This window comes from Pectobacterium zantedeschiae, assembly GCF_004137795.1.
Lineage (GTDB): Bacteria > Pseudomonadota > Gammaproteobacteria > Enterobacterales > Enterobacteriaceae > Pectobacterium > Pectobacterium zantedeschiae.
The window spans coordinates 1,955,848-2,013,518 of record NZ_NWTM01000001.1 but is presented as its reverse complement, the minus strand read 5'-3'; the positions used below and the strand labels follow the sequence as shown (position 1 = coordinate 2,013,518).

General features: G+C 49.0%; 50 protein-coding genes and 1 pseudogene (2 of these 51 only partly in view). 32 read left to right on the top strand and 19 right to left on the bottom strand.

Going from position 1 to position 57,671, the window contains the following annotated elements; all coding sequences use genetic code 11:
- The 7 genes from CLR69_RS09180 to cpsG all read left to right on the top strand — a co-directional run.
- A protein-coding gene (locus CLR69_RS09180; protein ID WP_242451575.1) for a glycosyltransferase family 2 protein crosses the window boundary here: on the top strand, positions 1-334 show its 3' portion. It extends 623 nt beyond the left edge of the window; only the last 334 of its 957 coding nucleotides appear in the window; its start codon lies beyond the left edge, outside the window; it ends in the stop codon at positions 332-334.
- Positions 335-398: 64 nt separating this feature from the next.
- On the top strand, positions 399-1,586 hold the full coding sequence (locus tag CLR69_RS09175) for a glycosyltransferase (RefSeq protein WP_129713369.1): 1,188 nt from the start codon (positions 399-401) through the stop codon (positions 1,584-1,586).
- Positions 1,587-2,831: an oligosaccharide repeat unit polymerase gene (locus tag CLR69_RS09170; RefSeq protein ID WP_129713368.1), complete on the top strand. Its 1,245-nt coding sequence runs from the start codon at positions 1,587-1,589 to the stop codon at positions 2,829-2,831.
- Positions 2,825-3,670, top strand: coding sequence for a glycosyltransferase family 2 protein (locus CLR69_RS09165; RefSeq protein ID WP_165346014.1), 846 nt, complete (start codon positions 2,825-2,827; stop codon positions 3,668-3,670). The genes CLR69_RS09170 and CLR69_RS09165 overlap by 7 nt, the downstream gene beginning before the upstream one ends.
- A 101-nt stretch (positions 3,671-3,771) precedes the next feature.
- Entirely contained in the window at positions 3,772-4,689 is a 918-nt protein-coding gene (locus CLR69_RS09160; RefSeq protein ID WP_129713366.1) for a glycosyltransferase family 2 protein, read from the top strand.
- Positions 4,690-4,707: 18 nt separating this feature from the next.
- Entirely contained in the window at positions 4,708-6,117 is a 1,410-nt protein-coding gene (locus CLR69_RS09155) for a mannose-1-phosphate guanylyltransferase/mannose-6-phosphate isomerase (protein WP_129713365.1), read from the top strand.
- A gap of 12 nt (positions 6,118-6,129) precedes the next feature.
- On the top strand, positions 6,130-7,500 hold the full coding sequence (gene cpsG, locus CLR69_RS09150; RefSeq protein WP_129713364.1) for a phosphomannomutase CpsG: 1,371 nt from the start codon (positions 6,130-6,132) through the stop codon (positions 7,498-7,500).
- Between the two features lie 75 nt (positions 7,501-7,575).
- Here cpsG and rfbD read toward each other — a convergent pair whose 3' ends face one another.
- The 3 genes from rfbD to rfbA are packed head-to-tail and all read right to left on the bottom strand — an operon-like array spanning position 7,576 to position 9,831.
- Complete coding sequence (gene rfbD / locus CLR69_RS09145) at positions 7,576-8,427, bottom strand: dTDP-4-dehydrorhamnose reductase (RefSeq protein WP_129713363.1); 852 nt, start codon at positions 8,425-8,427, stop codon at positions 7,576-7,578.
- Complete coding sequence (gene rfbC, locus CLR69_RS09140; RefSeq protein ID WP_129713362.1) at positions 8,424-8,960, bottom strand: dTDP-4-dehydrorhamnose 3,5-epimerase; 537 nt, start codon at positions 8,958-8,960, stop codon at positions 8,424-8,426. Before rfbC ends, rfbD begins: the two co-directional genes overlap by 4 nt.
- A gap of 1 nt (position 8,961) precedes the next feature.
- On the bottom strand, positions 8,962-9,831 hold the full coding sequence (gene rfbA / locus CLR69_RS09135) for a glucose-1-phosphate thymidylyltransferase RfbA (RefSeq protein ID WP_129713361.1): 870 nt from the start codon (positions 9,829-9,831) through the stop codon (positions 8,962-8,964).
- Positions 9,832-10,071: 240 nt separating this feature from the next.
- Between rfbA and CLR69_RS09130 the strand changes: the two genes are divergently transcribed.
- The 12 genes from CLR69_RS09130 to CLR69_RS09075 all read left to right on the top strand — a co-directional run bounded on the left by CLR69_RS09130 (position 10,072) and on the right by CLR69_RS09075 (position 24,125).
- Positions 10,072-10,968: a sugar phosphate nucleotidyltransferase gene (locus CLR69_RS09130; RefSeq protein WP_129713360.1), complete on the top strand. Its 897-nt coding sequence runs from the start codon at positions 10,072-10,074 to the stop codon at positions 10,966-10,968.
- Between the two features lie 230 nt (positions 10,969-11,198).
- Entirely contained in the window at positions 11,199-12,605 is a 1,407-nt protein-coding gene (gndA, locus tag CLR69_RS09125; RefSeq protein WP_129703766.1) for an NADP-dependent phosphogluconate dehydrogenase, read from the top strand.
- 430 nt (positions 12,606-13,035) lie between these two features.
- The gene (locus CLR69_RS09120; RefSeq protein WP_129703768.1) at positions 13,036-13,329 is read left to right on the top strand and encodes a hypothetical protein; all 294 of its coding nucleotides are present in this window, start codon (positions 13,036-13,038) and stop codon (positions 13,327-13,329) included.
- Positions 13,330-13,404: 75 nt separating this feature from the next.
- The gene (locus tag CLR69_RS09115; protein ID WP_165346013.1) at positions 13,405-14,085 is read left to right on the top strand and encodes a YjbF family lipoprotein; all 681 of its coding nucleotides are present in this window, start codon (positions 13,405-13,407) and stop codon (positions 14,083-14,085) included.
- Positions 14,086-14,094: 9 nt separating this feature from the next.
- Positions 14,095-14,877, top strand: coding sequence for a capsule biosynthesis GfcC family protein (locus CLR69_RS09110; RefSeq protein WP_129703770.1), 783 nt, complete (start codon positions 14,095-14,097; stop codon positions 14,875-14,877).
- Positions 14,874-17,009 carry a YjbH domain-containing protein gene (locus tag CLR69_RS09105; protein ID WP_129713358.1) on the top strand — a complete coding sequence of 712 codons (2,136 nt, stop codon included), beginning with the start codon at positions 14,874-14,876 and terminating at the stop codon, positions 17,007-17,009. The genes CLR69_RS09110 and CLR69_RS09105 overlap by 4 nt, the downstream gene beginning before the upstream one ends.
- A 389-nt stretch (positions 17,010-17,398) precedes the next feature.
- On the top strand, positions 17,399-17,956 hold the full coding sequence (locus CLR69_RS09100) for a chorismate mutase (protein ID WP_129713357.1): 558 nt from the start codon (positions 17,399-17,401) through the stop codon (positions 17,954-17,956).
- A gap of 19 nt (positions 17,957-17,975) precedes the next feature.
- The gene (locus CLR69_RS09095; protein WP_129713356.1) at positions 17,976-19,595 is read left to right on the top strand and encodes a S53 family peptidase; all 1,620 of its coding nucleotides are present in this window, start codon (positions 17,976-17,978) and stop codon (positions 19,593-19,595) included.
- A gap of 294 nt (positions 19,596-19,889) precedes the next feature.
- Positions 19,890-21,314: a glycoside hydrolase family 1 protein gene (locus CLR69_RS09090; protein WP_129713355.1), complete on the top strand. Its 1,425-nt coding sequence runs from the start codon at positions 19,890-19,892 to the stop codon at positions 21,312-21,314.
- 94 nt (positions 21,315-21,408) lie between these two features.
- Positions 21,409-22,245 (top strand): BglG family transcription antiterminator LicT, encoded by an 837-nt coding sequence (gene licT / locus CLR69_RS09085; RefSeq protein WP_129703780.1) that lies wholly within the window; start codon positions 21,409-21,411, stop codon positions 22,243-22,245.
- A gap of 224 nt (positions 22,246-22,469) precedes the next feature.
- A complete protein-coding gene (locus CLR69_RS09080) occupies positions 22,470-23,531 on the top strand; it encodes a diguanylate cyclase (protein WP_129713354.1) in 1,062 nt (353 codons plus the stop codon).
- Between the two features lie 141 nt (positions 23,532-23,672).
- Positions 23,673-24,125, top strand: a complete 453-nt coding sequence (locus tag CLR69_RS09075; RefSeq protein WP_129703784.1) for a hypothetical protein — start codon at positions 23,673-23,675, stop codon at positions 24,123-24,125.
- 116 nt (positions 24,126-24,241) lie between these two features.
- On the opposite strand, the gene CLR69_RS09070 is transcribed toward CLR69_RS09075, so the two are convergent.
- The 3 genes from CLR69_RS09070 to CLR69_RS09060 form a co-directional block, all read right to left on the bottom strand.
- Positions 24,242-25,345 (bottom strand): ABC transporter substrate-binding protein, encoded by a 1,104-nt coding sequence (locus CLR69_RS09070; RefSeq protein ID WP_129703786.1) that lies wholly within the window; start codon positions 25,343-25,345, stop codon positions 24,242-24,244.
- Between the two features lie 332 nt (positions 25,346-25,677).
- Complete coding sequence (locus tag CLR69_RS09065) at positions 25,678-25,983, bottom strand: putative quinol monooxygenase (protein WP_129703788.1); 306 nt, start codon at positions 25,981-25,983, stop codon at positions 25,678-25,680.
- 47 nt (positions 25,984-26,030) lie between these two features.
- Complete coding sequence (locus CLR69_RS09060) at positions 26,031-26,888, bottom strand: MurR/RpiR family transcriptional regulator (protein WP_048259401.1); 858 nt, start codon at positions 26,886-26,888, stop codon at positions 26,031-26,033.
- A gap of 345 nt (positions 26,889-27,233) precedes the next feature.
- Between CLR69_RS09060 and CLR69_RS09055 the strand changes: the two genes are divergently transcribed.
- The 10 genes from CLR69_RS09055 (at position 27,234) to iolB (ending at position 41,172) form a co-directional block, all read left to right on the top strand.
- Complete coding sequence (locus CLR69_RS09055; RefSeq protein ID WP_129713353.1) at positions 27,234-28,745, top strand: CoA-acylating methylmalonate-semialdehyde dehydrogenase; 1,512 nt, start codon at positions 27,234-27,236, stop codon at positions 28,743-28,745.
- A 197-nt stretch (positions 28,746-28,942) separates the two neighbouring features.
- The gene (gene iolD, locus CLR69_RS09050; protein ID WP_129713352.1) at positions 28,943-30,874 is read left to right on the top strand and encodes a 3D-(3,5/4)-trihydroxycyclohexane-1,2-dione acylhydrolase (decyclizing); all 1,932 of its coding nucleotides are present in this window, start codon (positions 28,943-28,945) and stop codon (positions 30,872-30,874) included.
- Between the two features lie 712 nt (positions 30,875-31,586).
- Positions 31,587-32,573 carry an inositol 2-dehydrogenase gene (gene iolG, locus CLR69_RS09045; RefSeq protein WP_129713351.1) on the top strand — a complete coding sequence of 329 codons (987 nt, stop codon included), beginning with the start codon at positions 31,587-31,589 and terminating at the stop codon, positions 32,571-32,573.
- Between the two features lie 80 nt (positions 32,574-32,653).
- Positions 32,654-33,592 carry a substrate-binding domain-containing protein gene (locus CLR69_RS09040; RefSeq protein ID WP_129713350.1) on the top strand — a complete coding sequence of 313 codons (939 nt, stop codon included), beginning with the start codon at positions 32,654-32,656 and terminating at the stop codon, positions 33,590-33,592.
- A gap of 80 nt (positions 33,593-33,672) precedes the next feature.
- Positions 33,673-35,220 carry a sugar ABC transporter ATP-binding protein gene (locus tag CLR69_RS09035; protein WP_129703798.1) on the top strand — a complete coding sequence of 516 codons (1,548 nt, stop codon included), beginning with the start codon at positions 33,673-33,675 and terminating at the stop codon, positions 35,218-35,220.
- Between the two features lie 12 nt (positions 35,221-35,232).
- Positions 35,233-36,264: an ABC transporter permease gene (locus tag CLR69_RS09030; protein WP_129703800.1), complete on the top strand. Its 1,032-nt coding sequence runs from the start codon at positions 35,233-35,235 to the stop codon at positions 36,262-36,264.
- A gap of 39 nt (positions 36,265-36,303) precedes the next feature.
- On the top strand, positions 36,304-37,437 hold the full coding sequence (locus CLR69_RS09025; protein ID WP_129713349.1) for a Gfo/Idh/MocA family protein: 1,134 nt from the start codon (positions 36,304-36,306) through the stop codon (positions 37,435-37,437).
- Positions 37,438-37,479: 42 nt separating this feature from the next.
- Positions 37,480-39,384 carry a bifunctional 5-dehydro-2-deoxygluconokinase/5-dehydro-2-deoxyphosphogluconate aldolase gene (locus CLR69_RS09020; RefSeq protein WP_129713348.1) on the top strand — a complete coding sequence of 635 codons (1,905 nt, stop codon included), beginning with the start codon at positions 37,480-37,482 and terminating at the stop codon, positions 39,382-39,384.
- A 33-nt stretch (positions 39,385-39,417) separates the two neighbouring features.
- Positions 39,418-40,308 (top strand): myo-inosose-2 dehydratase, encoded by an 891-nt coding sequence (gene iolE, locus CLR69_RS09015; protein WP_129703807.1) that lies wholly within the window; start codon positions 39,418-39,420, stop codon positions 40,306-40,308.
- Positions 40,309-40,335: 27 nt separating this feature from the next.
- Positions 40,336-41,172, top strand: coding sequence for a 5-deoxy-glucuronate isomerase (gene iolB, locus CLR69_RS09010; protein WP_129713347.1), 837 nt, complete (start codon positions 40,336-40,338; stop codon positions 41,170-41,172).
- 200 nt (positions 41,173-41,372) lie between these two features.
- On the opposite strand, the gene CLR69_RS09005 is transcribed toward iolB, so the two are convergent.
- The 6 genes from CLR69_RS09005 to melA all read right to left on the bottom strand — a co-directional run bounded on the left by CLR69_RS09005 (position 41,373) and on the right by melA (position 47,593).
- Positions 41,373-41,858, bottom strand: coding sequence for a tetratricopeptide repeat protein (locus tag CLR69_RS09005; RefSeq protein ID WP_165346012.1), 486 nt, complete (start codon positions 41,856-41,858; stop codon positions 41,373-41,375).
- A gap of 64 nt (positions 41,859-41,922) precedes the next feature.
- Complete coding sequence (locus tag CLR69_RS09000) at positions 41,923-42,468, bottom strand: hypothetical protein (protein WP_129713345.1); 546 nt, start codon at positions 42,466-42,468, stop codon at positions 41,923-41,925.
- 181 nt (positions 42,469-42,649) lie between these two features.
- Complete coding sequence (locus tag CLR69_RS08995) at positions 42,650-43,339, bottom strand: ABC transporter ATP-binding protein (RefSeq protein WP_129713344.1); 690 nt, start codon at positions 43,337-43,339, stop codon at positions 42,650-42,652.
- Between the two features lie 21 nt (positions 43,340-43,360).
- Complete coding sequence (locus tag CLR69_RS08990) at positions 43,361-45,058, bottom strand: ABC transporter permease (RefSeq protein WP_129713343.1); 1,698 nt, start codon at positions 45,056-45,058, stop codon at positions 43,361-43,363.
- Positions 45,042-46,088, bottom strand: a complete 1,047-nt coding sequence (locus CLR69_RS08985) for a Fe(3+) ABC transporter substrate-binding protein (protein ID WP_129713342.1) — start codon at positions 46,086-46,088, stop codon at positions 45,042-45,044. Before CLR69_RS08985 ends, CLR69_RS08990 begins: the two co-directional genes overlap by 17 nt.
- A 197-nt stretch (positions 46,089-46,285) precedes the next feature.
- Positions 46,286-47,593 carry an alpha-glucosidase/alpha-galactosidase gene (gene melA / locus CLR69_RS08980; RefSeq protein WP_129713341.1) on the bottom strand — a complete coding sequence of 436 codons (1,308 nt, stop codon included), beginning with the start codon at positions 47,591-47,593 and terminating at the stop codon, positions 46,286-46,288.
- A gap of 211 nt (positions 47,594-47,804) precedes the next feature.
- On the opposite strand from melA, the gene CLR69_RS08975 reads away from it, so the two are divergent.
- Entirely contained in the window at positions 47,805-48,632 is an 828-nt protein-coding gene (locus CLR69_RS08975) for an AraC family transcriptional regulator (RefSeq protein WP_129713340.1), read from the top strand.
- A 24-nt stretch (positions 48,633-48,656) separates the two neighbouring features.
- Here CLR69_RS08975 and CLR69_RS08970 read toward each other — a convergent pair whose 3' ends face one another.
- From CLR69_RS08970 to CLR69_RS08950, 5 genes are all read right to left on the bottom strand, one after another.
- The gene (locus CLR69_RS08970; protein WP_129713339.1) at positions 48,657-49,496 is read right to left on the bottom strand and encodes a PRD domain-containing protein; all 840 of its coding nucleotides are present in this window, start codon (positions 49,494-49,496) and stop codon (positions 48,657-48,659) included.
- A 98-nt stretch (positions 49,497-49,594) separates the two neighbouring features.
- Positions 49,595-51,058, bottom strand: coding sequence for a glycoside hydrolase family 1 protein (locus tag CLR69_RS08965; RefSeq protein ID WP_129713338.1), 1,464 nt, complete (start codon positions 51,056-51,058; stop codon positions 49,595-49,597).
- Complete coding sequence (locus CLR69_RS08960) at positions 51,058-52,926, bottom strand: beta-glucoside-specific PTS transporter subunit IIABC (protein WP_129713337.1); 1,869 nt, start codon at positions 52,924-52,926, stop codon at positions 51,058-51,060. The genes CLR69_RS08965 and CLR69_RS08960 overlap by 1 nt, the downstream gene beginning before the upstream one ends.
- Before the next feature lie 411 nt (positions 52,927-53,337).
- On the bottom strand, positions 53,338-53,676 hold the full coding sequence (locus CLR69_RS08955) for a DUF1869 domain-containing protein (protein WP_129713336.1): 339 nt from the start codon (positions 53,674-53,676) through the stop codon (positions 53,338-53,340).
- Positions 53,677-53,686: 10 nt separating this feature from the next.
- Complete coding sequence (locus tag CLR69_RS08950; RefSeq protein ID WP_010304744.1) at positions 53,687-54,019, bottom strand: TehB family protein; 333 nt, start codon at positions 54,017-54,019, stop codon at positions 53,687-53,689.
- 240 nt (positions 54,020-54,259) lie between these two features.
- Between CLR69_RS08950 and CLR69_RS08945 the strand changes: the two genes are divergently transcribed.
- Positions 54,260-54,850 (top strand): flavin reductase family protein, encoded by a 591-nt coding sequence (locus CLR69_RS08945; protein WP_129703833.1) that lies wholly within the window; start codon positions 54,260-54,262, stop codon positions 54,848-54,850.
- A gap of 150 nt (positions 54,851-55,000) precedes the next feature.
- On the opposite strand, the pseudogene CLR69_RS08940 reads toward CLR69_RS08945, so the two are convergent.
- Positions 55,001-55,210, bottom strand: a pseudogene (locus CLR69_RS08940) (Arm DNA-binding domain-containing protein); the annotation flags it as partial.
- Between the two features lie 417 nt (positions 55,211-55,627).
- Here CLR69_RS08940 and CLR69_RS08935 point away from each other — a divergent pair.
- Positions 55,628-56,518, top strand: coding sequence for an oxidoreductase (locus tag CLR69_RS08935; RefSeq protein ID WP_129713386.1), 891 nt, complete (start codon positions 55,628-55,630; stop codon positions 56,516-56,518).
- 772 nt (positions 56,519-57,290) lie between these two features.
- Here the strand turns inward: CLR69_RS08935 and CLR69_RS23305 are convergent.
- Positions 57,291-57,671, bottom strand: the 3' portion of a protein-coding gene (locus CLR69_RS23305; RefSeq protein ID WP_129713335.1) for a hypothetical protein. 30 nt of this gene lie beyond the right edge of the window; 381 of the gene's 411 nt are visible here — the last part of the coding sequence; its start codon lies off the right edge, out of view; its stop codon occupies positions 57,291-57,293.

The following is a 57,671-nucleotide window of genomic DNA, read 5'->3' as shown; positions in this document are numbered from 1 at the left end:
GTTTTGGTGTCGATGGACGACCTCTATAAGCGGTATTCTCAAGTTAAATGATAAGGTTGCCGTATATAGAATTAATGAAAATGAAAGTATGAAAAAAGAAGTGCAGGATGCGTTCATTTACAAATCTAATTTACTAAGGAATTATTTAATAGATTCGAAAAAAGTACCAAAAATCATGAGGCATACGATATATACATTAATGCAAATGCAAAAACACTCTGTTAATTGTATTTGGGGGCTGGAAGAATCAACAAAATCTGTTGGCATCTTTAGTCGGTCTTTTATCAAGTTGATAAGCTTTTTTGCTCGATTGAAATTTTTTAATAATCGCTAGTATTTTTATTGAATTTTCATTTATCGTATTAATTTTCCTCCATTGATTAATTTTGGTATCTAGTATGAAAAGAGTTTTATATGTATGTCCTGAGTTTCCGGTTAACCCAGATAGCGGCGGGAAAAAGGTCTTTTTTAAAAATTTAGTATCGTTAGTTAATTCTGATTATATTAGTCACTTGGATTGTGTTTTTCTTGATGTTGACCTTAAGTCTACTATTGATGACTTTCCTCTCCATATAAAATGTAATGGACGTTTTTTTTTATTTGAAAGGAATGGGAAAAAGGCTGAGCAACTCACATTAGTGGAGAAGTTATTTTCTTTTGTTCGATATGTTTTTAACTCTAACCCTAGGTTTGTTCATGTCCGAGATAATCCTAACGCTAAAAATGAGATAAAGGCACTAATTGAAAGAAATAACTATGATGTGATTATATCTGATCATCTTGCATCATATGCTTTAATTAATGATTATGCTGACTCTGTCACTCACATTAGCCATAACATAGAAGGAGATATATTTATAGATAGATTTAAATATACAAAAGGCATTGAGCGATGTTTCTCCCTTATAGAGCTATTTAAAACTAAACGATTAGAAAGGAAAATATATGGTCGATTTAAAAACATATATTTCCTTTCCGATTTTGATAAGTCTAGAGCTGAGAATATATTTGGTTTAAATAACACTAAGCTTGGTTCTTTTGTTATTCCCTTTCACGATATAGGTGTTGATGTTTCTCAAAATAAGAAAAATATTGTTTTTATTGGTGGTGAGGGATACTTCCCTAATAAAGAAGCGATTGAATGGATTTGTAATGAATTAGCTCCACTTACACATGATATTAGCTATCAAGTTATAGGCGGAAATAATAAATTAAGTAATACATATAAGCATGTTAGTAATGTACATTTTCTTGGGTTTCTTAGTGAAGAGTTATTGACTGAAACGGTTAGGAATGCCCGACTTATGATATCACCTGTAATATTTGGATCTGGAATTAAGATTAAGGTTGTTGAAGCACTTTCATATGGGTTGCCGTGTTTTTGTACTATTGAGTCAATGAAAGGAATAGAAATCCGAGATGGATGTAAGCCATTCGATAGAAACAGGCCTATAGCTGAGATAGCTGATGAGCTCGAAGCACTGATAAATAATAGTACTGAACTAAAAAAAATGAGTTCTTCTATTGTTAATTTTTATGCTGAAAACAAAAGAAATTTAATAACTGATATAATAAAGGATTCGTAAGTGGGCAAGATATCTATAGATAGATTAGGCGGCTTTGTTATTTCATTTATTGCAGTTATATTCATGATTTATTTTCAGTTTTCATCGCTCCCTGTTTTTCTAGTGTCTCTTTTAGGGTTTTTCTTTATATTATATAACCGAGTTGATTATAGGCGTATTGAGTTTTCATTTATTGCCCCGTGGTGTGTTCTATTGCTTTTTTCAGAATTGAATTTGACCTATTATTATAGGAGTATATCGCCTGAGACTGCTTATTTGATATCCGTTCCGATATTATCTGGAGTTATTATTTCTTCTTTTAGCAGGGGAAAGGGAGCGTTATGTGAACCCTTGCCTGAAAAAGTGAAAACAAGTCGACTTAACTTTTTTCTTTTTTTGCTATATGCTTTGTTCTCTCTGAATTTCATATGGAGTGGTTTCATTCCTTTAGTTTCTCAGTTTGTTTCAGGGTATAGTAATTACAAGGATTTTGGCGTTTCTAGTTTAAATGGCTTTATAAATTCTTTTGCACTGTCATTGTGTGTCATTCTGTTCTATTTTCGAAAGCAAAATGAAAGATTTAAAATCCACATATACATCATTGTTTTTGTTTTTATTTTTACGTTCACTCGGCAGAACATAATTACTATCTTCCTTGAATTATTAGTGATTAAATCTCTAGGTACTCAATCTAAAAATCTAACTAAGATATCTGTAGTGCTATTTTTTGCCCTTGTCATATTTGCATTTCTAGGTGAGCTGCGCAGTGGTGATATTAAAGAACTGATTCATGTAAGGCCTGAATATAATTTTCTGCCATCAATGTTTTATTGGGTTTATTCATATAGCTATTTTAATGTGTTAAATCTTGATAATTTAATTACATCTGGATACGTCGGGTTAAACAATGGTTATGCATTCTCTACTCTTATACCTAGTGTTTTTAGAGGGGTTGGAGGGAATGAGGTTGAATTGGTTTTAGATTTAGATAATTTAAATGTGTCATCATATCTCATGCCTATTGTGCAAGATTGGGGTATTGGTTTTAGCATTTTGTTTACTTTTTTTGTTTTTGTTGTTGCTGTTTTAATACAAAATAGCATGCTAAAAAAACCATCATTCTTAACTGTTTCATGTTTTTCTGTTCTTTATTTTTGTTCTATATTCTCTTTCTTTGTCAATTTCTGGCTTTATCTTCCTGTTATTTTTCAATTGGTTTTTTTTGTGTTTTTTAGATTTTTTCTGGTGAGGAGAGAGACGTGTTAATTTCAGTGATTATAGTTAGTTATAATAGTTTTAACTATCTGGAGTGGAATATTCCTGTGTTGGATAGAATGAGTTTTATAAATGAAATTATTATTGTTGATAATGGGTCTTTAATTGATCTTGAAAAAATAAAAAATCTTTCTAATAGATATAAAAAAGTAAAGGTTAATTGCGGTGAAAATGTTGGTTTTAGTCAGGCGAATAACCTAGGTGTTGAGTTGTCATCTTCTCTTAGTGAATATATTTTATTTCTTAATCCAGATGCCATAATAGATGAGTTTAATCTAGGACTGCTTACTGAACGGTTAGATGGTAATCCAGAACTGGTTGCTATATCTGCGGTATTGAAGTCATTTGATTTTGAAAATAAAAAAGAATTAGTACACTATGATTCATTAGGGATATATAAGTCAGGATTTTCATGGAAAGATATTGTGCATCCTAATGATATTCGGATTTTTGATGAGTTATCATATCCTGATGCATTGTGTGGTGCTTTAATTCTGGTGAGGAAATCAATCGTAAATAACCTTATAATAAAAGATGGTTATTTTTTTAATCCAAGATTTTTTATGTATAAAGAAGATATTGAATTATCTATTAGGTTGCGTGAAATTGGACGCATAGCTGTAGATCACAGTACACAGGCTTTCCACTGTCGAGGATGGAGTAGTCGAAAAAAAATGTCCAGGATGTCAAGGTTACAATCGGCTAAAAATGAAGTTATTATAAATTTCAGATATGATATTACTTCTCTTCCATATTCTATTTTTAAATTATCTTATGTTTTCTTTATTGAGGATAATTTGTTTTTTTTATTGCGTTTATTTAGATCGTAGGTGCTGCTGTATTGATGGTGTTATATTTTAAATTTTATATGGAATGCTTTTCTGTGAAAGAATGTAGATGACATTAAAATTTACAGGGGCTTGGGGTTATTATGGGTTTTTCTCTTGTTATACCGGTTTATAATGCAGGAATAATGTGGCTAGAGGCGATTCGTTCAATTAGATCTCAAACCACACAGCCTGAAAACGTTATTATTATTGATTCAAGTTCTACAGATAATACTGTGGCGTATGCCCTTGAGGCTGGTTTTGAAGTCCATCAAATAGATAAATCGACCTTTGATCATGGCGGCACTCGCTCCATGGCATTAGAAAAAGTTAACACCGAGTTTGTGATTTATATGACCCAGGATGCGATATTGCAGAATGATGAGGCGTTTTTCCACCTTCTCAGCGCATTCAATAATGAAAATGTGGGGGCTGTCTATGGGCGTCAACTTCCTCATCATGATGCGAATCCACTCGCCACGCACGCTCGGTTACATAGCTATGGCGAAGTTGGATACGTGACATCGATGGAAGATGATTTTCCTCAGGGCTTCCGTAAAGCATTTATGTCTAATTCTTTTTCCGGATATCGGGTCAGTGCACTGCGTCAACTCGGGGGGTTCCCGGCAAAACTTATCCTAGGTGAAGACTCTTACGTGGCTGCGCGGATGTTATCGGCAGGAATAAAAGTGGCTTATATGCCGCAAGCTCTTGCTCGTCATTCCCACAATTACAGCGTCGGTGAAGAATTTAAGCGCTATTTTGACATTGGCGTCTTCCATAAAACGCAAGAGTGGATGTTGGCAAGCCTGGGTAAGGTAGAAGGCGAGGGGATAAAATTTGCCCGTGGCCAAATTGGTTATTTGTTAAAAAATAATCATTACCACTATATCCCTTTTTCTATTGCGAGTTCGGGGGCAAAATATTTGGGATATAAATTAGGTAAGAATTATCATCGCCTGAATCGCTCGCTGTGCAAAAAATTGTCTATGTACAAAAGCTATTGGAATTCTTCTGTTTGAGATATATAAGGATGTAACATGATTGTTCCCGTTATTATGGCAGGTGGCTCCGGTACTCGCCTCTGGCCACTATCCCGTGCCTTGTATCCCAAACAGTTATTGGCATTGCACAGCGATGTCACCATGTTGCAAGCTACGATTAGTCGATTAGCTGGATTTGAATCAGAAGCCCCGCTCGTTATTTGTAATGAGGCGCACCGTTTTATTGTTGCTGAGCAACTTCGCGAATTGCGTTGTGAAGGGAAAATTATTCTTGAGCCATGTGGCCGCAATACGGCACCGGCGATTGCTGTGGCTGCGTTGCAAGCCATGCGCTCATCCCCTGATGTTGATCCCATCTTGCTGGTGTTAGCCGCAGACCATGTCATTGAGAATGAGGCAGCCTTTACGCTAGCCGTAAATCAGGCACAGCAGCTTACTGCCTTGGGGAAATTAATTACCTTTGGCATTGTCCCGACTGAAGCACATACGGGATATGGCTATATTCGTCGAGGCATCAGTGTTAATGATGTGGCATTTACCGTCGATTGCTTTGTTGAAAAACCGGATGCGAGCACCGCAGAAGCTTATGTTTCATCAGGTGATTATTATTGGAACAGCGGTATGTTCATGTTCAAGGCGAGTGTCTACTTGAATGCGCTGAAAGAATATCGGCCTGACATCTTTGCTGCTTGTGAGCAGGCTTGTGCCAACTCGCGTGAAGATCTGGATTTTACTCGTCTTGATGAAGCCGCTTTCACAAATTGCCCAGACGATTCTGTCGACTATGCTGTCATGGAGAAAACCAGTGATGCGGTAGTTATTCCATTGGCTGCGGGATGGAGTGATGTTGGTTCATGGTCATCGCTATGGGACATTTTAGAAAAGGACGAATCGGGTAACGTTAATATTGGTGAGGTAATCGCGCTTGATAGCCATAATAACTACATCTCTTCTGACTCTGCATTGGTTGCAACAATCGGCATTGATGATGTTGTCATTGTTAATACCGGAGATGCGCTTTTGGTCGCCGCTAAAGATAGATCGCAAGATGTAAAAAAAGTGGTTGATCGGCTGAAAGAAAGTAATCTCCATCACTACCGTGAACACTCCGAGTCATTTCGTCCTTGGGGTAAAATTAGCAATATTGATTCTGGTGACCATTACCAGGTAAAAAAAATAATCGTGCATCCTGGGCATGGCCTCTCTTTGCAACAACATTTTCATCGTGCAGAGCATTGGGTTGTGTTAGTGGGCACTGCCAAAGTCAATATTGATGAAAAAGAGTTTTTCCTTTCAGAAAATCAATCTACGTTTATTCCGCCTGGGGCTGTTCATACTTTAGAAAATCCTGGTGTTATTGATCTTGTAATGATTGAGGTACGTTCAGGACACTATTTGGCTGACGATGACATCGTCAGACTGCAAGATCGATATGGCAGAATATAAAAGGTATTATTGATGTCTACGCTCACCTGTTTTAAAGCCTATGATATTCGGGGTCGCCTGGGCGACGAACTTAATGAAAATATTGCTTACCGGATTGGTCGGGCTTATGGCCAATTTACCAAAGCAAGAAATGTTGTTGTTGGAGGCGATGTCAGGCTAACCAGCGAAAGTTTGAAATTAGCGTTGTCCGATGGCTTACGGGATGCGGGGACAAACGTATTAGATATCGGATTAGTCGGTACAGAAGAAATCTATTTCGCGACACACCATCTGGGGATTGACGGAGGCATTGAAGTTACCGCAAGCCATAACCCAATTGATTACAATGGAATGAAATTGGTTTGCAAAGGTGCGAAGCCAATTAGTGGTGATTCGGGCTTGCGCGATATTCAGGTACTGGCAGAGAACAATGTTTTTACCCCAGTTCTTGCCGAAGAAAAAGGCGAGTACACAAAAATTTCTGTGCTTGATGATTATGTTCAGCATTTAATGACCTATATAGAGCCTGCGAATTTTAAACCGTTAAAGCTAGTCATCAACAGTGGTAATGGTGCAGCAGGACACGTTATTGATGCGCTGGAAGCATGCTTCAAGAAATTAAATATTCCTGTAACCTTTATTAAAGTACACCATCAGCCTGATGGCTCTTTCCCTAATGGTATCCCTAATCCGCTCTTACCAGAATGTCGAAAAGATACCTCTGATGCGGTTATCGCCCATTCTGCTGATATAGGAATTGCCTTTGATGGTGATTTTGATCGGTGTTTCTTGTTCAACCATCTTGGTGAGTTTATTGAGGGATACTACATTGTTGGTTTATTGGCCGAGGCTTTTCTCCAAAAAGAGCCCGGAGCCAAAATCATTCATGATCCTCGGTTGAGCTGGAATACCATTGATATCGTTAATTCTTGCCAGGGCAAACCGGTGATGTCAAAAACGGGGCATGCTTTTATCAAGGAGCGGATGCGGCAAGAAGATGCCGTTTACGGTGGAGAAATGAGCGCTCATCATTATTTCCGTTCATTCGCGTACTGTGATTCAGGAATGATTCCCTGGCTATTGGTCGCTGAATTGCTTTGTGTAAAAGATAAAAGCTTACGAGATTTGGTGAGTGAAAGGATGCAGGCCTATCCTGCGTCTGGAGAGATCAACTCTACATTAAGCGAACCCGTTAAAGCGATAGAACGTGTTAAAGCAGCATACTTGCCAGAAGCGCTGTCTATTGATGAAACCGATGGTATTAGTTTGGAATTTGAAGACTGGCGTTTCAATCTTCGTTCTTCTAATACAGAACCGGTTGTTCGCCTGAATGTAGAATCCAAAGCAAATAGCGCTTTAATGGTTGAGAAAACTGACGCAATTTTAAATCTGTTACGACAGTGATAGGTTATTTTTAGTTGTATGAATTATTAGTAAATTAAGACCTGCTTTATTTTTATAGTAAAGCAGGTCTTTCATTCAACGTGGCAGGGTTCGTGACAATGCTCCAACCCAGTCTGATGGTTTTATTGTCAATCTTGCGATTTTTTCACACGACAATGAAGAGTATTGAGGTCGATGTGCCGGGGTAGGGTACTGCTCAGTTGTTATCGCAGTTAATTGTGGTAGTTTATCGATAATGCCTTGCTGTTTTGCCATTCCAAAAATGATTTTTGCAAATTCATACCAGCTAACTTCTTTATCACCGCAATAGTGATAAATACCGCACTCCGCATTTTTCTCAATAAGAGAAATAATCGCCTGCGCTAAATCCCCTGCATAAGTTGGGCATCCCTTTTGATCGGCAACGATACTTAATGCGTCACGTTCTTTTGCCAGCCTCAGCATTGTCTTAACGAAATTATTACCGTATTCGCTGAACACCCACGCAGTACGTACGATGATCGCGTCTGGTAATGCTGCGGTTACCGCATGTTCACCAGCTAGCTTGGTTGCACCATACACGCTTAGCGGGTTGGTCTCCGTATTCTCGCTATAAGGTGTTGTTGCATTTCCGTCAAATACGTAGTCGGTCGAAACATGAATCAAACGAATTTTATATTTTGCAGCTACGGTTGCTAGGTTGGCTGGTCCTATCGCGTTGATGCGCTCCGCTAATTCCGGTTCGCTTTCTGCTTTATCCACAGCAGTATATGCAGCAGCGTTGACAATAGCATCAGGTTGATAGCGAGCAACAACAGCGTTGACCTGGTCTGAATTAGTGATATCCAGTTCTGCTGCATCGGTAGCATAAACTTGCCAGTCTTCAGGAAGGCGGTCCTGAAAACAACGACCCAATTGCCCATTTGCGCCTGTTAGTAATATTTTCACTTTGCTAGATCCTTGAGTAATTTACCTAATTTATCTTTCTCGGATAATAGCGGAGTTGATATTGGCCATTCGATGCCAAGCTCAGGATCGTTCCACAACAGGCAGCCTTCATCGCTAGGATCATAATAGTCTGTACATTTGTATTCGAAATCTGCGGTATCAGAAAGCACAACAAAGCCGTGTGCTAAGCCGGGTGGTAACCAGAATTGAGTTTTGTTCTCTTCAGATAGGAGTACGCCATACCATTTACCGTATGTTGGAGAATCTTGGCGAATATCAACTGCAACATCAAAAACTTCACCGCGTACAACGCGAACCAATTTTCCCTGTGGATTTGTTTTCTGAAAATGCAGGCCGCGCAAAACACCTCTGCTTGAGCGGGAATGGTTATCCTGAACAAAATCTAAATCAATATCCAGCATCTCCTGATAACGTTTTTTTTCAAACGTTTCCAGAAAAAAGCCTCGTGCATCACCGAACACCTTTGGCTGAATGATTTTTGCACCGTGAACAGCAGTATCAATGATTTGCATGTTATTTCTCTGTGATGAGTTGGGTTAAATATTGTCCATAAGACGTTTTGATCATCACTTTTGCTTCGTCGGCAACTTGCTGCTTAGATAGCCACCCTTTGCGAAATGCGATCTCTTCCAGACATGCAACTTTAAACCCTTGGCGTTTCTCGATGGTATGAATAAATTGTGACGCTTCAATCAGGCTATCGTGAGTACCCGTATCCAGCCATGCAAAGCCTCTTCCTAGCAGCTCAACATTCAATGTGCCTTGCTCAAGATACATTTGATTCAATGTAGTAATTTCTAACTCACCACGGTGCGATGGTTTTACCTGTTTCGCCATTTCAACGACATTTCTGTCATAGAAGTAGAGTCCGGTGACGGCCCAGTTAGACTTTGGTTTAATCGGTTTTTCTTCTATCGATAACGCTCTGAAATCCTGATCAAATTCGACAACGCCAAACCGCTCGGCGTCGGTGACTTGATAACCGAAGATTGTTGCCCCGTCTTCTTTAGCTGCAACGGCTTCAAGTTTTTTACCAAAGCTCTGGCCGAAATAAATATTATCACCGAGCACCAACGCACAGCGTTCTCCATCGATGAATTCTTCACCGATGATAAAAGCTTGGGCAAGTCCATCAGGACTAGGTTGAATCGCGTAACTAAGCTCAATGCCAAAACGGCTTCCGTCGCCCAAAAGACGTTGAAATGCTGGCATGTCCTCAGGTGTAGTAATAATCAGTATTTCACGGATACCTGCTAGCATGAGAACCGAAATGGGGTAATAAACCATCGGTTTATCATAAATCGGCAGTAACTGCTTAGACACTCCGCGAGTAATTGGGTATAAGCGAGTACCACTTCCCCCCGCGAGCACGATCCCTTTCATCAACTAGTCCACCCTTTATTTCATTAAGAATATCTCTAAATAGTCCCTCTATTATATCACTCTACTCCACCAGAATTGTCTGATGTATCAGAAAAAGTCGCTACCTGAGATCGCTTTGTGGCCGATTGGGTGTAATCTTAGCGTCATGCGTGGTGTTGCGGTATTACCCCCGCTGAGTGAAAACGATCGGCCAGATCAAAACAGTTAGATAAAAACCATCAGATTGAAGAGAGTCAATCCATGACATCATTGAAAGCTATTATCCCTGTAGCAGGTTTAGGGATGAATTTGTTACCGGTGACCAAGGCCATTCCTAAAGAAATGTTGCCACTGGTTGACCGCCCCGTGATTGAGAAAATCGTCAACGAGTGTGTGAGGGCGGGGATTACAGAAATTGTTCTGGTGACGCATGCGTCGAAAAACGCTATCGAAAATCATTTCGATACTTCGTTTGAACTTGAGTCTTTGCTGGAAGAGCGCGCTAAGCGTCAATTATTGGCCGAAGTTCAGGCCATCTGTCCTAAAGGCGTGACGATCATGAACGTCCGCCAGGGGGAAACGCTGGGATTAGGGCATGCTGTCTCCTGTGCTCGTCCAATCGTTGGGGATAATCCGTTTGTGGTAGTACTGCCCGATGTAGTATTGGATGAAAATACGGCCGATCAGACGAAGGAAAATCTGGCGCGGCTGATCTCTCGTTTTGAAGAGACGGGACGCAGTCAGGTGCTGGTAAAACATCGTCCTTATGAAGTGCTGCCAGAGTACTCTGTCGTCGATTGTGAGAAACCGCTGGTGAATCCGGGCGATGCTGCCGCCATTACGTCGATGATTGAAAAACCTGAAGCACCATCTGAAACGGGGTCTGACCTTTCTGCGGTAGGACGCTATGTCTTGACTGCCGATGCTTGGCCTCTGCTGGAGAAAGCGCTTCCTGGTGCATGGGGACGTATTCAGTTAACAGATGTGATTGCCGATATGATTGCGACTCAGCAGGTTGATGCTGTACAGATGTCGGGTAAGAACTTTAACTGCGGTCGTAAATTGGGTTACGCACAGGCGTTTGTGTCTTATGGATTACGTAATCCTGAATTTGGTGCCGAATTTAAAGAAAGTATTAAGGCGCTGCTGAAAAAGTAATATTGAGTGGTAACATGCTGTAAAACCGCAGATTGTTGAATCGTTCTGCGGTTTTTTCTTTTCCCCGCCATACGTTCCGATTGGGCGCGCTTTCGCTATCAAACCAATCACTACCCACTCATGCAAAGCTGAGTTACCATGTTGGCCTGTTTTTAAATTGCTTGCGAGGTCGCAACGCGAGGCGTTGTCGTCGTTGCAGACAGGTTATCCTTCAGACAGGAGTTGTTGTAATGTCCAAACAGCAAATTGGCGTTGTTGGTATGGCGGTGATGGGGCGCAATTTGGCGCTGAACATTGAGAGCCGTGGCTATAGCGTTTCCATTTTTAACCGTTCTTCCGATAAAACCGATGAAGTTATCACGGAAAATCCGGGTAAAAAACTGGTGCCTTCTTACACCGTTGAAGAGTTTGTCGAATCCCTGGAAAAACCGCGCCGTATTCTGCTGATGGTGAAGGCCGGTGAAGCAACCGATAAAACGATTGAATCGCTGAAACCTTATCTGGAGAAGGGCGATATTCTGATCGATGGCGGTAATACTTTCTATAAAGATACCATTCGCCGTAACCGTGAGCTGTCTGCTGAAGGGTTTAACTTCATTGGTACTGGCGTATCCGGTGGGGAAGAAGGCGCGCTGAAAGGACCTTCCATCATGCCGGGTGGTCAGAAAGAAGCCTATGAACTGGTTGCACCTATTTTGGAAAAGATTGCCGCGCGTGCTGACGGCGAAGCTTGTGTAACCTACATTGGCGCTGATGGTGCAGGTCACTATGTCAAGATGGTGCATAACGGCATCGAATACGGTGATATGCAACTTATTGCTGAGGCTTATGCACTGCTCAAGCAGGCATTGAATCTGGACAACGACGAGCTTGCTACGACGTTCTCTGAGTGGAACAAAGGCGAGTTAAGTAGCTACCTGATTGAAATCACAGCCGATATCTTCAAGAAAAAAGATGAAGAAGGTAAATATCTGGTTGATGTGATTCTGGATGAAGCTGCCAACAAAGGTACTGGTAAATGGACCAGCCAAAGCTCTCTGGATCTGGGCGAACCGCTGTCTCTGATCACGGAATCCGTTTTTGCTCGTTACCTTTCTTCACTGAAAGATCAGCGTGTTGCTGCGTCTAAAGTGCTGACTGGCCCGACGGCTCAGCCATTTGGTGGTGATAAAGCCGAGTTTGTTGAGAAAGTGCGCCGCGCGCTGTATCTGGGTAAAATCGTTTCTTATGCTCAGGGTTTCTCGCAGTTGAAAGCGGCATCAGACGAAAACAACTGGGATCTGAACTACGGCGAAATCGCCAAGATTTTCCGCGCTGGTTGCATCATTCGTGCACAGTTCCTGCAGAAAATCACCGATGCGTATGAACAGAAAGCGGACATCGCTAACCTGCTGCTGGCGCCTTACTTCAAGAAAGTGGCGGACGAATACCAGCAAGCGCTGCGTGATGTGGTCTCTTACGCTGTTCAGCAAGGGATCCCGACTCCGACGTTCTCTGCGGCGATCGCCTATTACGACAGCTACCGCTCCGCCGTCCTGCCTGCTAACCTGATCCAGGCTCAGCGCGACTATTTCGGCGCGCATACCTATAAGCGTACAGATAAAGCAGGTGTATTCCATACCGAATGGTTGGAATAATCATTTCTTATGCTTAGATAATACCGTTTGTTAATAAAACGCCAGATTAAGAAATATCTGGCGTTTTTTGTATTTGTGAATCAATGGATTGATATCGTTAAGATATCTATGACTTTTTTTCCAAAATACTGTAAATTTTATTAAAGAAATCTGCTTTTTTACCGAGATCATTGCTGTTTATTACACTGGGATCTTGCTATTTTTAACAGTGTTGCAAAAATTGAGTGGTAGTTTTGTTTTCTGCTGCTGCTTATCAGAGGTGGTTTGACTGCCATCGAACTGTGTTCATTACTGGGAGGATCCCGGTAACGGTTGGTAACGAGGCAAATAGAGATGTGTTTGCTGTTGTGCTGGCTGAAATGAAGGACGGGGTATGGTCTTTTCGACGGTACTCCACCCTGAAGTACTTCATGTTAAAAAGGAAATCGTAATGAAGAAAACGTTAATCGCGCTGGCCGCTGTTCTGGCTATGTCGTCAAACGCGTTTGCTGTTGATGGCGTCTCCAGCGCAACCGCTGCTGGTACCACTACCACCACGACTACCAGCGCAAGTGTTGGTGCTGCTGCTGGTGCTGCTGGTGCCGGTGCTGCTGCTGGTACTACTGCACTGATTGCTGTTGGTGTTGCTGCCGCTGTTGCTGTTGGTGTTGCTGTTGCTGTTTCCAGCAATGACAACAACGATGCTACAAGCACAACGACGGTAACTACCGGTACTCGTAGTTAATTCCGTTTCAATTCTAAGGCCACTTCGGTGGCCTTTCTTTTTCCAGGCTGCGCTGTTCAACGAGAACTGCATTTCATGACAAAAATAAAACGAATGGCAAAGGTACGTTCGCTGATTGCCATACCTCTTTTATCTATTGTGTTGACTGGCTGTTCCCAAAATGTGGAGCAGGTGGGGAAAACGTTCAAACTGGCGTTTTTTGGTCAGGATGATACCCATGTGACGGCCCAACAGGTTGCCAATACACCCTATGCGTCGGCCTATTTGAAAGTGGGAGAGGCACCACAGGCGTTTGTTGTTCTCGCTTTTGCCGAGCAGAATCAGTTGAAATGGATCGGGGCCGATAAAAACATGCTAGCGACCCAACATGGTCGTGTAGTAAAAACGCAGGGCTTCGGCGAAGACATTACCTATGTGGATAACCTGCAACAGGATCCGCTGACATTAGGTCTATTGAAGACATCAACACCAATGACATGGCAAAGCCGGGTTGAATGGTCTCAGGTTTTCCGCGGTGGTTACGATACTCAGTCCGTTTTTCATGCCCGTGGCAAAGAAACGATAAAAATTCTGGATACCTCACGTGAGCTGCTGCGCTTTGATGAGCAAGTTACCGTTCCCGCTTTAAATGAATCTTACATCAATAGCTACTGGCTTGATCCGGCTAACGGAAGTGTGGTCCAAAGCCAGCAGTATATGGGGCCGGATATGGCATTGGTTACATTCACCGTATTAAAACCCTACGTACAACAATAAGGGGCTGCTATGTTGGCACTCAATCGTATCGCTACCTTGTTGCTGCTGGTTTCCGGCGTCGCGACGTCTGCACAACTGACGGTGAAATCGCCTCAAGAGACGATCGCCGTTGTTAAACTGGATGACGGTACGCGTCTTGAAAAATTTTACGAACAGGTTTCCTGGCCACAGAATATCAACTGGCAAACGGCGTTTATTTCTGATTTTGCGACAACGCAGAAGGTTCGTGCCCAGGGAGATGTCTTGCTGCAAAAGCTGGCAGAGCTCGAAACACGTTGGCGTAACTCTGGTGACGGTGATTTGGCCATTTCCGCGTGGCTTCTGAGAAAGACGATTAGCCCGATTAATGTTGCGGGTCGTATCCGTACGAATCTGGATCCTGACCATGTGCGTGTCTATATAGAAAATAATCGCCCTCTGGTAGGGGAATATGCCCTGTATGTGGCGCCCCATAATGACAAGCTGTCGCTTATAGGTCTGGTGAATACCTCCGCCGATGTGGGTGAGCTGGAAACGTCGGGGGCAGTTGCGCTGCGCGCCGGGTGGTCGGTTGAGGATTATCTCTCTGGGCGGCGGCTTTTAGCTGGAGCAGATAACAGTTATGGCTATCTGATTGGAGGAAATGGCCAGTGGCGCAAAGTACCGCTAGCGCTGTGGAACCGTCAGCATAGCGAACCTGCCGCAGGCGAAACGATCTTTATCGGTTTCAATCCTTCTGTTTTACCTCAGGATATGTCATCACTTAACGATCAGCTTGCTGACTACCTTGCTAACCGGATCCCACTCGAATGACCAAAAACAGAAACGTTAAACTAGGCTGTCTGTCGTTGGCGATTGGCAGCATCCTGAGTGCGCAGGCGATGGCGGCTGAAACAGAAAACAGCCGTACTGCGACGAACCCGAATCTGCGTTTTCAGCCTGCTGGCGTATCGCAATATGATTTCGGTGGCACGGGCTTATTGCAGACGCCGACAGCACGCATGGCGGAAGTGGGCGAATTTAGCCTCAATTACCGTGACAATGAAGAGTATCGTCGTTACTCCGTGTCCCTTCAGCTGTTCGACTGGCTGGAAACGACGGTGCGTTATACCGATATCCGTACCCGGCTTTATAGTGGCGATGCGTCTTTCAGCGGTAGTCAAACCTACAAGGACAAAGCCTTCGATCTCAAGGCGCGCTTGTGGCAGGAAAGTTACTGGATGCCTGAGGTATCGCTGGGGTTGCGTGATATTGCCGGTACGGGGCTGTTCGATAGCGAATATCTGGTAGCCAGTAAGCGTATGGGGCCGTTTGATTTCACTCTGGGTATGGGATGGGGAAATATGGCCGAAAGCGGCAATATTAAAAACCCGGCCTGTTCACTGAAAGCCAGCTTCTGTAATCGTACTGAAAGTACAGAGACGGGGCAGTTTGAAGTGGGAAACTTCTTCCATGGCCCGGCGGCACTGTTTGGCGGCGTAGAGTACCAAACGCCTTGGGATCCGTTGCGCCTAAAGCTAGAGTATGACGGTAACGATTACAGTGCGGAACGAACTTCACCCGATGGTCGACCACAGCAGCTTAAACATGATTCTCCTTTCAACATCGGCGCGGTTTACCGCGTGGGCGATATACTGGATACCACGTTGTCGTGGCAACGGGGCAATACCCTGATGTGGGGTTTTACCCTGCGTACCAACTTTAACAGTCTGAAGCCAAACTATTTAGACGACGCACCGCCCGTGTATGCGCCGGTGCAGGATGGTAAAGGAACAAATTGGCAGCTCGTTTCGAAAGAACTGAATGATAAGGCAGGCTTTAAGGACGCCGATATTTACGCGGACCAAAAGCAGGTTACCATTGTTGCCGATCAGACAAAATATCGTGATAGTGAACAGGCTACACAGCGTGCCGCTACAGTATTGGCGAACCATGTACCGGGTAGTATTGATGAATATCACATCGTTCAGCGCAGCCAGCGTTTACCGATTGCCAGCACGGAAGTTGATGCCAAAGCCTTCCATCAGGTTCAGCAGGCTGCCGTTCCGCTTGGTCAACCCGAACCTGAAACACATCGCAAAGAACAGGTATCTGACGTGCGTGGTCAGCAGGTGTTGCTTGCAGAACCCGATCGTCTGACGTATTCATTAGATCCGGCGCTGGTGCAGTCTTTCGGTGGCCCTGAATCCTTCTACATGTATCAGGTTGCTCTGAAAGGTAACGTTGACTACCGACTCAGCGATCACTGGAGCGTGGGGGGAACGGCGACGCTGAACTTGGTAAATAACTATGACAAGTTCAAGTATAAAGCACCGCCAGCGGACGGCGCAGCGCTGCCGCGAGTCAGAACCTGGGTACGTGAATATTCTACTTCTTCCGATCTGTTATTGACCAATCTGCAATTGACTCGTAGGGATAATCCTGCGCAGGACTGGTATACACAGGTCTATGGCGGCTATCTGGAAATGATGTATGCCGGCGTCGGTTCTGAAGTACTGTATCGTCCGTTTGGTAAAAGCTGGGCGCTGGGGCTGGATGTTAACTATGTCAAACAGCGTGACTGGAACGATATCATGAGGATGGCCGATTATGATGTGGTGACAGGCCATCTTACCGCGTACTGGGAGTTGCCGTTTGTCGAAGGTGCAGTGGCGAAAGTAAGTGTGGGTCGTTATCTGGCTGGTGATAAAGGGGTAACCCTCGACCTGTCTCGCCGCTTTGACAGCGGGATTGTTGCCGGGGCCTTTGCAACCAAAACCAACGTCAGCGCTGCTGAATATGGTGAAGGGAGCTTTACCAAAGGCTTCTACGTCTCTATACCGTTTGATCTGTTGTTCACTGAACCGACGGTAAAACGTGGAGCAGTCGGTTGGGTACCACTCACGCGTGACGGTGGCCAAATGCTACAGCGCCGTGGCTCGCTGTATGGACTCACCGATCACTAATCGATCCCCGTTCGTTCAGGGTTAATCAAGCCCGTCATGGCCAAGTGCCACGACGGGCTTTTTTGTGCGCCTTTGCTTTACGGAATAATGTCATTTAATAACAAAATTGAACTATTTCATTTGGTTATTGTTTGTATCTTAATCATGTGGCTTTCAGATAAAGCAATTCGGTGCTGTTATCCGTAACTTATTGGTAATTTAACGACTTAATCGCGGTTATCGCGACAGAACGGGAAATTCTCAAGATGAAGTGTGTCCTGTAGGTAATGATTGAAATAGTTTCGTCATGGAAGGTTCATGTAGCGAAATCTATTATCTCCTGCCGCAATGGCGAAATAAAAACATAGCCATAAATGTTCATGGCAGTGCTGACAGGAGAGTGCAACCCAATGAATTTGCCTATTTCCGCTGTTATCTCGTTAGTGATGAGTTCTGCCTGGTGTCTCCCTCTGCACGCGACCGTGCAGGATAACCCTCTTGGTATCTATCAACTGATTCAGGAGAGGATGGTACTGATGAAAGATGTTGCGGGGTACAAAGCCCGCCAACACCTGCCGGTTGAGGATTTGAAGCAAGAAGAACGTATTTTGAGTAAGGCGCGGGAGCAATCGGCTACCGTTGGTTTATCTCCTCAGAGTACACAGTTGTTTTTTACTTCATTAATGAATGCCAGCAAAGCCATTCAGTATCGCTACATGGCGGACTGGCTTTCGACACCTGAGAGCGACTGGACACCCCTTTCGCTGAACGACACGATCAGGCCCACGTTACTCACGATTGACGACCAACTCCTGATTAGTATTAAACGTTATCTCTCGAATGGCGGGCATTTTGCGCCTCAGCAAGAGGCCACGTTTCTTTCTTCTATTAATGTTGAGCATCTGTCACAGAACGACAAACGCCAGATTTATGCGGCATTGAGTCACATTGAACCAGACGGCAAATAGCTGAGTGGGGGAGAAGACGATGACTTACCAATTATTGAAAGGGAGTGAGCGCGGAAACATCGCTGACGCAGCGTACCGCGAGCGCTGTAATGTTAATGAAAGCGTCAGGGTCATGCTGGTACTACGTTTTACTACGCCAGATGATGAGTATTACACCGAACTGCACGATAGCATCGATCCACAATTTGGCGGCATCAACGCCAACAGGCCGCTATCGCGTGCCAGTTATGCCAAAAAATTTAGTGCAGATGATGCTGATATAGAGCATGTCCGCGCGTTTGCACGACATTATCGGCTATCTATCGAACGTGAACATCCTGCCAGCCGTACCCTCTTCTTAACGGGAACTGCGGGGCAAATGGAACAAGCATTTCGTGTGAGCTTAGCCCACTATGAGCACAAAAACGGAGCTTTTCGCGGGAGATCGGGAGGGATTTATCTGCCTGAATATCTACAGGGCGTAGTTATCGCTGTGCTCGGTTTGGATGAGCGTTTGGCGACGAACTGTTGCCTGCATATGAATACCCCATTCTCTAGTGAAACAAAGCATTCCTCGGGCTATACGCCGCTAGAGTTAGCTGAGCACTATCACTTCCCTGAAAATGATGGCGCAGGGCAGTGCATTGGCATTATTGAACTGGGGGGAGGGTATCGCTTACCGCAGTTGGAGCACTATTTTAAACGCATGGGTGTCAACCCACCGCAGATCGTTGATGTTTACGTGGGAGGTGCCAAAAATACGCCTGCTTCCCCAGACGGCGACAAAGAAGTGAACCCGATTGATATTGAAGTACAGATGGATATCGAAATCGTGGGTACGCTGGCGCCAGCAGCCAAAATTGTGGTGTATTTTGCTCCGAATACTGATGCCGGATTTTTAGAAGCGATCAATACCGCGATTCATGATGAGAAAAATGCACCGTCGGTGATTTCGATTAGCTGGGGCGGCAGCGAGTCGAAATGGACGGCACAATCATTACTGGTGTACAACCAGGCTTTCCAAACCGCCGCGGCACTAGGCATTACTGTATGCGTAGCTTCTGGCGATCGCGGTTCAAAAGACGGTGAACCGCATGGCTTACATGTCGATTTCCCGGCATCCAGCCCTTACGTTTTAGCCTGTGGTGGCACCCGCTTGCAAAAAGCGATGGAGGAAACCACCTGGCATAACAGAGACGGTAGTGCGACAGGTGGCGGAGTCAGCCAATATTTTGCCCTGCCTGGTTGGCAGTTAGGATTGTCTCTGGTTGACAAATATGGCGGCCATCATCCACTACAACACCGTGGCGTACCTGATGTTAGCGGCAATGCCGATCCCGAAACGGGTTATCTGGTTGAGGTCAACGGCCAGGAAGGTGTGGTGGGAGGAACCAGTGCCGTCGCACCGCTGTGGGCGGGATTGTTGGCTCGTATGCTTGCCTTGACCGAGTCGGCATCGCTGTTTTTCCCCCCACTACTATACCGTAATCGTAATAGCTGCAAGGATATCGTGCGGGGAAATAACGGGGCGTTTGTCGCCTCAGAAGGATGGGATGCTTGTACGGGGCTGGGGTCACCAGACGGGATGAAGTTGCTGGGGTTATTGAAGCGACTTGTCCGGCTTAATGGTGCGCGAGACCATGATGGTGGTGAACGATAGCCTGCATTTCAGCGATGACTGGTACAAGGGACGAATCATACTCAGATGAGGGAATTATCGGTGATATTCATCACAGATTGCCCGACCTTGATTTGAGTCTACCGCTGTTAGCGGATATAACCCGATAAGAAGGACGTGATCGGGCTAAGGCCTGAGCGAAACCTGATACGACGCATGTGATTCAGACATGTCCGTATCAGGTTTTTTTTTGCCTGAATTCAGCATGATTGCGTCCAACCCATAACATCAGTGATGCCTTGCTGACATTATCTCGTTAAGGAAAGGAGAAAAACTGTGAAATACCGTCATCTTAAACGTTTCCCTGAGGGGTTTTTATGGGGCGCTGCGACATCGGCTTATCAGGTTGAAGGAGCATGGAATGAAGATGGTAAGGGGCCATCGGTAATTGATGCCAGAACATCCTATCCTGAGGGCACAACGGACTTTAAAGTCGCCAGTGACCATTATCATCGCTACAAGGAAGATGTTGCACTGTTTGCCGACATTGGTTTCAAAACCTACCGTTTTTCTATTGCCTGGAGCCGCATCATTCCCGATGGCAGCGGCGAGGTAAACCCGGCAGGTATTGCGTTTTATCACCGTCTTATCGATGAACTGTTGCATTACGGCATTGAGCCGATCGTCACGATGTACCATTTTGACCTGCCGCAGGCGCTGCAAGAAAAAGGCGGTTGGTACAATCGGGAAACAGTAGAGGCGTTTGAACGCTTTGCCAACATACTGTTTGATGAATATGGTGAAAAGGTAAAGTACTGGCTGACCATCAATGAACAAAACATGATGATTTTGCACGGTTCTGCATTAGGCACGTTGGATCCTACGCTGGAAAATCCGAAGCAGAATCTTTATCAGCAGAACCACAACATGCTGGTGGCTCAGGCAAAAGCGATGAATGCGTTACATGAAAAAGTGCCTGGTGCGAAAATTGGGCCAGCCCCCAACATTGCGTTGATTTATCCGGCTTCAGCGAAGCCTGAAGATGTGATGGCGGCGTTCAACTATAACGCGATCCGCAACTGGCTTTATCTGGATATGGCGGTATACGGACGTTACAACACGGCGGCCTGGCGCTACATGGAAGAAAAGGGCTATACGCCGGAGATTCTGCCCGGCGATATGGACATTCTGGCATCGGCCAAGCCTGATTTCATCGCATTTAACTACTACACCTCGCAAACGGTTGAAGCCAGCAAAGGTGACGGTTCGGATGAGATCGCCCGCGGAGGTGACCAGCACCTGAAATCGGGTGAAGAGGGCGTACATCGTGGCGCAAGCAACCCGTGGTTGCAGAAAAATGCCTTTGGCTGGGAAATTGATCCTATTGGCTTCCGCAATACCTTGCGCGAGCTACACGATCGCTATCATTTACCGCTGATCATTACGGAAAATGGGCTAGGTGCGTTTGATACGCTGGATGAAAACGGTGAGATTCAAGACGATTACCGCATTGATTATCTACAACGCCACATTGAGCAAATTCAGCTTGCGATTACCGATGGTGTGGATGTCTTCGGCTATACGCCATGGTCGGCGCTGGATCTTATTTCTACCCATCAGGGATGTGCGAAACGCTATGGTTTTATTTACGTTAACCGTGACGAATTCGATCTGAAAGATTTGCGGCGCATCCGTAAAAAAAGCGCATACTGGTATGCTGATGTTATTAAAAACAATGGGCTAGATAGCTCAGAAGCGTAAATGATGAAAGAAGACGCCCCGGCAATACGACGTTGAGGCGTTAAACGGCAGGGAAGGCCTGCGTACCTTCTCGTCAGACAGGACGGCTGATGCGATGATCATTGAAAAAATACTGAGCAATAACGCCGTGCTGGTGCTGGCCGATGACCGACGAGAAATTGTGGCGATTGGCAAAGGTGTCGGCTTTGGCAAAAAGATCGGCGATCCTATCGATCCGCAGCGCATTGAAAGTCAGTTCGTGAAGAAAAGTGACGGTATCGCGGACGTGCTGTCACAACTGCTGGCGGATATTCCGCCGGACTGCCTGGCGGTCACGCAGCAGATTATTACTCTGGCGCAGAAAACATTGCGGCTCGATGTGCAGGACACACTATTTCTGGCCTTAAGCGACCATATCAACTTTGCTATCCAACGTCATAAGAAAGGGCAGACGATCAAGAATCTGATGCTGTGGGATATTCGTCAGTTTTATCGCGGTGAATTTGCCGTTGGATTGGAGGCGCTGGAACTGATTCGTGTACGACTGGATATCGATTTACCGGAGGATGAAGCGGGGTTTATTGCTCTCCACCTGGCGAATGCAGCGAATAACAGCGACATGCAGAGCACGATGCAGAGTGCGGGTATCATTAAAGATATTTTAACCATTCTGAAGTACGATCTTCGTGTCACTTTTGATGAACATACTCTCAATTATCAGCGTTTGATTACGCACCTGAAGTTCTTCGCTCTGCGCCTGCTAAATCGGGAAACAGTGAGCCATGGCGATGATTCCATCTATCAGGGAATTACCGAACTGATGCCACGAGCCTATTCCTGTGCGATGAAGGTATATGACTATGTGGAAAAAAATTACGGCTACCAGCTGACTACCGATGAGGTGATGTTTTTGACCATTCACATTAACCGTTTACAACCCTCCCCATCTTAATAACGTGGACGTTCATGATGGGCATGGCTGCGACAATTACGGGAGCTAAACGAAAGCAACGGGTAAGACCACCGCGCGTTAACATTCGTGTTACTCTGTTCAGCCGTTACGGTACCTGTCCGTTATGTAACAAAATAAATTAAAATACTGTTCACTGATGCTGGCACGTTTTCAGCCATAATGTTTTTTCTCGCTATTCTTTAGTGAACCGCATGGGGGTCGTTATGTCAGCCTCGCCGCCGACGTTTTTAACGGTAGATGTACGTCGCTCAGGGCTACGCTTTTCCCAGCGGGTCTATATTCCACGTATTGTCGGTACGATACTGTGCTGTCTCTTCATTTCTTCGGTGTTGATTGTCAAACCCGTGCCGATTTTGATGTGGGGATTTCTCTTTCTTAACGCCTTTGTCTGGCCACACATTGCTTACATGCTTTCTCTACGCTCGCGCGATCCGATGCGGTGCGAGAAACGTAATTTATTGATTGATGTGGTATTTGGTGGCATCTGGATAGGCTTCATGGGGGGGAATCTTCTGCCCAGCGCACTGATTGTCGCGATGGTTGGGATGAACGGTACGGCGGGTGGTGGAATCAAGCTGTTTGTTCAGGGAATCGTATTACAGTGTGTTGCCTGCATGCTGGTTATTGCGCTGTTTGCTGTACCTATTTCGCTGGATACCACGCCGATTCAGCTTTATGCCTGCCTGCCGATGTTGCTGGTCTACCCGATTTCTTTGGGTTATGTCACTTATACCACCGCGCTGAAGCTGGCGGAGCACAAGCGTATGCTGATGGAAGTCAGTATTCATGACGGCATGACCAGCCTCTATAACCGTCACCACTGGGAACGCCTGCTCAAGCATGAATATGAGATTTGCCAGCGCTATAAGCGTACTGCGACGTTAGTCCTGTTCGATATCGACCATTTTAAAGCCTTTAACGATAACTTTGGGCATAACGTCGGCGATCAGGCGATATTGTTGCTGGCGCGTGAGCTGACGTCAGGTTTTCGGGAGACGGATGTGATCGGGCGATTCGGTGGCGATGAATTTGCCGTTATTTTACCGCAGACCAGCGCGGGGGATGCTCTGGATGCCGTAAACCGTATTCGAGAGAGTTTATCACTGAAGTTTCTGAACCAGACGCCGCAGCTGGCGGTTTTTGTGAGTGTAGGCATTGCGGAAATTTCTCCAGATATGGGCCAATATATTGACTGGCTAAAAGCGGCGGATATGGCGCTTTATCGGGCGAAAAATAAAGGTCGCCGTCGAACCGAAGTGGCTTGAATACGCAATCAGCCTTATATTCGGGTGTTGTAATACCATCAGGATTCTGTTTTCTATTCATTAATAGGGGTCAGGATCGTCTGTATCGAAAGAAGGCGTATTTTTTACAGGGCACCGGGTGCCGCAAACAGGGACTGAATCATGACTATGCTACGTACTACATTTGGTGGATTATTTATTCTGCTGATTTGCCTCTTCTCATTTGCCCGTGTGGCTGCGGCGGAAACGCCACGTCCACCCATTGCGACGCTGGTCAAAGCCTATGAAGGTACGGAAGGGGTACAGGTCTGGACGCTACGAATTGGTGAGCCAGCAGATTCTACGGCGCTGGTACAAATTACGGGTATCGACCATGAGTGGAATACCAAAATCCAAAAAATGAACGTTGAGAAGCAAGCCAGTGGCACACGTTATTGGCTACAGGTTGATCATAAAAAGTTCGTGGTGCTGATTATGAACGAGGGATATGGCGAACTCTACTTACCTGGTGAGGCGCAGCCTGTTCGCATTGGTTACAGCAAATCGCTGTCTGGACAGGGTAACCCGGAACACTTTTTGACGGATTATTTACAGCAGTCTTCCACCAGTCAATGAGTGTTGAATGCTGAATACCGAAAGTGACAAATAAGCCCTTATCGCTTTGTTGGCGATAAGGGCTTTTTCTAAAGCCGAGTCAGATGCTTTAGAAGTACATCAAGGGGCGTAAATCTTTAGTGTGGCAATGCTTCTTTTGGATGCAGCCCTAAGTTACCCGGAGACGGTTCGCCTTTCACTTCACCGAGATACAGACCGATCTGAGCGCGGAATGATTCGACCGCAGCACGATCGCTCATGAAGTCGGCAAAGGCCTGCGGACTGGTATTCTTATATTCCCAGATAGGTTTGTAGCCAGCTGGCGGCGCAACGTCAGTACGAACTGACCACATATACCAGACATTGCTCTGGGTCTCTTTATCCAGCAACCAACTCAGATACAGTTTGGCGCTTTCCGGGTGCTGAGCCTGCTTGAAAATAGCCGCACGCTGTGCCCAAGAGACAAACGGATCGTTCTTCGGCAGGACAAAACGGGAGTTGGCGTTTTGATCGGGAGCTAGCGCGCCGTCGGTTGAGAATGTCGCCGCTGATTTACCGCTTTCAACATCGTCTGCGGGAGCCTGTGTGCCACGTACATAAACCGGGTTCTGTTCTTTGAATTTAGCGACATACTCCCAGCCGTATTTATCAACAACCTGTTTAAACCAGAACAGCACGGCATCGTCGTCATTCGGGTAGGTTAAGACAATGCTGCCTTTCAGATCGGGACGCAGATAATCATTGGCTTCTGTTGGCCAGGCATTTTCAGCAATTAGCTTAGTATTCACCACGTTGCTGAATGCATCGACAAACACGCCAGTCCAGGCACCGTCTTTATCTTTAAACGCAGGGTACACTTTATCCCAGCCGATCGGTTTGTAGTTCAGCAACACGCCTTCTTTCTTCCAGCGTGGGTAATCCTGCAGGGTTTGTAGCTGTACCACATCCGGCACTAGCGTCTTGGTTGCCAGTTGGTTATCAATACGTGCATCGTGGAATTTACTGTAGTCCACAATGACGTTGAGCTTCATACCTGGAAAGCGTTTTTCAAACGCCTGTTTGATGCCATCTTGCTGGCCCGGAGTGTCACCGCCGGCGTAGACAGTCACAATGCCACCTTCCCGTAACGCATTTTGATAAAGCTCGTTAATCGGGCGCTTGTCGGCCTCTACTGCCGCATAGCTGGTCGCTGCCGTCGCCATCAGCGCCGTAAATGCGACCACCTGTTTTATGTTAAACATCGATTCCTCCTGAATGAGAGCCGTATCTACCGACACACTATTTACCCTTGATGGTGTTGACCTGGATAAGAATACATAGGCAGATTCATTAAAATGATTATCAAATTATTTAATTTGTTTGATATTCATTATCCTGCTGAGTTAACAGTTAACTTGCCTGTTGTCAGAAGATTTTCGTATGTTATCTGGTTGTGAATAATGTTAAACAGGAAAAAATTGAGATTTTAATTCAAAAAAAATGAATTAAAAATTGATGCAAAAGAAAGCAGAATAACGGGAATTATGACGATATGTAGGCCGCTTAGCGACCTAACACCTAAACTAGCATAGCTTCAAACGCTGGGAGTGCCACCGTCAAACGGATCCATCAGCAGGAACGTACACTCGGCCCGCTGGTGGCTATTTATCATGGGGACCAGGCGTTGGAAGTGTTCGGTCTGGCAATGAATGTCCAGTGCGGCTCTATCCGGCCAGGTTTCGATAAAGGTGAAGTGCCCTGGATCTTTCTGATTGATAAAAAGTGCGTAGGAAATGCACAGCGGTTCCTGCCGCGTTTTCTCTACTAATTCGCGGTACAGCGGCATAACGATCTCAATGCTCTCTGGCTTAATAAAATCCTGAGCGATGACTTGAAGCATAAAACGAGTCTCCCCATATATTAATCCTGCTCAGTAAATAGTTCCGGCTAGCCGCGCTGCTGTTTTTCGCTCTGTTCTGCGCCGTTTCCCTGTCGGTAGGCTAGCGAGACCATCAACGATTGCACCAGACACAGCGTGGCAGACTGTGAACGGAACGCATCAACCTGCGCTTCCTTTACCACAAAGCAGACATCGCTGAGCGTTGCCAGCGGGCTGATCTGGCTGTCGGTAATCACAATTTGGCGCGCTCCGGCTTTTGCTGCCATTTCGCTGACCATCACGGTTTCCTGTGAATAGGGCGAAAAGCTGATGGAGACCACCACATCGCGCGAGTTAACGCGGCTGAGCTGTTCGCGAAACATGCCTCCCAGACCGTTGACCAGAATCGCACTGCTTTCCAGGTGGCTGAGTGCATAGGTGAGGTAAGTCGCGACGCTGAAAGAGCGCCGTAATCCCACGATATAGATCGTGTCTGCCTGCGCCAGCAGATCGACCGCTTTTTGCAGATCCTCTTGCGGAGTGCGTGCAGCCAGTTGTTGCATCGCCTGTGCGTTTGAACGCGCAAACTCATGCAGAATATCTAATGGTGTTTCTGGCACTGCGTCAGCTTCCATCGCTCGAAACAGCCGTGCCCGATCGGTATAGCTGGCCGTTTCCTCCACCAGATTCATACGGAATAGCTGTTTCATTTCGTTGAAACCGCTGAAATCAAAGGCGTTGGCGAAGCGGATCAACGTTGAGGGGGGAACATCCGCGCGTTCGGCGATCACCGCAACGGTATCAAACGCGATGCTGTTGGTATTATCCAGCACATAGTGCGCGACCTGCTGTAACCGCTTGCTGAGCGAATCATAACGCTCGCGGATCTGTTCCTGTAACTCTCTCAGGCTGGTTGCCATGGGCATATCGGGTCATCTCCCAAAGACGTGTAAGACTCACATATCACAATTCTGCCCAGTTCCCGTCCTATCTGTGATGATTGGTGTCTGAAACGGAACAGAAAATTCATTTCTGGATACGGCTGTTTTATCTGTACGACATTTCCAGCGGCAACCCTTTTATCGATAAAGCTATTTTTAGACGCTGCTTGCCTGTCTTTGTGGACAGCTGATTTCAAGTTTACATAAAAATTCGCAGCGGATCACAATAATCAACATTTATTTTATTTTTCCATTAAATGGAATATTCATTTCATATACTGTAATCCGATGTCAGCCGTTTGTCTCCTCAAAACCCACAAAGGTGTAAACATGGAAACCGTATCTAACTTCATTCAGGGGGCGATTGCCTCCAGCAACAGCCAGCGCTATGCGGCGGTGTATAACCCGGCGACGGGCGAGCAAATTCGCCAGGTTGTGATGTCTGACAAGACAGAAGTAGAGCAGGCCATTGCCAGCGCGGCGGCGGCATTCCCTGCGTGGTCGAAGCATTCTCCGCTACGCCGTGCACGCGTCCTGTTTCGCTTCAAGGCGTTGCTGGAAGAACGAATGGATACGCTGGCTCGGCTGATTTCACAGGAGCATGGAAAGGTTTATTCCGATGCTGTGGGGGAAGTGACGCGCGGTCTGGAAGTCGTTGAGTTTGCCTGTGGCATTCCACATCTACAAAAGGGCGAGCACTCGGCGAATGTTGGCACGGGGGTGGATAGCCATTCGCTTATGCAGCCGCTCGGCGTATGCGTCGGAATTACGCCGTTTAACTTCCCGGCGATGGTGCCCATGTGGATGTTCCCGATTGCACTGGCGACGGGCAATACCTTTGTACTTAAGCCGTCGGAGAAAGATCCGTCGCTCTCGCTGCTGTTGGCGCAGCTGTTGAAAGAAGCAGGTCTGCCGGATGGCGTATTTAACGTAGTTCAGGGGGACAAGGAGGCCGTGGATGTGTTGTTGACCGATCCGCGCGTGCAGGCGGTGAGCTTTGTGGGATCGACGCCGGTGGCAGAATACATTTATCAGACTGCGTCGGCGTATGGTAAACGCTGTCAGGCGCTGGGTGGGGCAAAGAACCACTGCATCCTGATGCCGGATGCAGACATGGATATGGCCACCAGCGCGATTATGGGCGCGGCGTTTGGCGCGGCGGGCGAGCGTTGTATGGCGTTGTCGGTGGTGGTCGCGGTGGGGGATGACACGGCAGAAGCACTGCACCAGCGTCTGAGTGCGCAGATAAAAGCGATGCGTGTCGGACCGGGTCTGGTAGACGGGCAGGAAAATGAGATGGGGCCGGTAATCAGTGCGCCGCATCGTGCGAAAATTGCCGACTATATTCAAAGTGGCGTCGATCAGGGCGCGACGCTGCGTATCGATGGCCGCACGCTGTCCGTACAGGGACATCCCCAAGGCTATTTCATCGGGCCGACGTTGTTCGATAACGTCACGCCTGAAATGAAAATCTATCAGGAAGAAATTTTTGGTCCGGTGCTATCCGTCGTGCGTGTGCCGGATTACCAGACGGCGGTAACGTTGATTAACAATCATGAATACGGCAACGGCACGGCTATTTTTACCCGTGATGGCGAAACGGCGCGCCAATTCTGTGAAGAGGTGCAGGCAGGTATGGTCGGCGTGAACGTACCGATCCCAGTGCCGATGGCGTTCCACAGCTTCGGCGGCTGGAAGCGCTCTATTTTTGGGCCACTCAATGTCCACGGCAACGACGGCGTGCGCTTCTACACGCGGATGAAAACCGTCACCAGCCGCTGGCCAGCCAGCGTCCGTCTGGAACACCATACCAGCAGCTTCATCATGCCCACGCTGGAGTGAGGCGCGTAAGTGTTTCGTGCTGCGTTTGTAACGATAACAAGTGCTGAAAATGTGCTGTATCAATAATGTGTAGTTTTAGGGGGAACACGGGGATGAGGTTCCCGCAGGGACGCCTCGCCCCGTGGTATACCCGTGTATCTCGATATTGCAGTAGGGATCAGTCGTTTTAATCCTCCCTTACGTGAAGGAGTAGCTCAATGGATACGTGTCGCATCACCATGGCGCAGGCGCTGGTCAGGTTTCTCAACCAGCAATACATCAGCGTAGACGGTGAGGAATCCCCTTTTGTGCAGGGCGTCATGACCATTTTTGGTCACGGTAATGTGTTGGGCATCGGCCAGGCGCTGGAGCAGGAGGCAAACCGTCTCACCGTGCATCAGGGGTGCAACGAACAGGGAATGGCGCATATCGCCGTCGGGTTTGCCAAACAGCACAAGCGGCGGAAAATCTATGCGGTGACCTCATCTGTGGGGCCGGGGGCGGCGAATATGGTGACCGCTGCGGCCACCGCCACCGCCAACCGTATCCCAGTACTGCTACTGCCCGGCGATCTCTTTGCCTGCCGCCAGCCGGATCCGGTCTTGCAGCAGGTCGAGCAATACCACGATCTATCGATCAGCACCAATGACTGTTTCAAACCGCTTTCCCGCTATTGGGATCGTATTAATCGCCCTGAACAGCTGATGAGTGCGCTGATTAACGCCATGCGCGTATTGACCGATCCGGCGGATACTGGCGCGGTAACGCTGTGCTTACCGCAGGATGTGCAGGCAGAAGTCTGGGATTATCCGGCATCGTTTTTCCGCAAACGCGTCCATCACCTCGAACGTCGTCCGCCGGATGCAGCACGGCTGAGTGAAGCGGCGGCGCTGATTGCGAGAAAACGTCGTCCAATGCTGATTTGCGGCGGCGGCGTGCGTTATTCCGGCGCACATGACGCACTGGCACAATTTGCTGAGCAATTTGCGATTCCGTTTGGCGAAACCCAGGCGGGCAAAGGTGCCATTGTTTCATCGCATCCGCTGAACTGTGGCGGTATTGGCGTTACGGGCGGGTTGGCGGCCAATCGGCTGGCGCAAGAGGCCGATTTGATTATCGGTGTCGGAACGCGTTTAACCGATTTTACTACGGGTTCCAAGTCGCTGTTTCAAAACCCGGATGTCGAGTTTTTACTGCTCAACGTTGCCGAGTTTGATGCGCTAAAACTGGATGCGTTACCGTTGATCGCCGATGCCCGTGTCGGGCTGGAAGCGCTGAGCGAACGGCTGGCGACGGCGTCGTATCGTAGCGGCTGGCAGCAGGCTGTTAAACAGGCTCGTGAGGAGTGGGAGCGTGAACTACAACGGCTCTTTACCGTACAGGATAAAGGGGAACTGGTGCCTGAAGTGGTGGATGGTCTGGAAGACAAACTGGACGAATACCGTCAGACGTTGAATACCCATCTGACGCAAACGCGCGTACTGGGCATACTGAATGATGAGCTGGAGGATAACGCGATTGTGGTGGGGGCGGCGGGCTCGTTGCCGGGCGATCTACAGCGTGTGTGGCAGGTGAAAACGCCGGACAGCTATCATCTGGAATATGGCTACTCCTGCATGGGATACGAGATTGCGGCGTCCATTGGCGCACGTCTTGCTGCACCGCAGCAGCCTGTCTACGCGATGGTTGGCGACGGGTCTTACTTGATGCTCCACACCGAACTGCAAACAGCGGTACAGGAGGGCATTAAAATCACCGTGCTGCTGTTCGATAACGCAGGTTTTGGTTGTATTAACAATCTGCAAATGAGTCAGGGAATGGGGAGTTTCTGCACGGAAAACCGCTATCGTGATGCTGAGTCGGGGCAACTGCGCGGCGCGCTCATTCCGGTGGATTTCGCCAAGAACGCCGAAAGTTACGGCTGCAAAGCGTGGCGGGTGCACGATGAAGCCTCGCTCAGGCAGGCGCTGGTGGAATCTCGCCAGCAAGCAGGGCCGGTGCTGCTCGATATCAAGGTGCTGCCGAAGACCATGACGCACGGCTATGAATCCTGGTGGCGTACTGGCACGGCGCAGGTTGCCGATAACCCAGAGATTGAATCTGCTGCCAATGACGTGAAAGCCGCGCTCTCCCGCGCACGGCAATATTAGGTGAATTTCCCTGCGTTACTGTCTCTTTGTCACATTTTTTATGAAGACTAAGAGACGGTTTCGTGCGCGATAGTGCCGCCATTTTCATGCTACCCCGTAGCACGCGCCCGACAAGGGACGGCTCAAACGCCGCTCGCCCCTTGACCCCTGGCTTTACGGCTAAATTATGCCGCTGACGCTGTGCCTTCGTCGGTATCAGGCTCAACGGACCGCTTGCGACACGTTCCCTACGTGGCGCAAGCTTTCGCCGCGTCCTGCGGCTCATCCTAAGCCTGCTATCTCCTCTGCATAATTTTTTACGCCGTATAAGGGCAAAACCCTTGATGACTCCCGTAGTTGTATTTTTGAGAGGGTTAAATGCAGTAGGATGCAATGAATTGAAATATCCATTTCATTTTCAAACCGTGGTTTCATTTTCCTTCCTGCTGTACGCCTGCACCTGATCGCTCCCCGATAGTCATGTATATCCCCATAAACGTTCTCACGCGATGTGTGATTGGGGTTGCAGAAAACAGCGAAGATGTCATGAAAATGTTAACTGGCGCGCAAAAACATAATTTTCAATTTATACAAAACTGAAATAAATGTTTTATTTTAGCTATCAGGATTTGCGGTAAAAAGTGGGTGATGGCTGGAGAGAATGAGACTAGCCGTTATCCCGTCACTTTCTCAGTCTGGCGTTAAATACCACACAGGTAGCAAGGGAGCATCTATGTTTAACATCGCTTTACTAGGCGCAGGTCGTATTGGTCAGGTCCATGCAGTGAACATCGCGGCACACAAAGAAACCAACCTGTACGCGGTGGTCGATCCCAACCCAGCAAATGCCACGGCGCTGGCCGAACGTTACCACACCAAAGTGCAAACCGTGGATGAGGTCATGAACGATCCGGAGGTACACGCTGTTCTGATTGCCTCTGCGACCGACACGCACGCTGACTTGATTGAACTGGCCGCTAAGCATGGCAAAGCCATTTTCTGTGAAAAGCCAGTACATCTGGATATTGCCCGCGTTCGCGACTGCCTGACCGTTGTGAAACAGCAGAACGTGCCGCTGTTTGTGGGGTTCAATCGCCGCTACGACCCGCAATTCCGCCGCGTCAAAACGCTGGCTGGCGAAGGCAATATCGGCAAACCGGAATCTCTCCTGATTATCTCCCGCGATCCGTCTCCGCCACCTGCCGAGTATGTCCGCGTTTCCGGCGGTATGTTCCGCGATATGACGATCCATGATTTTGATATGGCGCGCTTCATTATGGGCGAAGAGCCCGTGTCGGTTTTTGCACAAGGCAGCAATTTGGTCGATCCAGCGATTGGTGAAGCGGGTGACATTGATACCGCATTCATCGTGCTGAAATTTGCCTCTGGCGCGATGGCAACCATTGTCAACAGCCGCCGTTCTGGCTACGGCTACGATCAGCGCCTTGAATTGCATGGCGCGAAAGGCGTGCTCACCGCAGGCAATATCCGTGAAAACGTCGTCGAGCAGTGGACGGATGACGGCTGTCTGTCCGCAAAACCTGAATATTTCTTCCTGCAACGCTATCACGCGGCCTACGCGGCAGAGTGGCAGCACTTTGTCGATGTGCTGAATGGCCGTACCCAGCCAGAGTGTTCCGGTCTGGACGGGGAGCGGGCGTTAAATCTGGCGGATAAAGCGTTTGAATCCCTGGCTCAAGGCAAGGAGGTCGCCGTGTAACCGTATCGGCACTCCACGTTTTACCTGCTTTCAACCCTACACCCATACCCATAACAGAAGCAGATGAAGAGAAAAGACATATGAAAAAGATCATCAGCGTTACCGCAATCGCCATCGCACTGGGTCTGTCTGGTCTTGCTCAGGCCCAAAATGAACAAATCGTTTTCAGTACGCCGAATCTCGCTATGCCGTTTGAAGTTCACATGCAGCGCACCGCCGTCAAAGCCGCCAAAGAACTGGGCGTGAATTTGCAGGTGCTGGATGGGCAGGGTAGCTCGCCAAAGCAGGCCGCTGATTTGGAGAATGCCATCACGCGTGGTGCGCAGGGTTTCGTAGTGTCGCCGAATGACGTCAACGCGGTTTCCAGCGCGGTGACCGAAATTCAGGATGCCAAGCTGCCAGTGGTGACGCTGGATCGTTCGGTGAAAACGGAAAAAGCCGTGCCGCATTTTGGCGCCAACAACTACAAAGGTGGTCAGGCGATTGCCGACTATGTCAAAACCAAATTTCCGAACGGAGCAGAGATCATTCTGCTGACCGGTCAGCCTGGCTCTTCTTCTAACATCGAACGGACGCAGGGGATTCGCGACAGCCTGAAAGCGGGTGGCAGCAAGTACCACATTGTGGCCGACCAGACGGGGAACTGGATGCGTTCTGAAGGGATGCGCATCGTTGAAAGTGTTTTTCCTTCGTTGCCTAAACGCCCGCAGGTGATCCTCTCCGCGAATGACGATATGGCGTTGGGCGCGATTGAAGCATTACAGGGGCAAGGCCTGAAACCCGGCGACGTGATGGTGACGGGCTTTGATGCCGTACCGGAAGCGCTGGCTCGCGTACGCGACGGCTGGCTGGATGTGACCGCCGATCAGCGTCCAGGCTATGCCGTGACCACGGCGTTAACGCAGTTAACCAATAACATCCGCAGTAAAGCGCCTATCACCGGGGCTGATTACCAACCGACCATGATTACTAAAGATAACCTGAACGATGCTGAGCGTATTGGCGAAGCAGGTAAATAAATCGTTTTCCACGCCACTGTTAACTAATCAAAGGTATTCAGCAGGCCGCGACCGCGCGGCCTCGCGGGAGGAAGGTACGCATGACGGAACCCCTACTGAACATCACCAATCTGGCAAAGAGTTTCTCTGGCGTCTGGGCGCTAAGTAATGCGCAACTGACCGTACAGCCGGGGGAGATTCATGCGCTATTGGGAGAGAACGGCGCGGGTAAATCGACGCTGTTAAAGGCGCTGGCAGGGGCGCAGCCGCAGACCAGCGGCGATATCTGGTTTGGTGGCCAGCAACTGTTACCGCTCGAATCGCCGGTTGAACGTCAAAAGCGGGGGATTATCACCATTTATCAGGAATTTAATCTGCTGCCGAATATGAGCGTCGCGGAAAACATGTTCCTGGGGCGAGAGCCGCAGCGCAATAGCGTGTTCGTTGACGCGCTGGCGGTCAATCGCGAGGCGAAAGCGGTACTCGATTACCTGAAATTGAACATTGCGCCGACGACGCAGGTGGCGCGTTTGAGCGTAGCACAGCAGCAGATGGTGGAGATCGCCAGAGCGCTGACGCTGAACGCCAAGCTGATTGTGATGGATGAGCCATCGGCGGCGCTGAGCGACAGTGAAGTCGACAGCCTGCACCGTGTGGTGCGTGAGCTAAAAGGACGAGGCGTGAGCGTAGTGTATGTGACGCATCGGCTGCATGAAGTCTTCCAGCTATGCGATCGTTTTACCGTGTTTCAGGATGGCCGCTACACCGGTTCTGGGGATGTCGCCAGCACCAACGTGCAGGAGATTATTCGCCTGATGGTGGGGCGTGACGTGGTGTTTAACCGCCGTCCACCTTCTGAAACACATCATCAGGATAAGCCGGTACGTTTGGCGGTGAAGGGGTTAAGCCGAGAAAAACCGCCGCTGGATGCACACGGTATCGCACTGAAAGATATCAGTTTCCAGGTGCACGCGGGTGAAGTGCTCGGGATCGCTGGGCTGGTAGGCGCAGGGCGCACGGAAATCGCGCGTTGTCTATTTGGTGCCGATGCGTTTTCTACCGGTGAGTTTGTGCTGGATGACGCACCTTATCATCCGTCGACTCCGTTGCATGCGCTGTCACAGGGTATTGCGTTGGTACCGGAAGACCGCAAGAAAGAGGGGGCGGTGCTGGGGTTATCTATCAGGGAAAATATCTCGCTCTCTAATCTCTCGTCGCTTATGCGCTGGCGTTGGTTTGTGAACACCCGTAAGGAAGACGATCTGATTGATGCTTACCGTCAGGCGCTGCATATCAAAATGGTGAACAGCGAGCAGGAAGTGCGCAAGCTGTCGGGCGGTAACCAGCAAAAGGTGATTCTTGCCCGCTGTATGGCACTGAACCCCAAGGTATTGATCGTGGATGAGCCCACGCGCGGCATTGATGTCGGCACCAAGTCTGAAGTGCATCAGGTGCTGTTCGATATGGCAAAACGGGGCGTCGCCGTGATTGTGATTTCCTCCGACCTGCCGGAAATCATGGCGATTTCTGACCGCATTATCACGCTCAGCGAAGGGCGGATCAGCGGGGAAATTCATGGCGATGACGCCACAGAAGAAAAACTGATGACGATGATGGCCATTTGCCACGACGCATTACACGCAGCATAACGGAGGTGACGTATGTCCCAGCAGCCGCTTTCTAAGGCCATTACGCCGTCCAATACGCGCGGACGTTTTGACCCAATTGCCTTTTTTGAACGCTTTGGCGTATTTATTTTCATGATTTTGCTGCTGATTTTCTTTCAGTCGCAGAACAGCAATTTTCTGTCCGAACGCAACATCACCAACATCCTTACCGAAGTGTCCATCTACGGCATCATGGCGGTAGGGATGACGTTTGTCATTTTGACTGCCGGAATCGACTTGTCCGTCGGCTCAATTCTGGCGGTATGTGCGATCACTGCGGCATCGGTGATTAAAGGCGACAACTTCACCACCGTCGATCCTGATGCCTGGTACGGCTTGAGCTGGTTGGTTGCATTGGGCGTTTGTCTGGCAATGGGCACTTTCATTGGCTTCCTGCATGGTTTAGGGGTGACCAAACTGCGTCTGCCGCCGTTTATCGTCACGCTGGGCGGGATGACCATCTGGCGCGGATTAACGCTGGTGATGAACGACGGTGCGCCGATAGCGGGCTTTGACCCTGGCTATCGCTGGTGGGGGCGGGGGGAGATTCTCGGTATTTCGGTGCCGATCTGGATCTTCGCGTTGGTCGCCTTGCTGGGCTATCTGGCGCTGCATAAAACCCGTTGGGGGCGCTTTGTCTACGCCATTGGCGGCAACACCGAAGCCGCGCGTCTCGCTGGTGTGAATGTGCAGCGTGTACTGGTCAGCGTCTATGTCGTGATTGGCTGTCTGGCAGGACTGGCGGGTTTTATTCTCAGCGCCCGTCTCGGCAGCGCAGAAGCAGTCGCGGGGATCACCTTCGAACTGCGTGTTATCGCCTCGGTGGTGATCGGCGGCACATCGCTGATGGGCGGCTATGGCCGGATCAGCGGAACGATTATCGGCTCGATCATCATGGGGATCCTGATTAACGGACTGGTATTGATGAACGTATCCGCCTACTACCAGCAGATTATCACGGGGTTGATCATCGTGCTGGCTGTGGCGTTTGACACCTATGCCAAGAGCCGTCGCGGCGCTATCTGATCCGCACCTGTACCGAATCTTTTTTGCACCGAGGTGAATATGAAGGATGTACACATTGGGTTAATCGGCACGGGCTATATCGGACGTGCGCATGCCATCGCCTACGCGCAGGCACCGACGGTCTTCCCGTTAAAAGGGAATCTGGTGAAAGCCATGCTGGCGGAAGTGTCACCGGAGCTGGCGGCTAAACGGGCGCAAGAGTTCGGGTTTAAGCGTTCAACCGGGGATTGGCGTGAACTGGTGGCGGATCCCGACATTGATGTGGTGGATATCTGCGCGCCAAACTTTCTGCATAAGACGATGGCGATGGCGGCTATCCAGCACGGCAAACACGTTTACTCGGAAAAACCGCTGGCGCTGAACGCACGTGACGCCAGAGAAATGGTCGATGCGGCACAGCGGGCGGGCGTGAAAACGCTGGTGGGCTTCAACTACATGAAGAACCCGACCTCACAGCTGGCCAAAGAGATTATTGCCAGCGGCGAAATTGGTGAGGTGGTGCATTTTTACGGTACGCACAATGAGGATTATCTGGCCGATCCTAACAAACCTGCGGACTGGCACTGTTTCAAAGAAATGGCAGGTCTGGGGGCGTTGGGGGATCTGGCGGCGCACATCGTTAACATGGCTCAGTATCTGGTGGGTGATATCACCAGCGTCTGCGGCGATCTACAAACGGTTATTGCGCAGCGTCCGATGGCATCGGGCAGCGGTGAACTTGTGCAGGTGGAGAATGAAGATCAGGCGCATGCCATGGTGCGGTTTGCTAGCGGCGCGCGTGGCGTGATTGAAACTTCACGTATCGCCTGCGGCCGCAAAATGGGCTTGACCTACGTGGTGACCGGCACCAAAGGCACGCTGAGTTTCACGCAGGAGCGCATGGCGGAACTGAAGCTGTATCGGCATGACGAACCGGAGAATCGGCAGGGGTTCAAAACGCTGCTGACCGGGCCGCAGCATCCTGATTACGCGGCATTCTGTGCCAGCGCCGGGCACGGTATTGGGTTTAACGATCAGAAAACGGTGGAAGTACGCGATCTGATCGACGGTATTGCGGCTGACGTACCTATGTGGCCGGATTTCGAAGAGGGCTGGAAGGTATCGCGAGTTCTGGATGCGATAGTGCAGTCACACGAAACGGCACGTTGGGTCAACGTGGACGAGGTGGGCTAATTAAGGCTTTTTTTACGCGACTTTTTTACAGGGTTTGCCGCTATGAGTAAGGAAAAGACGTTTGATGTGATTTGCATGGGGCGCGTTGCTGTCGATCTGTACGGGCAGCAAATCGGCGCGCGTCTGGAAGATATGGGCAGTTTTGCCAAGTATCTTGGCGGTTCGTCTGGAAACGTGGCTTATGGTACGGCGCGACAGGGGCTACGTTCTTCGATGCTGGCGCGGGTGGGCGATGAGCATATGGGGCGCTTCCTGCGTGAAGAGCTAAATCAGGTCGGCTGCGACACCAGCCATTTGATTACTGATAAGGAACGCCTGACGGCGCTGGTGCTGTTGGGTATCAAAGATCGCGATACCTTTCCGCTGATTTTTTACCGTGATAACTGCGCCGATATGGCGATTTCACCAGAGGATTTCACCGAAGATTACATTGCGTCGTCACGCTGTCTGGCGATTACCGGCACGCATCTCTCTCACCCTAACACGCGTGCAGCGGTGTTAACTGCGCTGCAATATGCTCGGCGAAACGGGGTGAAGACGGCGCTGGATATTGATTACCGTCCAGTGCTGTGGGGGCTGACGTCGCTGGGCGATGGCGAAACCCGCTTTGTTGAAGCACAGGCCGTCACGGTGCAATTGCAGCAGGTGCTGTCGCTGTTCGACGTGATTGTCGGTACCGAAGAGGAATTCCACATTGCTGGCGGCAGCACGGATACCTTACAGGCGCTGCGCACGGTACGGCAGCACACGCAGGCGGAGCTGGTGTGCAAACGAGGGGCGTTGGGGTGTTCGGTATTTAGCGACGCCATTCCCGACCACCTGGATAAAGGCATCACGATCAAAGGAGTGCGTGTAGATGTTCTCAACGTACTGGGGGCGGGTGATGCGTTTATGTCCGGTCTGCTGCGTGGATATCTCAATGGTGAAGGTTGGGAGAAAGCCTGTGCTTACGCCAATGCCTGTGGTGCGCTGGTGGTATCACGCCATGGTTGTGCGCCAGCCATGCCAAGCAAGATCGAACTGGATAACTATTTAGCACGGGCGGCAAGTGTTCCACGTCCCGATCTGGACGAAGAGCTTAACCATCTACACCGTGTGACAACACGCCGTAAACAGTGGGATGAATTGTGCGTGATTGCGTTCGATCACCGCAGCCAACTGGAAGATATGGCGCTGAACTGCGGCACGGAAATCAGTCGTATTCCGGCGCTGAAGAAGCTGATTCTGCGTGCCAGCTATGATGCGGCGCAGCTGGCGGGGCTGGAGGGCAAAGCTGGCCTGCTGTGTGACGGCACGTTTGGGCAGGATGCGCTGAATGATATCACTGGGAAAGGCTGGTGGATTGGTCGGCCGATTGAGCTACCGGGATCGCGCCCGTTAGTCATGGAACGTGGCAACATCGGTTCACAGTTAGTGAGCTGGCCGCTTGAACACGTGGTGAAATGTCTGGTGTTCTTCCACCCGGAAGATGCCCATGCGCTGCGGCGCGAGCAGGAAATGAAGGTGATGGAGGTCTATCAGGCCTGTCGTCAATCCGGCCATGAGCTACTGCTCGAAGTCATTCTTCCCGCAGGGATGGCGCACAGTGATGCGCTTTATCTGCGCGCCATTCAGCGCTTCTACAACCTTGGCGTACGGCCAGACTGGTGGAAACTGCCACCGCTGTCCGCCGACGGCTGGGCGCAGCTTACGCCGCTGCTGGCACAGCGCGATCCTTACTGTCGTGGCGTGGTCATTCTTGGGTTGGATGCACCGCTGGAAACACTGCAACAAGGCTTTAGCGCCGCAGTGGGCTTCCCGATTGTGAAAGGATTTGCCGTCGGGCGCACCCTGTTTGCCCAGCCTGCGCAAAAGTGGCTACGTAATGAAATCGATGACGTCGAATTGATTGAGCAAGTTAAACATAACTACCTGCAACTGATCGCCGTCTGGCGGCAGCGTGGTTAACCCATTTCTATGTGTTTGAATAAGGGACATAACATGACCGTTCAACTTGGTATTAATCCACTCACCTGGACAAATGACGATCTGCCTTCTCTGGGGGCGGACACACCGCTGGAAACCTGTCTGAGTGAAGGGCGACAGGCAGGCTTCGTCGGTTTTGAGTTAGGTAATAAATTCCCACGTCAGGCCAGCGTGCTGGGGCCAATTTTGCAAGCGCACGATCTGCGCTTAGTTTCTGGCTGGTATTCTGGCGAACTGCTCACCCGTTCAGTAGAAGAAGAGATTGAAGCGGTGCAGGGGCATCTGGCGTTATTGCGTGACCTCGGTGCGACGGTACTGGTGTTTGCCGAAGTCACGGGCGCGATTCACGGCGACCAGCAGAAACCGGTTCATCTGCGTCCGCGTTTCCCCGAAGAACGCTGGCCGGAATACGGTAAAAAGCTGACCGAATTTGCGCGCTATACGCAAAGTCAGGGCGTGCAGATTGCCTATCATCACCATATGGGCACAGTGATTGAAAGCGCACAGGACGTGGATAATTTGATGGAACATACCGGGCCGGAAGTCGGGTTACTGTTGGATACCGGACACTTAACGTTTGCGGGTGCCGATCCGGTGGCAGTAGCAAAGCGCTGGATTAATCGTATTAATCACGTTCACTGCAAAGATATCCGCCCAGATGTGCTGAAAGACGTAAAAAACCGTAAGACCAGCTTTTTGGACGCGGTGCTAAGTGGCGTCTTTACCGTACCGGGCGATGGCTGCGTTGATTATCCGGCGGTGTTCAGCATTCTGAAAGCCAATAGCTACAGCGGATGGCTGGTTGTCGAAGCGGAACAGGATCCGGCTGTTGCGCATCCGCTAACCTATGCAACGCTGGGCTACAATAACTTGCAACGTTTCGCCCAGCAGGCGGAATTGATCTGATTTGTGGTGGTATTAGGAGGCAAAAAGATGTCCCGACTCTTATCACGTCATTGTGCCCCTGACGAACATGGACGCACGCAGCACATCACGCCGGAAACGGCGGGCTGGCGGTATGTGGGGTTCGATGTGTACCAACTGGCTGCGGAGCAGGTGCTATCGCTGCCTGCCAGCGAGAATGAGCGTTGTCTTGTACTGGTGAGCGGCAAAGCAACGGTCGTCACGCCGGGTAAGCGCTTCGAGCAGATTGGTGACAGAATGAGCCCGTTCGAGCGTAGAAAGCCCTATGCGCTTTATGTCACATCAGGAGAGACGATTACGGTGACGGCACACACGGCGCTGGAGCTGGCAGTTTGCGCCGCACCGGGGTTCGGCACGTATCCGACTCGGCTGATCGCGCCACAGGATATTGACGCAGAACAGCGTGGATCTGGCAATAACCAGCGCTACGTGCATAACATTTTACCGGAGGATAAAGCCGCGGATAGCCTGTTGGTGGTCGAAGTTTACACCGACGAGGGCTGTACCAGCTCTTATCCTAGCCACAAGCATGACGTCGATAATCCGCCGCAGGAAACCTATCTGGAAGAAACCTACTATCATCGTTTAAATCCAGAGCAGGGTTTCTGTGTGCAACGTGTCTATACCGATGACCGTTCATTAGATGAATGTATGGCGGTATACGATAGGGATGTGGTGCAGGTGCCGCGTGGCTACCATCCGGTTGCCACCATTGCAGGTTATGATAGCTACTATCTGAATGTGATGGCTGGCCCTACGCGTCAATGGCGTTTCACGTGGGAAGCGGATCACCAGTGGATCAATAGCCCCGAATATGCGGATAAGCACAGGTCGGGAAAAGCGTAGGAATATACTGATAAGCGGGCTTAAGCATGGTCAGCGGCTTATGGATAACCTGTAAGCTGCTGCTATATCCGTCAGGCACGATGAACCCGCTTAAACTCCATGAGTTCCTGAATAACCTGAAGCTGGATGAAAGGATACTGGAGTCATTCTAGGACTTAACAACGCCTTGCTATGTAGCATGGATAAAGTGCTTAACGAGTTTATTTTTTTGCCTTGACGACTGCATCCCAATTGTTAATTGCCCATGAGCATTCATGGCAGCCCAATTGGCTTCCTTTTTCAAAGAAGGTTTTTGCTTTTGCGATATTTTTTTCAACGCCGCTGCCATTAAGATAGCTGGTACCCAACGCTTGATATCCACCGTAATAGCCTGATTCACCAGCACGTTCAAAAAGTTCAAGAGCTTTTTTGAACTCTTTTTTCTCTTTGTAAATATAACCAAGATTTACCATCGCAGTGGTTTGATGAACATCTTTGTTGCCAATCGATGTTTCATATCTCTCAATCGCTTTAGGGTAATTTTTATCTTGTGAGTAAATCACGGCGAGCATCCAATTAGCGTCTGGGTTCCCATTGTCTGCCTGTTTGATTAGCCCCGTGAATTCATTCGCATTTTTTGGCATAGCGACTGAAAAATTGGACAAAAAATCATTGGCATGGTGATAAACAATATCAGGAGTATGCATGCTATTTTCCCCTGTAGCGCAGGAGGGTATCGAAAATGTGAGCATAACAATCACGCAGAGATATTTATGCATAGATACCGCCAGATAATTCAGTTTCTGAGGCGTTAATACCGATAAGCTCTGCTTGCGGGTAATTATCTGTGGTGAATATAACATCGGTCATTTCGGTGGTTAGGCCATTATTCCATGTTACTTGACTGGTTAAGACATGTATATTTCGATTGTCATCAACAAAACCATTCTTGTGGTAGTTCAGGCTAATAGATGCAACTTCTGTTTCTCTTATGGATAGAAATTCGTGGGCTTCAGTTATACCGTTTTGGTTATCATCGATCCATCGTGCAAGTGAGTTCCAAATGCTATCTTCGGCATTAATAACGCCATCTTGATTGCTATCGTGTTCTGCTAGTGCTGCGAATCCATGGCTGGCTTTTGAGCCATTGAGTAATTCGGTGTTGTTACCAAATAATTCGTTGCCATTATTTATGATTGTGTCGCTATTTTTATCCCAGACTAAAAATGCATTCTTATCACTAATCCACCCTGTGCTCTCTTTGATGCCATCATTGTTATGGTCGAATGTGATAGATCCTTCCTCTTTTAAGGTCATGATTCCATCACCCGTTAAGTCAATCACTAATGGTGTTTCGGTATTCTCTTGATCAGAGATAATGTGATCCTGGCTTTCTATTATCTTATCGATGGCTCTTTCGTTTATTTTATAAAGAGGTTCTCCTTACCTTTGAAAGCTGGAGTTCCGCCACGATTGTTGTCAGGGGGAACTACCTGAATCAGGCATCTCGGTTCACCGAAATATTACCGAGTTTACCTTCTTTCAAATAACCAATGTGGCTGGCCATCAGTTCGGCTTCCTGCTCGCTGTGCGTGACTAAAAGCGCGGTTTGTCCAGCGTCGCGCAGAATGTCGCGCACTTCCTGCCCCAGCCGTTTTCGGCTGTCAGGGTCGAGACTGGATAGCGGTTCGTCGAGTAGCAGTACGGCAGGTTGTGGAGCTAACGCTCGTGCGAGCGCGATACGTTGCTGTTGTCCGCCGGACATCTCATGTGGGTAGCGCTGTGCCAGCCCGGTGAGATCGACCAATTCAAGCATGGCGCGGACGCGTGATTGTTGACGTTCTTTCGGCTGTTTTCGCAGGCCAAAGGCAATGTTCTGCGCGGCGGTCAGATGGGGAAACAGCGCGTAGTCCTGAAACACCATCCCGACGTTGCGTTGTTCCGGCGGCAGATGCACATCTGGGCCCGCCACGCAGTGTCCGCCGACGTGAATGGTTCCCTGAGTCACGTGTTCGAAACCGGCAATTGCTCGCAATGCCGTGGTTTTTCCGCATCCTGATGCACCCAGCAGACAGGCCAGTTCACCGGCAGCAACCTGCATGGAAAAACCGTTCAGCACATGGTGAAAATTATGCTTGTGCCCGTAGGCAACGTGGACATTATTCAGAACGAGTGTAGCCTCAGACACCTTGACTCTTCCTTATGATTTTCATTCTTTCTCAACCGACGTTTTTAACTGACTGCGTGCCAGCAGCACAACGGGGAGCGTACCCGCCATCACAATCAGTAGGGCGGCAATTGCGCCTTCTTCATAGGTGCCTCTGGCCGCTTCGGCATAGAGGACGGTTGCCAGCGTCTCGAAATTGACCGGGCGCAGCAGCAGAGTGGCGGGAAGTTCTTTCATCGCGTCAGCAAACACCAGCAGCGCGCTGGTCACCAGCGCTGGCCGTAGCAGAGGGAGATGCACGCGGAAAAAGGTCACCAGTTCGCTTTCACCCAGCAGACGCGACGCCTGTTCCATGACGGGAGGAATGCGCGTCAGTCCGGCATCAAGCGCGCCAATCCCAATCGCCATAAAGCGAATAGCGCAGCAGATCACCAGCAGAATCCCGGCGGAAAGCAGGGGCAATCCCTTGTAGCCTAGCAAGTCGGCGAGGAAATTATCCGTCGCCATACCGGGCGTCAGCAGGCCAATCGCCAACACCGTACCGGGCACGGCATAGCCCAACGAGGCGATTCGCAGTATCGTGCGGCGGCGCTCTGGTGAGTGGTCGGTGATAGCCGAATGACGGGCATACCACGCAATAATCAGGCTTACGACGGTAACGACCAGCGTGACACCAACGGCAAGCAGAAGCGAATTCTGTAACGACTGTATCAGGCCTGCGGAGATCGTCACGCTATCGCCCAGCCGTTTAGCGCTTTCCCATGCCAGAAAGAGGGCTGGAGCGATGAAACCGAGCAGGATCGGTAAAGTGGTCGCGCAGGTTGCCAGCCAGGCGCGCCCCCCTCTTAACGGCGTGGGCATGATGCCACGCATCTGCCGGCTGGTGCCGTAGCGCTGGTTTTTTCGGCCATAATATTCCAGTGTTAGCAGCAGGATGACCACCGTCAGCATCGTGCAGGCAATCTGTGCCGCAGCAGGCAAATCGGAGCGGGTGACCCAGGTGGTGTATACCGTCACGGTCAGCGTATTCACCCCAAGAAATTCGGATGCGCCAATATCATTCAGCGTTTCCAGCAAGGCCAGACTGGTGCCGACGGCCAGCGCAGGGCGCGCCATCGGTAGGGCAACGTGCAGAAAGGTGCCTGTCGCGCTCAAGCCCAGCGTGCGAGCGGCTTCCAACAGGTGTGCGGGTTGACTGATAAACATGGCTCGCATGGTCAGATAAACGTATGGATAGAGCACCAGTCCGAGCAGCAGAATGGCACCCGTCATAGATCGCAGATCCGGCAGGCGGAACTGACGTGGGCTGTCATAGCCAAGAATACTGCGGATCGCTTCCTGAATCGGCCCAATCGGATGCAGCAGATCGAGCCAGGCAAACGCCACAATGTAAGTTGGCATCGCCAGTGGTAACAGCAGCGCCCAGCTAACGAACTGTCTGCCGGGGAAATCAAATGCGGTCACCAGCCAGGCGCAGCCTGCACCAATCACCATCACTAATGTGCCGACGCCGACCAGCAAAATTAGCGTGTTTAACGCGGCATCGGGTAGCACGTAGCGCGTCAGGTGATCCCAATGGCCAACGCCTGCGCCTGCCGCTAGCCAAAGTAGGGAAATTAGCGGAGCCAGTACCCCAAGCGCAATGACGACGGCTGCGATGCTGAGCGGAGAAAAAAAGAGGCGCGGCCGCCCAAGGGCGCCGCGCAGGGTTGACGAACCGGTCTTATTGATCGAATCCAACTTTATCTACCAACTGACTAGCTTGTTTACGGAATTTAACGATGTCAGTCAGCGGAATGGTATCCACATTCACTTCACCAATCGCGTTGCCGATGGTGGAATCCAGCGTGACGCCTTTGCGTACTGGATATTCATAGTTAGCCTGTGCATAGAGCTGTTGAGCCGGCGCGGAAACCAGATATTCCATCAGCTTCACGGCCTGATCTTTATGCGGAGCATGGCGTGCAACGGCTGCACCGGTGATATTGACGTGCGTGCCGCCGTTTTCAAAGGTAGGTTGAACCACTTTGATGGCATCGCCCCATTTACGGGCATCGGTGCCTTCTTTGGCATTCTTCATGTGGCCGACATAATAAGAGTTCGCCAGACCTACATCACAGATACCGCCGAGGATATCGCGTGCGACGTCGCGGTCACCGCCAGTGGCTTTACGTGCCAGATTATCTTTCACACCGCGCAGCCAGGTTTCGGTTTTAGCTTCGCCATGGTGTGCGATCATCGCCGCTACCAACGCGGTGTTGTAAGGGTGTTGACCTGCACGGATACACACTTTGCCTTTCCATTTCGGGTCGGCCAGATTTTCGTAAGTAATACCGGTCAGCGGCAGTGATTTTTCCGCATAGAGCACGCGAGAACGCATCGACAGGCCAAACCACTGGTTGTCTTTATCACGCAGCGCTGCGGGGATGACGTCAGTTAGCGTGCTGGACTGAATGGGTTGTGTGACGCCAGCTTCTACCAGATCGATCAGATTACCGGCATCAACGGTCATCAGCAGGTCAGCCGGTGAGTTTTGGCCTTCCGCTTTCACGCGTTCCAGCATGCCGTCTTTGATGAACACGGTGTTCACTTTGACGGATGTCTCTTTAGTGAAAGAATCAAGCAGCGGCTGAATCAGACCTGGCTCACGAGTGGTGTAGAGAGTCAGAGAATCCTCTGCGGCGGCAGGCAATGCGTAGGCTACCATCAGCGATGAGGCTAGCGTGAGCAGGCGCGCTTTTTTGCGCAGAACAGACAGCGTTTTTGACATGTTATTATCTTCTCCAGAGTGAATGTGATGCGTAAATTAATAAAATAAGGAGACATTTTCGGCAGGTGACTAAAACAATATATGATAATCACTCTTGTTTGCAATCTCATTATGCTTCCGTTCACGGTACAACGTCCGTATTGTGAGCAGAAGCATGTTGGCGTGTTACGATCTTACTTATTGTCGCGTGGAATGAATCAGTGGTAGGCAGGGAGCCAGTCTCCGTGGGCAGCGATCAGTTCATCACACAGATGGTGGATATCGTCAATCGACAGTTCTGCCGAGGTATGCGGATCGAGCAGCGCTGCGTGATAAATGGCATCGCGCTTTTTCGTGACCGCCGCTTCTATCGTTAGTAGCTGAGTATTGATGTTAGTCCGGTTCAGCGCCGCCAGCTGTTCTGGTAAATCACCGACGTAGCAGGGTGTTATTCCCTGACCGTCGACCAGACAAGGAACCTCGACGCAGGCGTTTGCAGGCAAATTGGTAATCAGCCCAGTGTTCAGCACGTTACCACCGATTTTATAAGGACGATTTGTCTCCATCGCTTCCAGAATATAAGACGCATATTCATGTGTACGCTGGTGCCCAAGATTGACATCGTGGGTTAATGCCTGTTTTTGTTCCTGCCATTTTGCGATCTGCTCAATACACCGGCGTGGATACTCATCCAGAGGAATGTTGAAGTGCTCAATCAATTCAGGGTACTGGCGCTTGATCCAATAGGGCATATATTCGGCGTTATGCTCTGACGATTCGGTAACGTAATAACCGAAAGTTTTCATGATTTCATGACGTACCATATCGTCGTGTTTGCCCGTGAGATCATTCACGCGGCGTTTGATTTCAGGATAGAGATCGACGCCGTGACGCCGAATATCCAGTAGCCACGCCATGTGGTTGATTCCGGCAATGTGGAACTGTACGTCATCTGTCGGCATATCGACGCTTTTCAGCAATGTTTCGGCACAAACCTGCACGCTATGACATAGCCCGACCGTTTTTATACCCGTGTAACGCAGCATTGCACCCGTCAGTGATGCCATCGGATTGGTGTAATTCAGCAGCCAGGCATCTGGGCAGACATCTTCCATGTCGCGGCCGAAAGCAAACATAACCGGGATGGTGCGCAGCGCACGGAAAATTCCACCGATACCCAATGTATCCGCAATGGTTTGCTGTAAGCCAAATTTTTTGGCGATGGTAAAGTCCGTAATGGTACAGGGATCGTAGCCGCCGACCTGAATGGCGTTAATCACGTAGTTGGCGTTTTTCAGCGCGGCGCGACGTTGTTCTTCACCCAGATACGGGGTAATAGTCGCTCTGCCCTGATTCACATTACGATTGATATTGACCAGCATGGCATAGGATTCGTTCAAGCGATCGCGGTCGATGTCATACAGCGCGATATCCACTTCCTGTAATGCTGGGGTTGACAGAATATCGCCCAGCACATTCTTGGCAAATACAGTACTGCCCGCGCCCATAAAAGTGACTTTTATCATCATTTTCTCCGGTCTTGCGTTAGGGAATGTGAGGGAAAATTAGCCGTGGGAAGTGCGTTCGTATAGGTAATAATGTGACTTTTATATGGCCAAAAATGACGCAAAATAAAAAGTGTGAGCCATGTCGTAAACCATTTTCCGCTGAGCATTTACCACCGAAATCTCGTGTTATGGTGTTTATCTACTCCAATCTGTTGCAGTGTGTTTACTGATGTATAAGAGTTTTACGTTAACCCAGACATCTAATATTGGGCTGAATGTGTACCAATACGGGGAAGAGCGTTGCGCGAAGAAGCACAGTTATGGTCCGGCGGTTAGGCAGCATTATCTATTTCATTATGTGATAACAGGGAAGGGCGTTCTGCATACCGAATTCGGTGCGTTTCCCGTACTGGCGGGGGAGGGATTTCTGATTTATCCGCATGATATTACGACGTACTGCGCTGACGATCGGGAGCCGTGGCACTACATGTGGATTGAGATAGACGGATTACAGGCTGCGAGGCTTTTTGATGAATGTCACCTGAGTCGCGCATTCCCCATTTACCGCCCGAGGACGTATCGCAAGGACGCAGAAGCGGGCCGCCGATTGCAGGCGTTGGTAGAGCATAATCAGGAGCAATGGGCAACGGTACTCGGCCTAAGCTATCTCTTTTTCGCGGCGTTGATTGAGCACGCGCAGACGGACATTACCCACAAGGAGGATGACAAGACGCAGCACCTCAAGCGGGCGGTGAAATATATCGAGAGCCGTTATCACAATACACTGACCATTGAACAACTGGCACAGTATTGCAATCTGAATCGCAGCTACCTGAGCCGTCTGTTTAAGCATGAATACGGCATGAGTCCTAAAACGTATTTATTACATTTCCGAATGAAGATTGCCGCCAGTCTGCTGGATAGCGGTACGTTGGCGATTAAGGTGGTGGCTGTCTCTGTGGGCTATGAGAACCAGATGCACTTTTCTAAAGCCTTTCGACAGGTTTACGGCATGTCGCCTTTAGCCTGGCGTCATCGTTCCGCAGGAAACGGCTGAGGTATACCGCTGTTTTGCAGGATGCTACGGCATCTGGCTTGCGGCCAGCCTGCTGATATGAATAGTCAGCCAGGTGAGCTCTTCTTTCGGTAGCGCCATTTGGTATTTTTCCTGCACATAATCCCTGATGGCCCAGGAAATGGCCATTGCCTCAGGGTAGTGTTTCAGCAGTTCTTGATAGAAATTGTCCGTGTGTTCTTGCGCAATTTTTCGCGCGATCACGCGCTCGGAGAAATAGCGCAGATGGGTGATAAAACGGAGATAATCGACGGAGTTGACATCGATGTTCTTGTTTAATTTGTAGCGGACAATCTCTGCCAGTCGATTAACTAACAGAACCTGCTGATGTGCATCGGCGATTTCGGCGCTACCGGCGGCATTAATAAGGTGAAAGGCAATATTGACGGCTTCATCATCAGGTAGTGTGACGTTAAAACGTGCCGATACGCAGTCTTTTGCCTGTACCCCGATGGTGTACTCTTTCTGGTAATAGCGTTTCACTTCCCAACTGAGCTTATTGATGAAGTGGTTGCCCGTTTTACTGCGTTCAACCGCAAAATAGAGATGTTCCGCCAGCGTAAAAAACAGCACCGAATTAAGCTTTTCTGCATACTGGCTTTGCGCCAGCGTGACGATCTCATGCGTAACGTCAAAAAAAGCCGCAGGAATGGTGTCGGTCAAGGAAAGAAAGTGCCGTGACTTTAGATTCTCCAGCGGAATGAAAACCTGCTCAACATGCGTCACATCAATCAGGGAACCGGGTCTGGCACCAAATCCAATACCTTTGCCCAACAGGATCATCTCCTGCTGTTCATGATCGACTAACAGCATGCTGTTGTTTAAGGCTTTTTTCACTTTAATCACGCTGGTTTCCTCATCACGATAGCTTTCTGGTCACGATGACTTTTTGATCACGACGACACCTTGCCATGACACACCTGGCCTGCGGCTGAGCCTGTCCGTCAGGTGAGATCGCTGCCGTTGGTGGCGATGACCTTTTGATACCAGTAGAACGAATCTTTTCTCAGACGCGCCAGCGAGCCGTTACCTTCGTCATCCTGATCGACGTAGATGAAGCCATAGCGTTTCGACATCTGTGAGGTGCCAGCGCTGATAATATCAATGGCTCCCCAACTGGTGAACCCCATCAACTCAACGCCTTCTCCAATCGCTTCACGCATTTGCTCGAAATGTGAACGGAAGTAGTCAACACGATAAGGATCGTGGATTTTGCCGTTCTCGACAACGTCTTTCGCACCCAGGCCATTTTCGACAATAAACAGTGGTTTCTGGTAGCGATCGTAAAGTTCCAGTAGGGATATTTTCAGCCCGATGGGGTCAATCTGCCATCCCCAGTCTGACGCTGGCAGGTACGGGTTTTTTACCCCAAGAACGGTATTCCCCGGTATTCTCTCGGCGTCTGGCTGCGTGGATTCGGTCAGCGACATGTAGTAGCTGAACGACACAAAATCCACGGTGTGCTGCTTGAGAATAGCCAGATCGTCGGGCTGCATGGTGATGTGAATACCGCGCCGTTCAAGATCGCGTTTGATGAGCGGTGGATAATGGCCGAATACTTGCACATCGGCATAGAAATAGTTTTCGAGGTTCTTTTTCAGCGCAGCCTCAACATCTTCTGGACGGCAGGAGTGCGGATAGGTCGTCAGTTTGGTCAGCATACAACCGACCTGACTGCCGGGGATCTTTTCGTGGCAGTCGCGAGTGACGAGAGCTGAGGCGACAAACTGATGATGCAGCCCCTGATAAATATCTTGTTGAGCTTGCCCCGGCGCGCTTTTTTCTTCACGGATTCCCGCCGTGGTAAACGGATGGCGGTGGATACTGTCGATCTCGTTAAAGGTTAGCCAGTAGCGGACGAGATCCTTATAACGATCGAAGCAGACATTGCTGAAGCGCACAAAAGCATCCAGCACATTGCGGTGCACCCAGCCGTTGTATTTTTCACTCAGCGCCAACGGCATTTCATAATGTGAAAGCGTCACCAGCGGCTCGATACCATGGTTGCGCATCTCGCGGAACAGATCGCCGTAAAACTGTAAACCGGCCTCATTTGGCGTGCTGTCTTCTCCTGTCGGGAAGATGCGCGACCAGGCGATGGAAACGCGCAGCACTTTGAAGCCCATTTCGGCAAACAGCGTCAGATCGCCTTGGTAGCGGTGGTAGAAATCGATACCGCGCCGTTTGGGGTAGAACGCGTCATTTTTTCCGTTGAACGCATCGGCCACATTGTCGTCCGTCAGCGCCATGTGAGCATGGTAATTCTTTAGATCGAGATTCGGCTTCCAGGTAATGGCGTCGGCGACTGACGGCCCTTTGCCATCCTTATTCCATGCGCCTTCGGCTTGATTCGCGGCAATGGCGCCGCCCCATAAAAAGTGTTCCGGGAATGCGATGTTTTTATCCATTACACAGACTCCTTTAAGGTCATGATGATGGTGTGGGGATGGCTAATGGCGTCAGTGGCTTCCGGTATCACGCGAAAGCGCTCGCTGTTGGTGATAACCATCATGACGACGGGATCGTAACCCGCAGCGATGAGGCCATCGAGGTCAAATTCAATGAGGATATCGCCGGTATTAACCTGCTGTCCGGCTGTAACTTTCGGCTGAAAGCCTTGGCCGTTGAGTTTGATGGTATCGATACCGATATGGAAAATCAGTTCGGCACCGTTGTCGGTGAGCATGCTGACGGCATGGCCAGTTTCAAACACATTTTCAATGATGCCGCTTGCCGGGGCGTACAGCACGCCCTTCTCGGGGATGATAGCGATGCCGTCACCCATAATACGTTTGGAGAAGATTTCGTCACTCACGCTTTCCAGCGGAATCATTCTTCCTTCAATTGGGCTGGTGAACTGACACTCGGTAACTGCGTGATGAGTTTCTTCTTCTACCGCAGCTGTGGGTTTTTCTTCCTGCCAGAGGAACAGCGCGCAGATAAAGGCGATGGCAAAAGAGAGCGCGGCCCCGGCGATGGCATAGACGATGTTCCAGCTATTTTCCGGCGAGACGAACATAGAGATGCTGGCCAGACCGGGGCCAACTAACGCAAAGGCTTCAATTGCCATCCACCCGATAAATGCACCGCCGACGAGGCTACCAGCCAGCACGCTGTAGAGTGCCTTTTTATTTAGCAGCGTAATCCCGTATAGCGCGGGTTCGGTGATACCGAATAGGGCGGAAATACCTGCTGAAAGCGCCGTCGATTTTAACGTTTTATCTTTGCTCTTGAGTGCAATTGCCATACAGGCACCGGATTCGGCAATGTTGTGTGCGAGCGAAGCGGGCAGATAAAGCATTTCCTTACCAAACTGGCTCATGGATGCAACGGCATAGGGCAGCATTGGTTTATGCATCCCTGACGCCACCATGAATGGCAGTGCGGCAGCGAGCAGTGCTGTCGCCACAAAACCCAGTTTGCTATAAAGCCAGAGGATCACGCTAGCCAGACCTGCACCGAGCTCATAGCCGAGTGGCCCCAGGACTAGGAGCGTGACGGGAACGGTCACCAACAGCGAGAGCATGGGCGACAGGAAAATACGCAGTGCGCTCGGTGAGTAGCGATTGAAGATTTTTTCGGTTTGCGCGTAAAAAATCACACACAAAATCGCTGGGAAAACCTGTGACGCGTAAGCGACGTTCTTCAGGTCGAGAGAGAGAAATTCTGCGCCTTCCGCCAGCTGTTTAGACATGGCGGGCAGCACCATGACGGAGACGGCAGAAACGGCGACCAACACATTCACTTTCAGCTTCATTGCGGTGGTGATACCCACCAGAATCGGCAGAAAATAGAGCGGGGCGGAACCGATGTTATCCAACACTTTGTAGGTTGAACTGTCTTTGGTGAGCCAGCCGAGTAGGTCCAGCAGTAATAACAGCGATTTGAGCACGCCGCCACCGGCAATAGCAGGCACCAGCGGCTGAAAAACGCTGATGATAAAATCGATAACCAAAGCCGTAGGGTTGGTTTTTGCTGGCTCGGTGCGAACGGTTTCTTTACGACCAGCAGCGAGATGTTGTACCGCGTCGTACACCTGCATGACTTCGCTGCCGATGATTACCTGACACTGTACGTTAACCCGAACGCCCAGTACGCCGGGTACCTTTTCCAGCTCGTTCTGGTTCACCCGGCTGTTGTCGTAAAGACTCAGCCGCAACCGCGTAGAGCAGTGTTCAATGTGTTCAATGTTGTCAATTCCGCCGACTAACGTGATGATTTTTTCAGCGGTGGTGGCATAGGTTGTCGCGTTATTATCTGCTGTTGTGTGGCCCATACGACGATTCCCCTGATCCAGAAACGAAAAAAGACCTGAAGCTCTTCCCATCGCGTTGAGTGGGAGAGCTTCAGGTCTTGCCTAGAAAACTAGTTACACGCCTGTGTTGCTGTTGTAAGTCCCCTCACATGGGAAAGTCAAACAGATCGCGCAGCTCTGATAGGTAAGTGTGATGGCAATAGCAGAATGAAAGGTTCAGCACTGACAGTGCTGATGGATCTCAGACATGTTGCAAAAAATGGAACGCTACCTGGCTGATGCTGTAGGGTACAAAGGGCGCTTGTTCAGTCAAAAGACATCCAGCGCCTGCTGTTTTAAATGAGTATGGCTGTACTCGTGCTATATCTTAAATAATGCGAGTGCATGAAAGCCTGCGTATATTCAACCTGAATTATCAGGCTTTATGCGGAGTTACCAGCCGCAAACGTTAGTTTCTTCATCTGCATCGTAACCACGCACGATATTAACCAGTTCTTTTACCGCATCAGAAGAAACCGTCTGATCTTCCAGTTCTGCAAGTGCGGAGAAATATTTATCAACGGATACGCCATTATTATTATTGGTTACCACGAGTAAAAAACCTTTATTACTATCGCTGGTTAAAACCAGATTGTTTATTAACTCATCAACCGCGCTGGCAGCAAAGTCAGGTACATAGAAAGCCATCGGTTTAAGATAAACTTTTTCTGTTTTTTCATTATTGTTGCGATTCAATAGTGCTAATGAGTACCCTTTATTTTCATCTGTCATTATGTTTACCTCAACCTTCTATCAGAATTTTTGGATCGACATAAAAATCTACGTTGAATAGCGTATCATCAGATAATGCTTCAATTCTGTGCCATTTCTCTGGAGGGAATACGCCAAATTGCCCTGCTTCAATGGTCAGCGTTTCGACGGGCTCAGGACTCGTCCCATCGGCATAGCCATAATAACGAATTGTCCCTTGCATCACGCACAATCGTGGGTAAACACCTTGTCGTGTTCCTGCATCCAAATGGCGCTGCCAAATGGACGCCGGTGCTGTCTCTTTTGTCCAAAACGGTGTTGTACGGGTGTGAACATAATTTGCGGGTATAACAATTCGTTCCATGTTTAAGCCTCATGCTTTATCCAACCACATTTCGGGTCGGGAAGGAAAAAACTATATGGTGCATATCATATACCTCTTTTGGTGCTTGTGAATTATTTTTTGCTGGTTAATTTTTTACGATACCGAAATACCTCGTAAAAAGTGTACTACCGATACTTAATTGTGGTTATTGTTAAGTGGAAATAAAAAGAGTAACAATAGGGAAATATAACGCCACTTTATGTTGGAGTCTGAATTAAAATGAAAAAGAATATAAAACTCAGTTCTTTTTATTATGGCTTTCCTGTTTTTCTTGTTACGACAACGGATAATAGTAACGGGAATATCAATATTTCCTCTATATCATCGTCGATTTCTCTTGGTGATAAAATTATTATCGGCGTTAGTAAAGGAAGTAAGACGTACAGTAATTTATTATCCGGTTCTGATGTTGTCATCAATATTCCTGATTACAAACTTTGGGAGAAGGTTGAGGAACTTGGTAAGTTGACCGGAAGTGATACGCTATCTGAAGGCCAAATAAAATGGGGCGTTCAAATATGCCACGATAAGTTCGACAAAGTCGGCCTCCATACTGAAGCTTCTACAGATATTACGCCGCCTCGGGTGATTGAATGTCCGATCCAGGCAGAATGTAAGACCGTTAGCACGACAGATAAAGGCCGCTTTATTCTTGTCGAACTGGATATTCTTAATGTCTGGGTGGACAGCGATCTATTAGGATCAAATGATGTCATCGACTCGTCAAAATGGAAGCCTCTGATATACAACTTCCGTGAATACGATACCACGGGTGACGCATTAGGCTTTAATTTCAAATACGGTCATTAATATGATAATAAAGGCTGCTGTGTTCCCAGCAGCATTTCTCTCATTTTATACTGGAATCTGAAAAATAATTAACGCTCACGGTGTGATGATAAATATCCCAGTAAACACAGTTCGACCTGTTATGATTGCATAGCAAAACACTTCTCCGCACCGTTGTCGCACTTTTTGAGTTTTCCGTTCCTTAATCGGCTAATACCATTAGCAACTTGTTTACGGACGATCTCTCGTTTCTCATAGGCTTCCGCCAGGCTCACTAACTCGTAGCTGCCAAACGATATTAACCACATTTATCGTGTAGGGCTTGCCCTGTGGTTTTACTCGTTTGATTTGTATGTCTGTAAGTGCCTGCTCATAAGTCAAAAGGCGTATAAAAAACGATACACATCACTGTCTATATTCTTCATGGAGTTAGGGAGAACTTGTCGGACTGATACGGATGGTTAACTTTATATTATTTTTGAAAATAAAGGATTTTTTAGACGTTCCCGGATGAGTATGGAAGATGTTTTGCAGAGAAGATATCGGGAGTAAAATAGGTGCTGGCAACCGGGGCTTTTATCGCCGCGTATAGCGTGGTAGGTGGTGTGTGTGCCTACCGCGTGGATGAACGCACTCTGTGGTGTGCTATATCATCCTGCTGCGCCGGCAACCGGGTTTGCTGCTGTGCTTGGTTATTGGTTTTTCGGCGAAGCGTTGACGTTAAGAAAAATACTGGCGTGTGCGGTGATTGTCGCCAGCACACATGATGATGGGTTAAGCGAATCAGGAGAGCTATCGATGTCTGACTATCCGACTATTGCGCTGATTGGGCCTGGTGCGATTGGTACGACTATCGCTGCGGCACTGCATGAAGTTGGCCGTACGCCGCTACTTTGCGGGCGAACCGCACATCCGAGGTTACTTTTGCGTCACGATGGGGGCGAAATTGTTGTGCCAGGTCCGGTATTAAACGATCCGACGGCGATCGACCATCCTTTCAATCTGGTTTTTGTCGCGGTGAAAACTACGCAAAACGTTGACAGCGCAGGGTGGCTGAGCGCGCTGTGCGATGAAAATACGGTGGTATGTGCTCTGCAAAACGGCGTTGAGCAGAAAGCCCAGCTTGAGCCCTGGGTCAATGGAGCAACGGTGTTACCTTCGGTGGTGTGGTTCCCGGCTCAGCGTGAGCCCGATGCTTCAGTCTGGCTGCGCGCCAAACCGCGTTTGACGCTGCCGGATGTTCCTCAGGCGAAACTGGTGATTGATTCGCTGAGCGGTACGAGCTGTGCGGTTGAGCTGTCTGCGGATTTTTTATCCGTTGCATGGCGCAAACTGCTGCAAAATGCGGTTGCAGGCCTGATGGTTCTAACGAATCGCCGCGCCGGAATGTTTTCCCGTGAGGATATTAAAGCGCTGGCTCTGACGTATCTGCACGAGTGTCTTGCTGTCGCCCGTGCTGAGGGAGTGGTGTTGGACGATGGGGTTATGCAGGAGATCGTGGATGATTTTCAGCGTGCGCCCGCCGATTTAGGTACGTCGATTCTCGCCGACCGTCAAGCTAACCGCCCGATGGAGTGGGATATTCGCAACGGCGTGATACAGCGCTACGGCCACGCTCACGGTATTCCCGTTCCCATCAGTGATGTGCTGGTTCCCCTGCTGGCGGCTGGCAGTGAAGGACCGGGTTAACGCGTACCGAGAATACTTTCACGTGAAGATACTGAATGACTAAAAAGCAAAAATCCCGCTTAAGTTTCCTTAAGCGGGATTTTCTAAATTTGGCTCCTCTGACTGGGATCGCCTTTGCCAGTAACTGGCTAATAAGTAAGCTAAACTAGAGTTTCCTTCCTGTCAAGACCACCAGAATGACCACCAATAGAAGCTGGTTACATAAAACTGATTTGAGCGACCTATCTGCATATGGTGATCCGCACAGTGGCACCAATGAAGAATAGTTGCTCTTGCTTCTGTTAGTGGAAATTTTCCCAAAGAGTATGACAGTCTGATCTTACCCGAAGCAGACGTTACTAACATTAGCCTGTTTTAATCGACCGAGGTCGATCACAACACCTCGTGGTCGAACTATAAACTACTCATTCGTTTACCATTATTTAGCGAGTTTTATGTCGGCAACCGACTTCAGGCGTTTTCTGAGCAACGAAATAACCGACTATCCATTTTTGTGCATAGTCATGTTGGTTATTAAAAATTATCACCCAGATCGGGCTGTTTTTCCATTGACGAAAAAGCGGGTTTTGACAGTTACGGGACGTGATCTCACTTAGGATGTTTGAGGCGATAATGGAGGCAGTATTATGTTATATGCGCCGATATGTCGGAAACAGCGCTTGTCGGCTTTTTATATTCTTGTCAATGTTATGTTCGAACGTTATGGTATATGGAACGTGTAATGTGGCAGCCCAAAATCACATTAGATTTTGGGCTGCCACATTACTACAAATCAGCTTTTAAGGGCCTTTGTGGTTGCAACCCCGCCTGCTGATACGCCACCGGCAACGATGCCTCCTCCTGTTGCAACCACGCAAGTTCCTCCTGCCATACCAGCTCCGCCTGCTGCGATAGAGCCGCCACCAAGTGCAGCAAGAGATGCACTTGATAAAGCAGCCCCTTCAAGGCTAGCTATTGCGGTACCTCCTGCAGTGGCTCCTAGCGCGCCAGTTGCGCCTATGGAAGCGGCTATAGCCGGTGCAGCTACACCCGCTGTGGCAATACCTGCTATTACACCAATTGCTATCGAGGTCTTAGGATTCTCATCAATAAAGTCAGCTACAGCATCGACGCCATCGCTAACAGCATCAGTGATAGAATCATATGCGTCCTC

Coding starts and splice junctions, on each gene's coding strand:
- CLR69_RS09175 (WP_129713369.1), top strand. CDS start 399: ATGAAAAGAGTTTTATATGTATGTCCTGAGTTTCCGGTTAACCCAGAT.
- CLR69_RS09160 (WP_129713366.1), top strand. CDS start 3,772: ATGGGTTTTTCTCTTGTTATACCGGTTTATAATGCAGGAATAATGTGG.
- CLR69_RS09155 (WP_129713365.1), top strand. CDS start 4,708: ATGATTGTTCCCGTTATTATGGCAGGTGGCTCCGGTACTCGCCTCTGG.
- cpsG (WP_129713364.1), top strand. CDS start 6,130: ATGTCTACGCTCACCTGTTTTAAAGCCTATGATATTCGGGGTCGCCTG.
- rfbC (WP_129713362.1), bottom strand. CDS start 8,960: ATGCAAATCATTGATACTGCTGTTCACGGTGCAAAAATCATTCAGCCA.
- rfbA (WP_129713361.1), bottom strand. CDS start 9,831: ATGAAAGGGATCGTGCTCGCGGGGGGAAGTGGTACTCGCTTATACCCA.
- CLR69_RS09130 (WP_129713360.1), top strand. CDS start 10,072: ATGACATCATTGAAAGCTATTATCCCTGTAGCAGGTTTAGGGATGAAT.
- gndA (WP_129703766.1), top strand. CDS start 11,199: ATGTCCAAACAGCAAATTGGCGTTGTTGGTATGGCGGTGATGGGGCGC.
- CLR69_RS09120 (WP_129703768.1), top strand. CDS start 13,036: ATGAAGAAAACGTTAATCGCGCTGGCCGCTGTTCTGGCTATGTCGTCA.
- CLR69_RS09115 (WP_165346013.1), top strand. CDS start 13,405: ATGACAAAAATAAAACGAATGGCAAAGGTACGTTCGCTGATTGCCATA.
- CLR69_RS09110 (WP_129703770.1), top strand. CDS start 14,095: ATGTTGGCACTCAATCGTATCGCTACCTTGTTGCTGCTGGTTTCCGGC.
- CLR69_RS09105 (WP_129713358.1), top strand. CDS start 14,874: ATGACCAAAAACAGAAACGTTAAACTAGGCTGTCTGTCGTTGGCGATT.
- CLR69_RS09100 (WP_129713357.1), top strand. CDS start 17,399: ATGAATTTGCCTATTTCCGCTGTTATCTCGTTAGTGATGAGTTCTGCC.
- CLR69_RS09095 (WP_129713356.1), top strand. CDS start 17,976: ATGACTTACCAATTATTGAAAGGGAGTGAGCGCGGAAACATCGCTGAC.
- licT (WP_129703780.1), top strand. CDS start 21,409: ATGATCATTGAAAAAATACTGAGCAATAACGCCGTGCTGGTGCTGGCC.
- CLR69_RS09080 (WP_129713354.1), top strand. CDS start 22,470: ATGTCAGCCTCGCCGCCGACGTTTTTAACGGTAGATGTACGTCGCTCA.
- CLR69_RS09075 (WP_129703784.1), top strand. CDS start 23,673: ATGACTATGCTACGTACTACATTTGGTGGATTATTTATTCTGCTGATT.
- CLR69_RS09070 (WP_129703786.1), bottom strand. CDS start 25,345: ATGTTTAACATAAAACAGGTGGTCGCATTTACGGCGCTGATGGCGACG.
- CLR69_RS09065 (WP_129703788.1), bottom strand. CDS start 25,983: ATGCTTCAAGTCATCGCTCAGGATTTTATTAAGCCAGAGAGCATTGAG.
- CLR69_RS09060 (WP_048259401.1), bottom strand. CDS start 26,888: ATGCCCATGGCAACCAGCCTGAGAGAGTTACAGGAACAGATCCGCGAG.
- CLR69_RS09055 (WP_129713353.1), top strand. CDS start 27,234: ATGGAAACCGTATCTAACTTCATTCAGGGGGCGATTGCCTCCAGCAAC.
- iolD (WP_129713352.1), top strand. CDS start 28,943: ATGGATACGTGTCGCATCACCATGGCGCAGGCGCTGGTCAGGTTTCTC.
- iolG (WP_129713351.1), top strand. CDS start 31,587: ATGTTTAACATCGCTTTACTAGGCGCAGGTCGTATTGGTCAGGTCCAT.
- CLR69_RS09040 (WP_129713350.1), top strand. CDS start 32,654: ATGAAAAAGATCATCAGCGTTACCGCAATCGCCATCGCACTGGGTCTG.
- CLR69_RS09035 (WP_129703798.1), top strand. CDS start 33,673: ATGACGGAACCCCTACTGAACATCACCAATCTGGCAAAGAGTTTCTCT.
- CLR69_RS09030 (WP_129703800.1), top strand. CDS start 35,233: ATGTCCCAGCAGCCGCTTTCTAAGGCCATTACGCCGTCCAATACGCGC.
- CLR69_RS09025 (WP_129713349.1), top strand. CDS start 36,304: ATGAAGGATGTACACATTGGGTTAATCGGCACGGGCTATATCGGACGT.
- CLR69_RS09020 (WP_129713348.1), top strand. CDS start 37,480: ATGAGTAAGGAAAAGACGTTTGATGTGATTTGCATGGGGCGCGTTGCT.
- iolE (WP_129703807.1), top strand. CDS start 39,418: ATGACCGTTCAACTTGGTATTAATCCACTCACCTGGACAAATGACGAT.
- iolB (WP_129713347.1), top strand. CDS start 40,336: ATGTCCCGACTCTTATCACGTCATTGTGCCCCTGACGAACATGGACGC.
- CLR69_RS09005 (WP_165346012.1), bottom strand. CDS start 41,858: ATGCATACTCCTGATATTGTTTATCACCATGCCAATGATTTTTTGTCC.
- CLR69_RS09000 (WP_129713345.1), bottom strand. CDS start 42,468: ATGACCTTAAAAGAGGAAGGATCTATCACATTCGACCATAACAATGAT.
- CLR69_RS08985 (WP_129713342.1), bottom strand. CDS start 46,088: ATGTCAAAAACGCTGTCTGTTCTGCGCAAAAAAGCGCGCCTGCTCACG.
- melA (WP_129713341.1), bottom strand. CDS start 47,593: ATGATAAAAGTCACTTTTATGGGCGCGGGCAGTACTGTATTTGCCAAG.
- CLR69_RS08975 (WP_129713340.1), top strand. CDS start 47,805: ATGTATAAGAGTTTTACGTTAACCCAGACATCTAATATTGGGCTGAAT.
- CLR69_RS08965 (WP_129713338.1), bottom strand. CDS start 51,058: ATGGATAAAAACATCGCATTCCCGGAACACTTTTTATGGGGCGGCGCC.
- CLR69_RS08960 (WP_129713337.1), bottom strand. CDS start 52,926: ATGGGCCACACAACAGCAGATAATAACGCGACAACCTATGCCACCACC.
- CLR69_RS08955 (WP_129713336.1), bottom strand. CDS start 53,676: ATGACAGATGAAAATAAAGGGTACTCATTAGCACTATTGAATCGCAAC.
- CLR69_RS08950 (WP_010304744.1), bottom strand. CDS start 54,019: ATGGAACGAATTGTTATACCCGCAAATTATGTTCACACCCGTACAACA.
- CLR69_RS08945 (WP_129703833.1), top strand. CDS start 54,260: ATGAAAAAGAATATAAAACTCAGTTCTTTTTATTATGGCTTTCCTGTT.
- CLR69_RS08935 (WP_129713386.1), top strand. CDS start 55,628: ATGTCTGACTATCCGACTATTGCGCTGATTGGGCCTGGTGCGATTGGT.